The organism is Polaromonas sp. YR568, from assembly GCF_900116715.1.
In the GTDB taxonomy this organism is placed as follows: Bacteria; Pseudomonadota; Gammaproteobacteria; order Burkholderiales; family Burkholderiaceae_C; genus Polaromonas.
Window position 1 is genome coordinate 1 of the sequence record NZ_FPBM01000014.1, and the last position, 55362, is coordinate 55362.

Annotated in this window: 56 protein-coding genes (1 of these 56 only partly in view); 26 read left to right on the forward strand and 30 right to left on the reverse strand. The window is 62.2% G+C overall.

What is annotated here, in order from left to right:
• Window positions 1-21: 21 nt before the first annotated feature.
• Window positions 22-2487, forward strand: coding sequence for an FG-GAP-like repeat-containing protein (locus BM408_RS21080; protein WP_092132525.1), 2466 nt, complete (start codon window positions 22-24; stop codon window positions 2485-2487).
• A gap of 72 nt (window positions 2488-2559) precedes the next feature.
• On the forward strand, window positions 2560-6342 hold the full coding sequence (locus tag BM408_RS21085; protein WP_254774906.1) for an RHS repeat domain-containing protein: 3783 nt from the start codon (window positions 2560-2562) through the stop codon (window positions 6340-6342).
• A gap of 544 nt (window positions 6343-6886) precedes the next feature.
• On the opposite strand, the gene BM408_RS21090 is transcribed toward BM408_RS21085, so the two are convergent.
• From BM408_RS21090 to BM408_RS21135, 10 genes are read right to left on the reverse strand one after another with little or no spacing between them, the layout of a single operon-like run.
• The gene (locus BM408_RS21090) at window positions 6887-7420 is read right to left on the reverse strand and encodes a hypothetical protein (protein WP_092132527.1); all 534 of its coding nucleotides are present in this window, start codon (window positions 7418-7420) and stop codon (window positions 6887-6889) included.
• Complete coding sequence (locus BM408_RS21095; protein ID WP_092132529.1) at window positions 7417-8094, reverse strand: hypothetical protein; 678 nt, start codon at window positions 8092-8094, stop codon at window positions 7417-7419. The genes BM408_RS21090 and BM408_RS21095 overlap by 4 nt, the downstream gene beginning before the upstream one ends.
• A gap of 34 nt (window positions 8095-8128) precedes the next feature.
• Window positions 8129-9769, reverse strand: coding sequence for a GspE/PulE family protein (locus tag BM408_RS21100; protein WP_092132530.1), 1641 nt, complete (start codon window positions 9767-9769; stop codon window positions 8129-8131).
• A 14-nt stretch (window positions 9770-9783) separates the two neighbouring features.
• On the reverse strand, window positions 9784-10977 hold the full coding sequence (locus tag BM408_RS21105; RefSeq protein ID WP_092132532.1) for a type II secretion system F family protein: 1194 nt from the start codon (window positions 10975-10977) through the stop codon (window positions 9784-9786).
• Between the two features lie 9 nt (window positions 10978-10986).
• Window positions 10987-11442: a type II secretion system protein gene (locus BM408_RS21110; protein WP_139237390.1), complete on the reverse strand. Its 456-nt coding sequence runs from the start codon at window positions 11440-11442 to the stop codon at window positions 10987-10989.
• 52 nt (window positions 11443-11494) lie between these two features.
• Window positions 11495-11917, reverse strand: coding sequence for a type II secretion system protein (locus tag BM408_RS21115; RefSeq protein WP_175541871.1), 423 nt, complete (start codon window positions 11915-11917; stop codon window positions 11495-11497).
• Window positions 11904-12404, reverse strand: coding sequence for a type II secretion system protein (locus BM408_RS21120; protein WP_092132535.1), 501 nt, complete (start codon window positions 12402-12404; stop codon window positions 11904-11906). The genes BM408_RS21115 and BM408_RS21120 overlap by 14 nt, the downstream gene beginning before the upstream one ends.
• A complete protein-coding gene (locus BM408_RS21125; RefSeq protein ID WP_092132536.1) occupies window positions 12401-14707 on the reverse strand; it encodes a cohesin domain-containing protein in 2307 nt (768 codons plus the stop codon). The genes BM408_RS21120 and BM408_RS21125 overlap by 4 nt, the downstream gene beginning before the upstream one ends.
• On the reverse strand, window positions 14704-15213 hold the full coding sequence (locus BM408_RS21130) for a hypothetical protein (RefSeq protein WP_092132538.1): 510 nt from the start codon (window positions 15211-15213) through the stop codon (window positions 14704-14706). Before BM408_RS21130 ends, BM408_RS21125 begins: the two co-directional genes overlap by 4 nt.
• Before the next feature lies 1 nt (window position 15214).
• On the reverse strand, window positions 15215-15598 hold the full coding sequence (locus tag BM408_RS21135; protein WP_139237391.1) for a hypothetical protein: 384 nt from the start codon (window positions 15596-15598) through the stop codon (window positions 15215-15217).
• A 359-nt stretch (window positions 15599-15957) separates the two neighbouring features.
• Here BM408_RS21135 and BM408_RS21140 point away from each other — a divergent pair, with 359 nt between their 5' ends.
• The 4 genes from BM408_RS21140 to BM408_RS21155 are packed head-to-tail and all read left to right on the forward strand — an operon-like array spanning window position 15958 to window position 18836.
• Window positions 15958-16764, forward strand: a complete 807-nt coding sequence (locus BM408_RS21140; RefSeq protein WP_092132541.1) for an MlaE family ABC transporter permease — start codon at window positions 15958-15960, stop codon at window positions 16762-16764.
• A gap of 34 nt (window positions 16765-16798) precedes the next feature.
• Window positions 16799-17833, forward strand: coding sequence for an MlaD family protein (locus tag BM408_RS21145; RefSeq protein ID WP_092132542.1), 1035 nt, complete (start codon window positions 16799-16801; stop codon window positions 17831-17833).
• Entirely contained in the window at window positions 17830-18519 is a 690-nt protein-coding gene (locus BM408_RS21150; RefSeq protein ID WP_092132544.1) for a hypothetical protein, read from the forward strand. Before BM408_RS21145 ends, BM408_RS21150 begins: the two co-directional genes overlap by 4 nt.
• A gap of 11 nt (window positions 18520-18530) precedes the next feature.
• The gene (locus BM408_RS21155; RefSeq protein WP_092132546.1) at window positions 18531-18836 is read left to right on the forward strand and encodes a hypothetical protein; all 306 of its coding nucleotides are present in this window, start codon (window positions 18531-18533) and stop codon (window positions 18834-18836) included.
• Window positions 18837-18848: 12 nt separating this feature from the next.
• Here BM408_RS21155 and BM408_RS21160 read toward each other — a convergent pair whose 3' ends face one another.
• The 3 genes from BM408_RS21160 to BM408_RS21170 all read right to left on the reverse strand — a co-directional run bounded on the left by BM408_RS21160 (window position 18849) and on the right by BM408_RS21170 (window position 20088).
• Complete coding sequence (locus BM408_RS21160) at window positions 18849-19358, reverse strand: SRPBCC family protein (RefSeq protein WP_092132547.1); 510 nt, start codon at window positions 19356-19358, stop codon at window positions 18849-18851.
• Window positions 19342-19743, reverse strand: a complete 402-nt coding sequence (locus BM408_RS21165) for an ArsR/SmtB family transcription factor (protein ID WP_092132549.1) — start codon at window positions 19741-19743, stop codon at window positions 19342-19344. Before BM408_RS21165 ends, BM408_RS21160 begins: the two co-directional genes overlap by 17 nt.
• A 105-nt stretch (window positions 19744-19848) precedes the next feature.
• Window positions 19849-20088 carry a hypothetical protein gene (locus BM408_RS21170; protein WP_092132550.1) on the reverse strand — a complete coding sequence of 80 codons (240 nt, stop codon included), beginning with the start codon at window positions 20086-20088 and terminating at the stop codon, window positions 19849-19851.
• Window positions 20089-20292: 204 nt separating this feature from the next.
• Here BM408_RS21170 and BM408_RS21175 point away from each other — a divergent pair, with 204 nt between their 5' ends.
• Both BM408_RS21175 and BM408_RS21180 read left to right on the forward strand, forming a co-directional pair.
• Entirely contained in the window at window positions 20293-20739 is a 447-nt protein-coding gene (locus tag BM408_RS21175; protein ID WP_092132552.1) for a nuclear transport factor 2 family protein, read from the forward strand.
• 23 nt (window positions 20740-20762) lie between these two features.
• A complete protein-coding gene (locus BM408_RS21180; RefSeq protein ID WP_092132553.1) occupies window positions 20763-21212 on the forward strand; it encodes a MerR family transcriptional regulator in 450 nt (149 codons plus the stop codon).
• Here BM408_RS21180 and BM408_RS21185 read toward each other — a convergent pair.
• Window positions 21209-21769: a TetR/AcrR family transcriptional regulator gene (locus BM408_RS21185; protein WP_092132555.1), complete on the reverse strand. Its 561-nt coding sequence runs from the start codon at window positions 21767-21769 to the stop codon at window positions 21209-21211. The two genes, BM408_RS21180 and BM408_RS21185, sit on opposite strands and share 4 nt — an antisense overlap.
• 140 nt (window positions 21770-21909) lie before the next feature.
• On the opposite strand from BM408_RS21185, the gene BM408_RS21190 reads away from it, so the two are divergent.
• From BM408_RS21190 to BM408_RS21245, 12 genes are all read left to right on the forward strand, one after another.
• Complete coding sequence (locus BM408_RS21190; RefSeq protein WP_092132556.1) at window positions 21910-22377, forward strand: nuclear transport factor 2 family protein; 468 nt, start codon at window positions 21910-21912, stop codon at window positions 22375-22377.
• 146 nt (window positions 22378-22523) lie between these two features.
• Window positions 22524-23045 (forward strand): hypothetical protein, encoded by a 522-nt coding sequence (locus BM408_RS21195; RefSeq protein WP_092132558.1) that lies wholly within the window; start codon window positions 22524-22526, stop codon window positions 23043-23045.
• Window positions 23042-24298, forward strand: coding sequence for an Hsp70 family protein (locus BM408_RS21200; protein ID WP_092132559.1), 1257 nt, complete (start codon window positions 23042-23044; stop codon window positions 24296-24298). Before BM408_RS21195 ends, BM408_RS21200 begins: the two co-directional genes overlap by 4 nt.
• 226 nt (window positions 24299-24524) lie before the next feature.
• Window positions 24525-24860, forward strand: coding sequence for a helix-turn-helix domain-containing protein (locus BM408_RS21205; protein WP_092132561.1), 336 nt, complete (start codon window positions 24525-24527; stop codon window positions 24858-24860).
• A 3-nt stretch (window positions 24861-24863) separates the two neighbouring features.
• On the forward strand, window positions 24864-26231 hold the full coding sequence (locus BM408_RS21210) for a type II toxin-antitoxin system HipA family toxin (protein WP_092132562.1): 1368 nt from the start codon (window positions 24864-24866) through the stop codon (window positions 26229-26231).
• A gap of 46 nt (window positions 26232-26277) precedes the next feature.
• Entirely contained in the window at window positions 26278-26736 is a 459-nt protein-coding gene (locus BM408_RS21215) for a DUF2721 domain-containing protein (RefSeq protein WP_092132564.1), read from the forward strand.
• A 142-nt stretch (window positions 26737-26878) separates the two neighbouring features.
• Window positions 26879-27529, forward strand: a complete 651-nt coding sequence (locus tag BM408_RS21220) for a peroxiredoxin (RefSeq protein ID WP_092132565.1) — start codon at window positions 26879-26881, stop codon at window positions 27527-27529.
• A gap of 21 nt (window positions 27530-27550) precedes the next feature.
• Window positions 27551-28150, forward strand: coding sequence for an RBBP9/YdeN family alpha/beta hydrolase (locus BM408_RS21225; protein ID WP_092132567.1), 600 nt, complete (start codon window positions 27551-27553; stop codon window positions 28148-28150).
• Window positions 28147-29160: a sulfate ABC transporter substrate-binding protein gene (locus BM408_RS21230; protein ID WP_092132569.1), complete on the forward strand. Its 1014-nt coding sequence runs from the start codon at window positions 28147-28149 to the stop codon at window positions 29158-29160. The genes BM408_RS21225 and BM408_RS21230 overlap by 4 nt, the downstream gene beginning before the upstream one ends.
• Window positions 29161-29171: 11 nt before the next feature.
• Window positions 29172-30065, forward strand: coding sequence for a sulfate ABC transporter permease subunit CysT (gene cysT, locus BM408_RS21235; protein ID WP_092132570.1), 894 nt, complete (start codon window positions 29172-29174; stop codon window positions 30063-30065).
• Window positions 30062-30979: a sulfate ABC transporter permease subunit CysW gene (gene cysW, locus BM408_RS21240; RefSeq protein ID WP_092132572.1), complete on the forward strand. Its 918-nt coding sequence runs from the start codon at window positions 30062-30064 to the stop codon at window positions 30977-30979. Before cysT ends, cysW begins: the two co-directional genes overlap by 4 nt.
• A gap of 11 nt (window positions 30980-30990) precedes the next feature.
• Complete coding sequence (locus tag BM408_RS21245) at window positions 30991-32079, forward strand: sulfate/molybdate ABC transporter ATP-binding protein (protein WP_092132573.1); 1089 nt, start codon at window positions 30991-30993, stop codon at window positions 32077-32079.
• Between the two features lie 18 nt (window positions 32080-32097).
• Here the strand turns inward: BM408_RS21245 and BM408_RS21250 are convergent, their stop codons facing one another.
• Window positions 32098-32373 carry a DUF2277 domain-containing protein gene (locus BM408_RS21250; protein ID WP_092132575.1) on the reverse strand — a complete coding sequence of 92 codons (276 nt, stop codon included), beginning with the start codon at window positions 32371-32373 and terminating at the stop codon, window positions 32098-32100.
• A 103-nt stretch (window positions 32374-32476) separates the two neighbouring features.
• The gene (locus tag BM408_RS21255) at window positions 32477-32884 is read right to left on the reverse strand and encodes a VOC family protein (RefSeq protein ID WP_092132576.1); all 408 of its coding nucleotides are present in this window, start codon (window positions 32882-32884) and stop codon (window positions 32477-32479) included.
• Window positions 32885-33098: 214 nt separating this feature from the next.
• Between BM408_RS21255 and BM408_RS21260 the strand changes: the two genes are divergently transcribed.
• Window positions 33099-33605: a disulfide bond formation protein B gene (locus tag BM408_RS21260; protein WP_092132578.1), complete on the forward strand. Its 507-nt coding sequence runs from the start codon at window positions 33099-33101 to the stop codon at window positions 33603-33605.
• 22 nt (window positions 33606-33627) lie between these two features.
• On the opposite strand, the gene BM408_RS21265 is transcribed toward BM408_RS21260, so the two are convergent.
• Window positions 33628-34389, reverse strand: a complete 762-nt coding sequence (locus tag BM408_RS21265) for an SDR family oxidoreductase (protein ID WP_092132579.1) — start codon at window positions 34387-34389, stop codon at window positions 33628-33630.
• A gap of 137 nt (window positions 34390-34526) precedes the next feature.
• A complete protein-coding gene (locus tag BM408_RS21270; RefSeq protein WP_092132581.1) occupies window positions 34527-34787 on the reverse strand; it encodes a YdeI/OmpD-associated family protein in 261 nt (86 codons plus the stop codon).
• Between the two features lie 103 nt (window positions 34788-34890).
• Between BM408_RS21270 and imuA the strand changes: the two genes are divergently transcribed.
• Genes imuA through BM408_RS21285 form a run of 3 tightly spaced genes read left to right on the forward strand, consistent with a single transcriptional unit; the run spans window position 34891 to window position 40456 of the window.
• The gene (imuA, locus tag BM408_RS21275) at window positions 34891-35703 is read left to right on the forward strand and encodes a translesion DNA synthesis-associated protein ImuA (RefSeq protein ID WP_092132583.1); all 813 of its coding nucleotides are present in this window, start codon (window positions 34891-34893) and stop codon (window positions 35701-35703) included.
• The gene (locus BM408_RS21280) at window positions 35663-37144 is read left to right on the forward strand and encodes a Y-family DNA polymerase (RefSeq protein ID WP_092132584.1); all 1482 of its coding nucleotides are present in this window, start codon (window positions 35663-35665) and stop codon (window positions 37142-37144) included. Before imuA ends, BM408_RS21280 begins: the two co-directional genes overlap by 41 nt.
• A gap of 9 nt (window positions 37145-37153) precedes the next feature.
• Window positions 37154-40456 carry an error-prone DNA polymerase gene (locus tag BM408_RS21285; protein WP_092132586.1) on the forward strand — a complete coding sequence of 1101 codons (3303 nt, stop codon included), beginning with the start codon at window positions 37154-37156 and terminating at the stop codon, window positions 40454-40456.
• 7 nt (window positions 40457-40463) lie between these two features.
• Here the strand turns inward: BM408_RS21285 and BM408_RS21290 are convergent, their stop codons facing one another.
• The 6 genes from BM408_RS21290 to argA all read right to left on the reverse strand — a co-directional run bounded on the left by BM408_RS21290 (window position 40464) and on the right by argA (window position 45654).
• Entirely contained in the window at window positions 40464-40958 is a 495-nt protein-coding gene (locus tag BM408_RS21290; RefSeq protein WP_092132587.1) for a response regulator, read from the reverse strand.
• Window positions 40955-42661 carry a hybrid sensor histidine kinase/response regulator gene (locus BM408_RS21295; RefSeq protein ID WP_092132589.1) on the reverse strand — a complete coding sequence of 569 codons (1707 nt, stop codon included), beginning with the start codon at window positions 42659-42661 and terminating at the stop codon, window positions 40955-40957. Before BM408_RS21295 ends, BM408_RS21290 begins: the two co-directional genes overlap by 4 nt.
• 223 nt (window positions 42662-42884) lie before the next feature.
• Window positions 42885-43517 (reverse strand): LysE family translocator, encoded by a 633-nt coding sequence (locus tag BM408_RS21300; protein ID WP_092132590.1) that lies wholly within the window; start codon window positions 43515-43517, stop codon window positions 42885-42887.
• Window positions 43514-43762, reverse strand: a complete 249-nt coding sequence (locus tag BM408_RS21305; RefSeq protein WP_092132592.1) for a DUF1272 domain-containing protein — start codon at window positions 43760-43762, stop codon at window positions 43514-43516. Before BM408_RS21305 ends, BM408_RS21300 begins: the two co-directional genes overlap by 4 nt.
• Before the next feature lie 17 nt (window positions 43763-43779).
• Entirely contained in the window at window positions 43780-44289 is a 510-nt protein-coding gene (locus BM408_RS21310; protein ID WP_092132593.1) for a GNAT family N-acetyltransferase, read from the reverse strand.
• 15 nt (window positions 44290-44304) lie between these two features.
• On the reverse strand, window positions 44305-45654 hold the full coding sequence (gene argA, locus BM408_RS21315) for an amino-acid N-acetyltransferase (protein ID WP_092132595.1): 1350 nt from the start codon (window positions 45652-45654) through the stop codon (window positions 44305-44307).
• Window positions 45655-45855: 201 nt separating this feature from the next.
• On the opposite strand from argA, the gene BM408_RS21320 reads away from it, so the two are divergent.
• Both BM408_RS21320 and hrpA read left to right on the forward strand, forming a co-directional pair.
• Window positions 45856-47076, forward strand: a complete 1221-nt coding sequence (locus BM408_RS21320) for a GGDEF domain-containing protein (RefSeq protein WP_092132597.1) — start codon at window positions 45856-45858, stop codon at window positions 47074-47076.
• A 120-nt stretch (window positions 47077-47196) separates the two neighbouring features.
• On the forward strand, window positions 47197-51150 hold the full coding sequence (gene hrpA, locus BM408_RS21325; protein WP_175541872.1) for an ATP-dependent RNA helicase HrpA: 3954 nt from the start codon (window positions 47197-47199) through the stop codon (window positions 51148-51150).
• A 78-nt stretch (window positions 51151-51228) separates the two neighbouring features.
• Here the strand turns inward: hrpA and BM408_RS21330 are convergent, their stop codons facing one another.
• From BM408_RS21330 to lptF, 6 genes are all read right to left on the reverse strand, one after another.
• Window positions 51229-51387 (reverse strand): DUF3309 family protein, encoded by a 159-nt coding sequence (locus BM408_RS21330; RefSeq protein ID WP_092132600.1) that lies wholly within the window; start codon window positions 51385-51387, stop codon window positions 51229-51231.
• Window positions 51388-51500: 113 nt separating this feature from the next.
• The gene (locus tag BM408_RS21335) at window positions 51501-52676 is read right to left on the reverse strand and encodes a pyridoxal phosphate-dependent aminotransferase (protein ID WP_092132601.1); all 1176 of its coding nucleotides are present in this window, start codon (window positions 52674-52676) and stop codon (window positions 51501-51503) included.
• Window positions 52677-52736: 60 nt separating this feature from the next.
• A complete protein-coding gene (locus BM408_RS21340; protein WP_092132603.1) occupies window positions 52737-53681 on the reverse strand; it encodes a CysB family HTH-type transcriptional regulator in 945 nt (314 codons plus the stop codon).
• A 91-nt stretch (window positions 53682-53772) separates the two neighbouring features.
• Window positions 53773-54147, reverse strand: a complete 375-nt coding sequence (locus BM408_RS21345; RefSeq protein ID WP_175541873.1) for a sirohydrochlorin chelatase — start codon at window positions 54145-54147, stop codon at window positions 53773-53775.
• A gap of 12 nt (window positions 54148-54159) precedes the next feature.
• Window positions 54160-55302, reverse strand: coding sequence for an LPS export ABC transporter permease LptG (gene lptG, locus BM408_RS21350; protein WP_092132605.1), 1143 nt, complete (start codon window positions 55300-55302; stop codon window positions 54160-54162).
• Window positions 55299-55362: the end of an LPS export ABC transporter permease LptF gene (lptF, locus tag BM408_RS21355; protein ID WP_092132606.1), read on the reverse strand. Its footprint extends 1061 nt past the window's final position; the window shows 64 of its 1125 coding nt (coding positions 1062-1125); its start codon lies beyond the right edge, outside the window; the stop codon is at window positions 55299-55301. Before lptF ends, lptG begins: the two co-directional genes overlap by 4 nt.

Below are 55362 nucleotides of genomic sequence, written 5' to 3' on the forward strand. Positions count from 1 at the left end.
AGGGGAAGCGTTAACTACAACATGAATGACCGCTACTGCCTGGACGGCCAGCGCTTGATCCTGGTCAGCGGCACGTACGGTGCCACGGGTAGTGAATACAAAACCGAGCTGGACAGCTTCAGCCGCATCATCGCAACGGGAACAGCGGGCAATGGCGTGGCTTACTTCACGGTGCAGACCAAAGCCGGCCTGACGATGGAATACGGCAACACCGCCGACTCCCGCATTGAGGCGCAAGGCAAGACCTCGGTGCGGGTCTGGGCTGTCAACAAGATCAGCGACGTCAAGACCAACTTCATGACGTTCAGCTACACCGAGGACGACGTAAACGGCGAGTATTACCTCGCCCGTGTTGACTATGCGGGCAACGTCACTGCCGGCGCCAGTCCGGCCAGTCAGATACGTTTTAACTATGAAGCAAGGCCGGACATCCTGGTCCGGTACCGCAATGGCGCCAAAAGCAGAACGCCACTGCGGATGACTTCAGTGCAGGCTTACGCCGGCCTGTCTCTGGTTAAAAGTTATGCGCTTTCTTATGACAACCTGGCTGCCGGAGGCTCGACACGGCTAACAGGCATACAGGAATGCGAGAACACCAATGCATGCGTACAGCCCACAAATTTTGGGTGGCTGACTGGCACCAATGGAATGGACGCGGCAGTTGTTGCAACCGATATCAATGGCAGCGGCTGGACCTCCAGCGCCTATCCTCGCCGGTTCGCTGATGTCAATGGTGACGGAATGCCCGATATTGTTTTGATCGACAAGGACGAAGCAGTCGCCCATGTATTTTTGGCCAAGGGAGACGGTTCATTCCTTGCCCAGCCGGTTTCAACTGACGTCAACGGCAGCGGCTGGACTGAGTCCGCCTACCCCCGGTATCTGATAGATGTGAACGGTGACGGGCGGGCAGATCTGGTGATGGCTGCTAACAGTGAAGCAGAGGTGTACGTGTTTCTCGGCCAGGCGAACGGGTCTTTCTCACAGCAGGCTGTGGTCACTGACGTCAACGGCAGCGGCTGGATTTCCAGCGCCTATCCCCGGCGATTCGCCGATGTCAACGGTGATGGCCTGTTGGACTTCGTCCTGATCGACAAGGATGAAGCGGTGCCCTATGTGTTTCTTGGCAAGGAAGATGGTTCATTCATGGCGCAACCGGTTTCGACGGATGTCAACGGCAGCGGATGGACCGAGTCAGCCTATCCCCGGTATTTGATGGACGTCAACGGTGATGGGCGGGCAGATCTGGTGATGGTGGCCAATAGCGAGGCGCAGGTGCACGTTTTTCTGGGGCAGGAGAACGGTTCTTTCTCACAGCAGGCGCTATCGACTGACGTTGACGGAAGCGGCTGGACGTCCAGCGCTTTCTCCCGGCAATTCGCCGATGTCAATGGCGATGGCCTGCCGGACTTCATCCTGATTAGCAAGGATGAGGCGGTACCGCATGTCTTCCTGGGCAAAGGTGACGGAACGTTCCTGGGCCAGCCTGTATCCACCGACATCGATGGCAATGGATGGGCTGAGTCGACTTATCTCCGCAACTTCGCGGACATCAATGGAGATGGGCGGGCGGACCTGGTGATGACGCTGATTAGCGAAGCGAAGACCTATGTATGGCTGGGTCAGGCCGATGGTTCATTTGTGCAGCAGCCCGTATCGACGGACATTAACGGCGATGGCTGGACTTCGAGTGCCTATGTCCGGGAGTTTGCCGACATCAATGGTGACGGCAAGAGCGACCTGATCCTGGTGACGGAAAGTGAAGCCATCATGCATGTGTCTCTTTCCAGGTTTCCAGCTTCTTTGCTTCAGTCTGTTTCAAGAGGCTCCGACATCACCGCGACGATCGCCTATAAGCCTCTCACCGACAGCGTGTTCTACGCCAAAGACACGGAGCCCAATGCTTCGGCGTATCCGAAACTGGATCTGCAGTATGCGCAATACGTGGTCAGTTCAGTCGCCAGCAGCAACGGCGTCGGCGGCACGGTCACCACGCAATACAACTACGGTGGGCTGAAGGCAGAGCAGGGCACAGGCCGGGGCATGCTGGGCTTTCGGTGGATGAGGTCAAAGAACCTGGCGAACAACATTGAAAGCTACACAGAGTTCAACCAGAGCTGGCCGTTAACGGGAAGTGTTGCCAAGAGCGAAACCAGGCTGGCCGGCTCGGGCAACGCAGGTGTGCTCAAACGCGCCACCAACAGCTATGCCCAGGGCACGGGCTCGGCCACAGGCACCACCTTTGTGTACCCCAGCCAGAGCGTGGAAGAAAGCTGGGACCTGGGTGGCGCCGCTTATCCGACGGTGACCAATACCTATCAATACGGCCAAAGCCCGCAGTACGGCGACCCGACGCAAATCAGCGTGACCAACAGTGCAGGGGCCGGCAAGACCACCGTCAACGAATACTGGCCGGCCAATACCGGCAGCGGCAGCTGGGTGCTCGGGCGGCTCAAGAAAGCCACCGTGACCAGCGTGGCGCCTTAGGCGAATCGCCAAGCCAAACACAAACGATCAGAAGCAAGAGCAAGAAGCAAGATTCATAAGAGGGCGGGAAACATGAAACACCATATCCACAAAAACTTTGCAGCCATCACTCTGCTGGCCGTACTTGGCTGGGGGCAAGCGGCATGGGCCGATACCAAGGTGCGCGCCAGCAGCTTTGAGTACGACGCAAGCGGGCTGCTGACCAAAGAGGTGGTGGAGCCCGACAGCCCCAATGATTGTCTGCAGACCAGCTACGCCTACGACACCTTTGGGAACAAGACCGGTGTCACGACGTCTGCCTGCGCAGGTGCCAGTGGCTACGCCATCTCCAGCGCTGGCGCACCGCGCACTGCGACCAGCAACTTTGGTACCGACGGCCGCTTCCCTTTAAGCACCAGCAACGTTCTCGGGCAAAGCGAGACCAAGGTTTATGACGCCCGCTTTGGCGCCCCATCGAGCCTGACCGGCCCCAACAGCCTGGCCACCCAGTGGGAGTACGACGGCTTTGGCAGAAAGAGCAAGGAGACCCGCTCCGACGGCACCTACACCACTTGGGCCTACAAGCTGTGCACAGACGCCGGCATCAGCTGCCCCGGCCCTATCGGTGGGGCGGTGATTAACTGGGTCGCCATCGAGCAAAGCTACGCGAGCAATGCCACAGCTAGCGTCCCCGAGAAGCGCGCTTATTACGACACTCTGAACCGCGTGGTACGCACCCAGTCGGCCGGTTTTGACGGTGCAGGCGCTGCGCCGACTCTTGTACAGGACACCGAGTACGACGCCCTGGGCCGTGTGGCCCGCAAGTCCAACCTCTACAAACTGGTCGGCGGTACTGCCTACTGGGCCAGCTACGCCTATGACATGTTGGGACACGTCATTCGCGAAGAGTCGCCTGATCCTGATGCAGTAGGCGGCGTGGCCGTCACCACCATCAGCTACAGCGGCTTGACTACGGTCACCACCAACAGCAAAGGCCAGACCAAGACCACCATCAAGAACGCACAAGGCCAGGTCGCCCAGACTCTCGATGCTCAGGGCAACAGCATTACCTATAGCTACGACGCGCTCGGCCAGCTCACCCAAACGAATGCGGCCGGCTCTATTACGACGATGGCCTATAACCAGCGCGGCCAGAAGATCAGCATGGCCGACCCCGCCATGGGCGCCTGGGAGTACCGCTACAACGTTTTTGGCGAGCTCGTCTGGCAGCGTGACAGCCTGGGCCAAGCCGTCACCATGGCGTACGACACCCTGGGCCGCATGACCCAGCGCACCGAGCCAGACCTGGTAAGCCAGTGGAGCTACGACAAGAAGTTTGACGGCAATGCCTGCGGCAAGGGCGTGGGCAAGCTCTGTGAAGCCAAGTCTGACAATGGCTACAACCGCGTGCACACCTACGACACACTGGGCCGGCCGATTAGCACGGCCACCGTGCTGGACAACCCCAGTACCCCGGCAGTCGTCAGCGTCGCTTACGACGCCGTCACCGGCCGCTTGGCTAGCAAGACCTGGCCCACCGGCTACCAGGCCAGCTACGTTTACAGCGCCACCGGCTACTTGAAACAGGTCAACGGCGGTGGCACCGGCGGCTTTACCCAGACCGTGAGCTACGAGGTGCTGGCCATGGACGCCCAGGGCCATATCACCCAGTACAAACAGGGCAACCAGGTCACCACCGTCAAGGCTTATCAGGAAGCCACCGGCAAGCTGACCGGCCAGACGGCTACCAAAGATGGGCAGGCCACCGGCAATGTGCTCAGCCAGAGCTATACCTATGACTCGTTGGGCAACCTGACCACGCGGGCAGACAACTCACCCGGTGTCGGCACCCAGGAGAGCTTCAGCTACGACAGCCTGAACCGCCTGACCTTGAACACCTTGTTGGGTGGCGCGGTCAGCCCGCCAACGACGACCGAAGTGATGTACGACGCCCGGGGCAATATCACTTACAAGAGCGATGTAGGCCGCTACTGGTATGACGCAGCACGGCCGAACCGCATGACCAACATCACGCTGGAGACTGCTCCAGGTGCGCAAATTGCACTCAGCGGCACGCGTCAGCTGGCCTACGCCTTTGATGACTACAAGCCGGGCGCACAGACGGTCAACGGAACAGCGTTGGGTAACGGCAACCTCGAATACACGGTCAGCCTGGATGCGGTCAACAGCCGCCACACCTACCGCGGCGAGACGTACACCAGCTTCAACATGCCGGCCACGATCACCTTCGGCAACATGTCGGGTAGCACGGCCGGGCCTGTGGACCGCAACTTGGCCTTTGTCTACGGCCCCGAACACCAGCGGATCAAGCAGACGGTGGTGGGTGGACCTAATCCAGGCACCACCTGGTACCTCAACGGTGAAGACTCCTTGGGTCTGAGCTACGAGAAGGAGATCAAGGGCACGGGCATCACCGAGAACAAACATTACGTGAGTGCTGGCGGGGTGGTGTTTGCACTGTTTGTGAGCCGCACAGGCACGCTCGGTTCAACCCCAGCCACCACCACCAGCTACTTCCATAATGACCACCTGAGCAGCGTGGTGGCGATCAGTGATGAGACCGGCACCGTCGTCGAGCGCATGGCATTTGATGCCTGGGGCAAGCGGCGCTTCGTCAACGGCACGCCGGATGTGCTGGACTCCATCGTCGGCTTCAACACCGACCGCGGCTACACCATGCATGAGCACCTCGATGAGATGGGGGTGATCCATATGAATGGGCGAATCTATGACCCGCTCATTGGGCGGTTCATGAGTGCGGATCCGTTTATCCAGAGCCCGGACACGCTGCAGAGCTACAACCGCTATGCCTACGTACTGAACAACCCTTTGACCCTTACGGATCCCAGCGGCTACTTCAGTTTGGGAGGCTGGTTCAAGGCATTTGTTTCATTCTCATTCAACCCGTCTCTGAAGAACACGTTCAATCTGATCGCGGCCCAACCGGGACAGAAGCAGATTGACCAATTCATCATGAGTAACCAACTGCTCTACAGTGCTGGGCAAATAGTGGCTGCTTATTTTGGGGGACCAGCAGGGGCGGCGGCGTACTCTTCTTATTACGCCTATCGGAGCACAGGGTCCATGACTGCGGCTTATAAAGCCGGTGCTATTAGCTATGCAACAGCAGTTGGCTTCCACGTTGTAGGTGACATTGCCCCGTCTGGAATTGGCAACGTGATCGGCCACATGGCAGTGGGCTGTGCGAGCGCGGCGGCCAGTGGCGGTGATTGTGGTTCAGGCGCACTTGCAGCTGGGGCTGGGTCAGCCTGGAGTAAATATGGTCCGAAGTTTGAAGGCTTTGCAGCTAAATTGGTTTCGCATGCGATAGTAGGTGGCACTGCCAGCGTACTTGGAGGGGGTAAGTTCGAGAATGGGGCCGTCACTGCTGCGTTTGGATACCTTTTTAATGAGCTTAGACATGAGAGTTCAAGTCTTCAGCGCGGTGAGGCAACGAAGGGCACCAGGGCAGCTTACGCACATGGTTGGATCGATGCTAGCGAAAATGCTATTCCGGATGATCCTGTCGCCCATAGACAGGCGATGGCTGAACTTACCGATGGTGCTAGCACTGTTGTAGCGCTGGGAACTGCTGCCTGCGTAGCCTTTACCCCGTGTGCAGGGGGGGCGGTCGTAGGGGGAACTATCATTGGCGCTGGGCTTAGTGTGACGAATAGTGCTCTTATAAGTTCTCCTTCTAGTTCTTTTGTCGATGCGGGAATTGACCGCTTGGCTTCGCTCGTCCCTAAGGGGTGGAAATTTGCTAGTCAAATCGCTGCCGAAGTATTCAAGAAAACAGGCGTCGTAGATAGCTCGAAAGCGGCAATTGATCAAAGCGTCAAAAGGCCGAACTAGGCATCTACGAGGGCAATAACCGACTAGGGCAGCAACAAATGAAATTACCGCCAATATTCGCGGTCGATTATGTCGGCGTGCTGTTGTCCTTCATTGGCCTAATAGGGCTAACTGGCTGGGTTCAGGGCCTTGTTTTGATCTCGGCGGGGGTCTGTTTTGCGATTGGACGATGGCTCGCCTATATGAAAAATGCGAGCTCCGACTAGGTGAATGTCTGGTAGGGTAGGGCCTACATGCTTTCCGGTGTTAGATGCCGCGAAATCAGATACTTCACCCAGTTCGCTCATCCATGTGACGCCATTCCTTCAAATTTGATGATGTCAAGTTAACTTGACATGCGCGTTATACCCTCGAACGTTTGAAGGCAATTTTCAGATCGAATTGGGTCGTAGCCCTTTAAATTAAGGCATGGATTGCTACTAAAATAATAGCAATCGTTTTTTTACTTGGATGGGTTCATCTTGCGACGGGGATTTCGAATCCCCTGCGTCGACCAATTTGACGGCAAGTGAGAAATGAGCGAGCGCTCTTTAAACCTGCGCCATCAAAGCTTGCTCAGCTGCACAAACCACAAACCCCGAACCACCTGCGCCGAAGCAAACCCGATCTGGCTGCCGCCACCTCCGGCGCCCGTCACGCTTTCCAGCTGCCAGGGCCTGCTTTCATAACCGCCATTGAGCGCTTCCGTCACCGCCGAGGCTTTGGCGATCGCATCCAGCTCAAACTCCAGGCGCAGCACGCCGGCCGTGCCATCGAGGTTCATGTTGCGCAACCGGACACCGATTTCTTTGAGGTTTTCGGCAGAGGCAAACACCTTATTCAGGTCTTGTTGCAGCAACTGAACGGCTTGCTCTGCGCTGGCTTGTTTGGGGTCGGCAACGACAACCCGGCGTGCATTGAGCTGTGCTATTTGCTGTTTGGCAAGGCTGACGCGGCTTTCAATGTCGCGGGTTGCCTGGCTGGACTTCTGCCAATACAAGGCCACGCCGCCTGCCAGGCACACGGCGCCCAAGGCGGCCGCAGCCCATATCCAGTGCCAGCGTTTCTCCACCACAAAATCAATATCAATCGCCTTCATACGCTGTACCAGTGGCCGGCCCAGCGGCGAGGAGCGTTTGCCATGAAAGGGTGGGGATTCAGGCTGAAGCCGAGTTTGGCAAACCCGCTTTCCTCATGGCCTTGGTCTTGCAGCCATTGTTGGGTATGGGCTTGCAAAGACGTGGCGTCCGGTTCACCGGGCAAGGTCATGGTCTTGAAGCCGCCCTTGCCGTCGCTTGCGATCAGGGTGGCGGCGTCGGGTTCAATCACCAGCAGGCTTTTGATCGTGCGCTGGCGGCTGAGTTTTGATTGGGTGGCGGTCGCCCATAAGGGCGACACCGACACCAGCCTGCAGCCCAGTTGCATCGCCCAGCGTTCCAGTTCTTGCTGCATGGGCAATGAGATGGCCGCCGCTGCGCCGGGCGCGAGGGCGTCGATTTCGCAAGCGATCTGTTCAAGATCGGTGCCCATGTCTCTGGCGGCGGATGCCAATGCGATTTGCCGCCGTTCTTCCCAGCGGGTCACGCCTTCAGGAACTGTCACGCCGAGGGCCGGGCACCAGGCGCCGCTCAGGCTGACGCGCAAGCGGCTGCCTTTTTTAAGGACGACCTGTGCGGCGGCTGCGCTGTCGGCCAGTCGGGCCAGCACGCGCTCCAGCGGCAGGGTAGCCGGGCTGCGCGAGACGATGGCTTCTTTGGCTCCGGCCTTGAGCATTGCCACGCCTTGCCCCAGATAAACATCTACTGTTTCAGACCAGACCGACCACACGGGCGACCTCCTCAAGCGTAGTGGCGCCTTCTTCAACCCGGGCAATGGCTTGTGCCAGCAGGCGTGTGCTGGCGTCGTGGTACACGGTTTCCTTGAGTTCGGTCATGGAGGTTTTTCGGACAATCAGGTCGCGCACGGCATCCGTCAGTTCATGAACTTCGGCGACGACAAAGCGCCCGCGGTAGCCGGTCTGGCGGCAGTGTTCACAGCCTTGGGCTTTGGGTAATTTGTGCGGCACGGGCAAGCCCAGCGCCGTGAGCTTTTCGCGCTCAGCGGCGGTGGGTTCTATCCACTGCACACAATGCGGGCACAGCTTGCGCAGCAGTCGTTGCACCACCACACCGTTCAGGGCAGAGGCCAGCGCAAAGGGGTCGATGCCAAAGTGCTGGAAGCGGCCCAGCACGTCAAACAGGCTGTTGGCGTGCACGGTGGTGAAGACGAGGTGGCCGGTCAATGAGGACTGGATGGCGATCTCGGCCGTCTCGGCATCGCGGATTTCGCCGACCAGAATCTTGTCGGGATCATGGCGCAGGATGGAGCGCAGGCCGGTGGCGAAGGTCAAACCTTTTTGCTCGTTGACCGGGATCTGCAGTACACCGGGCAGCTCATATTCCACCGGGTCTTCAATGGTGACGATTTTTTCCAGGCCGTCGTTGGCTTCTGACAGCGCTGCATACACCGTGGTGGTTTTGCCGCTACCGGTCGGCCCGGTGATGAGCAGCATGCCGTGGGGCCGGGTGGCCAGGTCGCGAATGGTGGCGGCCACCGGGCCGTCAAAACCCAGTACGTCGAGCGACATGCTTTCTTCTGTGTGGCGCAACTGGGCCTTGTCTAGCAGACGCAGCACGGCGTCTTCTCCAAAAATGCTGGGCATGATGGAAACGCGCAGGTCGATGCTGTCGCCGTTTTTCTGCTGCCAGTGGATGCGCCCGTCTTGCGGGCGGCGGCGTTCGGTGATGTCGAGTTGGGCCAGCACCTTGATGCGCGAGATTACTTCTTCGGCGCGCTGCGGGTCGTCCAGTCTTTCGCCGGGCGCCATCACGCCGTCGAGCCGGTATTTGATGCCCACGCCTTTGCGGTCTTTTTCAAAATGGATGTCGCTGGCGCCTTCTTCATAGGCCTTGGCAATCGCCTGGTCGACAAACTGCACGACAGGGGAGGCGTCGTTGAGGCTGCCCGGCCGAGCTGAGTCGGCGGTTGCAGCGGGGGCCGTTGATTTCTGCGTTTTCTTGAGAAAGGCGATCTGTCCCGGGCGCGCCAGTGCAAGCTGTCTGTTTGCCTGGGTGCTTCTGGCAAGTGCCAGCGTGGCCTCCGCGGACCATGGGTCTTCGCAGAGCAGCAAGGTCTTCCCGTCGAGCGTGACCTTGAAAACCAGGGCCGCCATATTCGTCGCACCGGCCGCCGCGCTCTCGGACTTGACGCCTGGCCACTGGTCGTCGGCAATGACAGCAATACCGTGCCCCTCGAGCAGCGTCGCGCCTAAGGCGGCTTCGGTTGTGTTTAACGCTTCGATCAGGCCTAACCAAAGGCTGCCGTCCAGCGCGGGAGATTTGCGCAGTGCGGCCAGCACCTGGTCGAATTCGCTCTGAGCAAGAAGATTGGTGGGAATGGGAGTATTCATGTGTACAGCGCCGCCTAGCGCAGGCTGGTGGCCATATCAAACACGGGCAGGTACATCATGACCACGATGGTACCAACCATCAAGGCGACCGCCAGCAGCAACAGGGGTTCGACGATGCGCGTCGTGCGTTCGACAAACAGCTCAAAGCGCTCGCCATGGATGCGAGAGACGACGTCGGCCGCCAGATGGAAGTCGCCATTGCGTTCAGCGGCCGCCATCAGGCGCCGTCCGACCTCGTCGCACAGGCGGGCTTGCGCCAAGGCCTGCGACACCAGGCCACCGCGCTCTATCTGGCCCAGCGCCTGGGCGAGGGCGGTTCTCAATTCAGGTGACAAGGCCGATTGGCTGGCCACGGCCATGGCGTCCGTCATCGGGTAACCGCCCTTGAGCAGCAAAGCCAGCGCCTGGTACATCATGGCCAGCTGGAAGTCTTCGATGCGGCGCTGGATCCAGGGAATCGCCCGCGCCGCCTTGACTGTTAGCCGCTTGGCGTGGCCGCTGACGATGCCGTACGCCAGCACCATCGCCGTAGCAAGCAGGCCGCCAAGAACAAGCGCGCGGTTCTTGCCGATGAACTGGCTGATCTCGATGGTCAGCGCCGTGGTGCCCGTCGAGGCGCCGCGAAGGTTTTCATACATGCCGGCGAAGTTGGGCATGACCACCAGCAGCAGAAACAAGGAGATGGTCAGGCCCAGCGTGGTCACCAGGGCAGGGTAAATGGATGCGCTGATAACCTTGGTGCGCAGCTCTTCTACCAGCTTGTTAAAGCGCAGGTAATCGTCAACCGCCTCGACCAGGTTGCTGGTGCGTTCACCGGCGCGTACGGCGGCAATCAGCACAGCCGGTGTATTGGGGAGCTCGCTGAGAGACGTTGACAGCGACTGGCCTTGCTCCAGCCGCACCAGCAAGGCTGCCGCGATGCCGTCATTGCGGCCTTCAAGGCGCTGGCGGGCCGACAGCGTGTCGACCGCCTCCACCACGGTCATACCGGCGTGGATGAGGGTTCTGACTTCCCGGCAAAACATGGGGAAAGGGTTACCTGCCAGCGAGAAGCGGAAGGCCCAGGGTTTGGAGGCCACGCGCACGCTCAGCACAGTCTGCCCTTGGGTTTGCAGCGAGGCTCTTAATGAGGTTTCATCAGGCGCCTCAAGCACCTGCTCATTGACGGCAGAGTCTCCCAGGCGAAGGCTTCGAACGTGGTACTGCATGTTTCGGCTCTAGCGGCGCGGCGCTGTCGACGCAGGGGGAGGGCTGTAAACAAACTGCCAGTCGGCATAGCGGCTTGCGGCCGGCAGCGCCAGGTTGTCCAGTTCAATGGGGGCGCTGCGAATCGGTTGTGCGGTCGATACGCTGTGCACGCCGGCAATGCCGCCGTCTGCCGCCCGCACGATGCCCCAGTTGGCGGACCGGGTCATGGGGTCTGGGTAGATCTCGCGAATGTGCCGGCGGGTGCCGACAAAACGTTTGTCTTCGGTGAGGTCTTCCAGTGTCTGGGGCCAGCGCTTGAGATTGCCGGGCGACGACTCGTAGTAAGCGCCGATCGCCTGTGCATAGGCCTGTCCGGTGCGCAGCAGGTCTGCCTCTCGCTCGCGCAAATCTTGCTGCGAGACATAGGTCATCACGCTTTGTGTGGCCAGCGCGAGGATCAGCATCGCCGCCAGAACGGCTGCCATGGTGAAGCCCTGCTGGCGCTGCGCCATGTGCGGCGGGGTTGCTGTGAGGCGGCTACCAGCTCGCATAGTCCGTGCCGTCTCTGGCGCGTTGGGTTGCGCCGCTTTTCACGTCAAAAACGCCTTTGCTGGATTCCTTGGGCGGAATCAGCACCCAGGAGTCCAGCCGCTTGGTGATCGGGTCAAGCGGCACGGCGCGTATGTAGCGCTGCACGACCAGTTCATCCAGGGTCTCGGGGTAGCGGGCCTTATCACGGTAGAACTGGTCTATGGCGGTGCGCAGGCCCACCAGGTTTTGCCGCAGCACGGTTTCGCGGGCGTCGTCTACCCGGGAAAGGTAGCGGGGCGCCACCATGCTGGCCAGAATTGCCAGCACGGCCATCACCACCAGCAGTTCGATCAAGGTGAAACCGGCGAGCCGGCGCAGCGCCTTCATGGCGCCGCGCTTGCAGGGCAGGGACGTGTCACCAGCTCGCATAGGGTGATCCGTCGAGGCCGGTGGCGGCCGACGATGAGTGGACGTCGTAGACATCGGCTCCGGGTGTGGGTTTGGAGGCCGGGGATGCGTAGCTGCGCAGGCTCCAGGTCTGGTCGGCCGGCAGGCGGGCGTCGGCAAAAGGGTCGCGGGGTATCTGGCGCAGAAAGTACTGCATCTGGCCTCTGCCCTGCGGCCGGATATCTGGTGTGCCCTCTACCAGCATCTTGAGGCTGGAGGGGTAGCCGCTTTCCCCTGCGGCGATGGCTACACCGCCGCGGTCCGCAGCCCGTTTGTAGTCGTCGATGGCGCCTCGAATTTCCCGCAGGGCGGCCCGCAATTCACGTTCTTTTTGCGCCGTGACCAGGGTTTCGCCAAGCGGCATCACCGCGGCGGCGAGCACGCCCAGCACCGCCATGACCACCAGCAGCTCGATGATGGTAAAGCCGCGCGCCAGGCCCGTGGCATTGACGACCGGGCGCAGTTTCATTTCACATCAAGGCGCAGTGCGGGCAGTTCACCCACAGCCGCCCCACCGCTCAAGGCAATCGGTTTGAGGCTGGTGATGCCCAGGTCGACGGGGCCGGCGGATTTGGCTTTCAGGCGCAGTTGCAGCAGGCTGCCCTGGCCGGTCGCGCCCTGGCTGTCGTTGCTCAGGATGCCCGCGCCAATGCGGCCGGTGGTGGTATTGACCGCCTGGGTAAAGCTGGTGGTGGCGCCCGACTGCTTGAAGAAGCTGCCTTCGGTGACGTCCAGCACTTCCAGGGATTGCGCCGGGAATGAAATTTCCAGGGGCGCGCCCCTCAACGCCGCACCTGACGACAGGTTCAGGGTGACGACAAACTCCGTGCCTGCCTTCACTTCGGCAGGCGCCTTCCACGAGGCCACGATGGGGCCGGCGGCCGCAACCGCTTTTGCCGCCGCGCTGGCTGCGTCCGAGCTGGTTCCCGCTGGCGCCGCCAGGGCGACTGTGGCTGGCTGGCTGCTTGCTGATGCAGTGACAACCTCTGCGCCCACGGCTTTGGCGATGGGCACGCGCGCTGGCGATGCGCGCAGACGCGTGGCCATTTCGCTGCCCACCCACATTTCCGCCTGGGAAATATCCGGATGGGGCGCGCTGCGCAGGATGCGCGGCGTGATGGCCAGGATCAGCTCGGTGCGCTGGTAATCGTCTTTCTGGCTGGAAAAGAGGCGCCCCAGGACCGGCATGTCACCCAGGCCGGGGACGCGGTTGGCGCTGGAGCGGTCTTCATTGCTGATCAGCCCGCCCAGCAATTGGGTTTCGCCGTCACGCAGCCTCAGCACGGTGTTCGCATTGCGAGTGCCGATCTGGTAGGCCAGCGAGCCGGCCGCCGTGCGGACTTCCTTGGCGATGCTGCTGACTTCCAGGCCCAGCTTGATGGAGACCTCGTCGTCGGGCGAGACCACGGGTTCGACCTCCAGTTTGATACCGACGTCCAGGAAGCTGATGCTTTCGGACAGGAAGGTGGCCGTGGAGCTGGTAGTCACGACCGGCACCTTGTCGCCGATGAGGATCTTTGCCTTTTCGCGGTTTTTGGCCCGGATGCGCGGGTTGGCCAGGACGTTGAAGTCGCCGACTTCGCGCCGCAGGTTGATCAGCGTGTTGCCGATGCCCACGCCGATGCGTTCCGAATTGAGGCTTCTCACGCTGCTGACCGTCAGGCCCGTGGCGCCCGGCAAGGGCAGGGGGGTGAGTGTGAGAGAGTTCGGGAAGTTGATGCCGAGTTCGGTGAGCCGCGCAGTTTTGACTTCCAGGATTTCCACCTCCATCATGACCTCGGCATCGCCGATGTCGTGCAGCGCGACAAGCCGTTCCGCAAGGGCAATGATTTCCGGGCTTTCACGAAGGGCGATCAGGTTGGCGCGCTCGTCCACAAAAGGGTCCTTGATGCGCAGCATGTTGCGTAACAAGGCTGCGGTGGATTTCGCCTCGGCGTTGCCCAGGTGGAAAACACGGATCACCTGCTCCTGGTGCTCACGCTGTTTCTCGGGCGTGTTGGGGTAGATCAGCACGGTTTGAGGGTCGACGGTCCGGCGCGACAGCTGGTGGGCGCCCACGACCAGGTCGATGGCGTCGTCGACCTTGGCAGATCGAAGGTACAGCGTCACACGGTTGTCCTGTTTGACGTCGCGGTCCAGGATGAAATTGATGCCGCTTCCGCGCGTAATGGCCTCCAGCACCGTAGACAGCGGGGCGTTGCGGAAGTCCAGCGTGATAGGGCGGTTTTCCGCCAGGCCGCGGCGTCCGGCGGGCTCGGTTTCAAACCGCAGTTCAGCCTCCAGTCGGCGCTGCAGGGCCAGCAGCTCTGGCTGCCGGGGTGAGTCGCGCAAACCTTTTTCGACCACGCGCAAGGCCTGCTCCCTGTTTTTGGCGTTCATCAGGGTCAGGGCTTCGTCCAGACTTTTTTCGGCCCGGCGCTGCGCGGTGATGTCGTTTTGCAGCGCCAGGATACGGTCATTTTTCGGGTCCAGGGCCTGTGCGCGCAGCAATGTGTTGTCGGCGTCGTCAAAGCGGCCTGTGGCGCGGTACTGGATGGCCTGCGCCACCAGCCGTGAGACCGCCTCGTTTTGCACGGAGACCAGCGTTGCGCGCAGGGCTGTGTTGTCAGGGTATTTAACAAGGCCTTCCTGGATGCCCTGCAGGGCGCCTTCGTAGTCCCCCTGGCGCATCTTGGCGTTCACGTCGTCGCGAACAAACTGCGCGCAGCCTGTCAGGACAAAAAAAGAAGCCAGGCTGCTCCAGGTTGCCAGTTGCAATGTGCGGAGTTTCATCGGATCTCGTAAGTAGGGGGAGCAGGAAGGTCGAGGCGGGTGTTGAAATTCATGGGCAGGTAGCTGAGTTCCACGGATCGCTCATGGATGGCGTTCACCCTGTACCCATTGGGCAAGGTCTGGCCTACCGACAACGAGAGCGTGGTGTCGCCCATCGCCGCAAAAATGACCTGGCTGCCGTCGGGCGCAATCATCCTGCCGGTGAACTGCAGGTTCAAGGGAGGCGGTGAGGGCGGCGGCGGCGCGATCTGCACTGGCTTGGGCGCGATGACCACAGGCGCCGGGGCGGCCACGATGGCAAACGGGTCGCGGCTGGCGGCGTCCAGCGCGGGGCGCTCAAGAATGGCCGGCAGGGGTGCAAGGGGTTTGGATGCCCGCATTGCGGCACTTGGGGCGCCTGCGCTGCGCGAGGGCTCAACAGGCGAAGAGGCCAGCGGCGGCGCGGCAACCCAGGCGATGATCGCGACCGCGCCCACCGACGAATAAATCCAGAGCCGGCTTGCCATCTCAGTCCTTGACAAAAAGAACCAGCGCCAACTGGAGTTCCTGGCGCAGGGTGTCATTGGGGAGCCCGCGCAGGGAGAGGGTCTGGATGCCCATGGAGGGATAACGGCCCAGCATCTCGGCCAGCCAGTTTTTCAGCGATGCGTAGTCGCCGCTGGCGGTGACATTGAACTGGACTTTGCGGATAAGGCTGGGCGAAGGGTCGGTGACCACAATGGACAGGGATACCATCTGGATTTTCAGGGTCTGGGCATGCCGGCCCATATCGCGCACCACCTCATCGGCACTTGAGGCAAGAGGCAGGGTCTGTGTGAAGTTGCCCGCGGACCGCTTTTTTTCGTCCTGCTGGAGTATTTGCAGGCGGGTGTCCAGGGCCTGCAGTTCCATTCGTTGCCTGGCCGCTTTTCCGGTGGCCGAGTGCAGCAGCAAGCCCGCCGCGCCAGCCATTGCCGCCACTGTCAGGCACGCAGCCAGGACTTGCAGGCGCAGGGGCCACCTTGGCAAAGGAACGCTGATGAGAGACATGGGGGCGGATGGACCGGGTTTTACGGGGAACAGGAAGGCAGAAGGAGGACAGAAAGAGCTCAGGAGAAGGCTCATGGATTCTATGTGACGCATGTTGCTTTCAGTCACCCATTTGCACCGGGGTTGGGCGAGGTGGTTTGCGGCCTCATCCGAATGGAGGAGGTCCCGGCTCCGAAAGGGCGAAAACCTGCGCCGGCAACACGCTTAGGTATCATGGCCCAATGGCTTCAACAGCATCATTCTGGCAAGGCCGTCTCGCGCGGACAGGGCGCGACGCCCAGCACTGGCTGATCGAATGGTGGCGCCTGGTGAACCTGGGCGCGATCATCCTGGTGCTGACGCTTTCGCCTTCCAGCTACAGCCCGCAAAGCCGGGCTGTGCTGTCCCGCCATATCTACATCAACACCGCGCCCATCCTGCTGGGCTTTACCTTGCTGTGCGCGCTGGTCACTGTGGTGCTGACGCGCATCGTGCTGGTCACGGCGCTTAGTTATGGCCTCTCGCAGTACGCGCTGCAGGTGGTGATCCGTGTGCTGGTGCTGGAGCTGATTCCGCTGACGGCGGCGCTTTTTGTGGCGCTGCGCTGCACCATCCCCGACGGCGCCGAGCTCACGGCCATGCAGGCCAGCGGCGAGCTTGACGAGATGCGTGAGCGCGGCATTGAGCCGGTGCGGCGCGAGGTGCTGCCGCGCGTGGTGGCCGGCATGTTTTCGGGCATCACGCTGGCAGCGCTCAGCTGCGTGGTGGCGCTGGTGGTGGCCTACCTTGCGACCTACGGTTTTGCTTTGTCGGGCGTGGCGGCCTACACCCGGCTTTTCGGCCAGGTCTTCAGTCCTTCCGTCACGCTGATCTTTGTGCTGAAAACCCTGTTTTTCTGCCTGGCCGTGTCGCTGATTCCCATGGCCTCGGCCCTTTACGGCATGGGCGAGGCCAGCGTGCGCACCAGCGCCGAGATGCGCGGGCTGGTGCGCATGTTCGCCGTGATTTTGCTGATTGAAGTGGCTTCACTGGTCGGCAATTACTATTGACCCCCTCAAAAAAACAATACCAAAAACAATACCCATGAGCTCACCCCACGATCCCTCACGGCCGGAATCGCCGGAGCACCACCGGCCGGACCCGCTACAGCCGGCGCGCGAGACCGAGTCCTCGCCGGCGGAAATCGCCAGCCTGGAGTTCAAGGCCCGGCTGCTGCTGCTCTTCATGCTGGTGCTGGTGTGCGGCTCGGCGCTGTATGTGATGTATGCGCGCGGCGCGTTTGAGTCCACCCAGCGCCTGGTGCTGATTGCCGACGATTCCGAAGGCGTGGTGGTCGGCATGGACCTGACCTTTTCGGGCTTCCCCATCGGCCGCGTCAAGCGCATCGAGCTGGCCGACGACGGCAAGGCGCGCATTCTGGTTGACGTGGCCGCCAAAGACTCGCACTGGCTGCGCACCACCAGCGTGTTCACCCTGGTGCGGGGCCTCGTGGGCGGTACCAACATCCGCGCCTATACCGGGCTGCTGAACGATCCGCCGTTGCCCGATGGCGCTGAGCGCACCGTGCTGCTGGGCGACGCCGGCGCCGAAGTGCCCAAGGTGATTGCCGCCGCCAAGGACCTGATTGAAAACCTCAACACCCTGACCGGCAGCGGCGGCGCGGTGGGCGCCAGCCTGGCCAATCTGCAAACCCTGACCGAGCGCCTGAACGGCCCGGGCGGCGCGCTCACGGTGCTGCTGGGCAGCGAAGCCGAGGCCAAAAAATTTGCCGCCACGCTGGAGCGCACCAACTCGCTGTTGGCCAAGCTCGATACGCTGGCCGCCAAGACCGATACGCAGGTATTTGGCGACAAAGGCCTGATGCCCGAGACGCGTGCCACTGTCGTGCAACTCAATGCCATGCTGGGCGAGGCCCGCACCAGCCTGAAGAAAGTCGATGCACTGCTGCAAGACGCCCAGGCCGTGACCCGCAACGCCAAGGACGCCACCGACGACCTGGGCGCGCTGCGCGCCGACGTGGAAGCCAGCCTGCGGAAGGTAGAGGGCCTGATCAACGAGATCAGCCGCAAATGGCCTTTTGCCAAAGATGCCCGTGATGCGGAGATGAAGCTGCCATGAAGACATCCCTCATCAAGCTCACTTTGCCGTTCGCGTTAGCCGCTGTGCTGACCGCCTGCGCCAGCGGCCCCCGGCCGCCCGATTGGCAGCTCGAGGCCAAGGGTTCGATGGACCGCTCCGTCGCCGCCTACATGGAGGGCAACAGCCGCGTCGAGATGGCCGAGCTGGAGCGCGCACGCACGCAGCTCACCCGCTCGGGCCGCGCCGACCTGCTGGCCACGGCCGAGCTGCTGCACTGCGCCACCCGCGTGGCCAGCCTGGTGATGGACGAGCCTTGTGCCGGTTTTGACAAACTGCGCCCGGATGCGACTGATGCCCAGCGGGCCTATGCCGATTACCTCAAGGGCCAGGTGTCTCCTTCAGGCATCGCGCTGCTGCCCGAATCCCAACGCGCTGCCGCCGCAGGCAATGCCGGCGCCCTACAAGGCATCACCGACCCGCTGTCGAAACTGGTGGCTGCCGGCGTGATGCTGCAAACCGGCAAGGCCAGTCCGGATGTGATCACGCAGGCGATTGATACTGCATCAGAACAAGGCTGGCGGCGCCCGCTGCTGGCCTGGTTGGGCGTGCAACTGCGCCGTGCAGAGCAGGGCGGCGACACGCAGGCCGCCGACAAGCTGCGTCGCCGCATCGAATTGACGCAGGGCACATCGGCAGCGGCCCGGCCCCCGGTTACCAAGCCCTGAAGGACCGCACTGTGAGCTACCGCTTGAGGCTGTATGCCTATGAAGACGCTTCCGAGGGCGAACTGCAGGCGGCTGAGCAGCGCTTCAGGACCGCGCTGGAAGAAGCGCTGGGCCATGAAAGCCTGGTGCTGCCGGTCTACAAGGCTTATATGAGGCTGGTGGGCATCTACGGCGAATCACCGGCCGAAGACGTGTTGTCGCCCGAGGAACTGGAAATTTTCAGCCAGTGGCAGGCAGCTGAGCTGGCCGCCACCACGGCCGCCTTGGGCCCGCACCGCTACATGGGCGATGCGCAGTACGAGATCCGCCCGGCCTAGGCGCAAGCTCGCTCAGGCCTTCAGATGGCCGGCCAGCTGGTCCAGCGTGCCGCCGTAGCCTTGCTCCAGCGAGGGCTTGAGCTCTTCAAAATACTGGCGTTCTGCCGCGGACTCGCCGAACGGCAGCGCGCGCAATGCCACTGTCGTCACGCCGTCTTTCTCGGTAAACGTCGCCGTGTTTTCAATCTCCAGCGGGCAGACTTCGCTAAAAGGCGCACGCGCGATGCCGCACTGGGCGTTGGCAAATGAATTGAGCCAGACGAGGCGCTCCCCGGCAACGATTTCGCGGTAGTTGAAGCGCCCCCACCACGTGGGCGCGCCCGCGAACTTCATCGCGTAGTGAAAGAAGCCGCCGGGCCTGAACTCGAAGCGAAGGGCCTCGACCGTGCAGCCTTTAGGCCCCCACCATTGTTGAAGCGATGCGGCGTCGCTCCAGGCTTGCCAGACGCGCTCGCGGGGCGCCTTGAAGACGCGGGTGATGAAGAAGGCGGCGTTTGCGCTTGGGTCATTGTTTGCGGACATGTTTCTTTCCTTTCACGGAGGTTGGGATGGAAGGCGCGAGTGCGGTAGGCAAAGGGGGCGGGGTGGTGGACTGCAAAAACGTATCGAGCTTGCCGAAACTTTCTTCCCAGATGTCGCGATACAGCTCCACCCAGTTGGCAACCTGTTTAAGCGGCGCCGCTTCCAGCCGGCACGGCCGGGTCTGCGCTGCGCGGCCTCGGGAGATCAAGCCCGCCCGCTCCAGCACTTTGAGGTGCTTGGAGATGGACGGCTGCGTCATGTTGAAGGGCGCGGCCAGCTCGTTGACTGTGGCCTCGCCGGACGCCAGGCGTGCCACGATGGCGCGGCGTGTCGGGTCGGCCAGGGCGGCGAAGGCCTGATTGAGGGTGTCTGTAGAGGTATTCATTTGCCTATTTGGTTATATAGCCATGTGGCTATATTAAGGCCCCGTCCAACCGCTGTCAACTGCCGTCAAACGGAGGGAAGGGGGCTTAAGGCGAATTAAGGCGAATTAAGGCGAACGGCTCAGCCGGGGCGAGGCCAGCGCCTGGAGCTGGTCGGCAATGGCAATGTCGACCGGCTTGAGCTGCTTGAGCAGTTGCGCTTTTTCCAGCATGGCGCGCAGTTGCTGCAAATCCTTGCTGCTGGTGGTGGCCTTGATCTGGGCCAGCGCTGCGGGGGTGTTGCCGGTTTTCAGCACCGCCAGCATTTTGGTCACCCATTCACTGGTGGCAGGTCGTTTCTGGTTCATACGGCATTGTAGGGTCGTTGGTGGGATGCTATTAAAAAAGGAGCTGCTTACGCCCGTATCCATTGGTCTAAAGGCTAATTTGATGCTCAAACAAGAACGGGTAACCGGGTTTGACAGGGGCTTGACCTTGAGTGCACTCGAGGATTTTTAATCGCGTCAAGCCCTTGCAATGACGCCGGGCCTCACCCATCAAGGAGATTCATCATGAGCACAACTTCCATCCATGCCGACACCACCCACGCCAATCGCCAGCGTCTGCAGAACATCATGGCCGAACTGGACAAAGGCAACGGCAAGCCTTTTGTCGAGGCCATGGCCGACGACTTTTGCTGGACCATCCCGGGCGGCACGCCCTGGTCGCGCACCTACCGCGGCAAGCAGGCCGTCATCAGCGAGTTGCTGCAGCCGCTTTACGCCCAGTTCGCCACACCCTATATCAGCACCACGCGCAGCATCATGGCTGACGGCGACAAGGTGGCTGTCGAGTTCGACGGAAAAGTCACCACCAAAACCGGCAAGGCTTACAACAACCGCTACTGCTATATCTTTCGCATGGAGGGCGGGCAGATGAAGGAGCTGATGGAGTATCTGGACACCGCGTTGGTGATGGCGGCGCTGGAGGCTCCTTCTTCTCCTGCGCTTGCGGCCTGAGCAGCAACTTCATACAGTGACGCATGGCTGAAAGCTTTTTAATCGGGCAACTCGCCGCACGCACCGGGCGCAGCGTGCATACCATCCGCTGGTATGAGGCTCAGGGCCTGATCCCCGGTGTAGCGCGCGACAGCGGCCGTCGCCGTGTCTATGGCGAGCTGCATATCAGCTGGCTGGATTTGATGGACCGCCTGCGGCGCACCGGCATGTCGATTGCGGAGATGCGCGAATACACCGAGCTCGTCAAGCAAGGCAGCGGCACGCTGGGCAAGCGCCAGGCGCTGCTGTCGGCGCACCGTGAGCAGGTCAAGGCCATGATTGGCGAGTGGCAGCAGGCGCTGACGCTGCTCAACACCAAGATTGATTTTTACGACGAGTGGGTGGCTTCGGGAAAGCGCCCGGCGGTCAAGGGAGTGAAGGCCGTATCGCGCACTGGCAGCGCACCTAAGCCGCGCCGGCCCGCAAAGGTTTAGGTTGGCACGTCCAGTGTATCCAGCAGCAGCCGCAGCCCGGCCAATGCGGCTTCGCTGCCTTCCATCTGCGCCTTGACGATGGCGCCATCAACCGCCAGCGCAGCCGCGGCTGCAAGCGCCTGCTGGCGTGCGCCGGCGGGCAGCAAACCGGCGATCACCTGCTGCATGTCTTGCTTGTGGTTTTGCACGATGGCGGCCACGCCGGGCAGGGCGTTGCCCACTTCGGCGATGGCGTTGATGAATGCACAGCCGCGAAACAGCGGGTCGGCAAACCATTCGCCAAGCGCCGGCACCAAAGGCGCCAGGCCACCGCCCGACACCGCACCATGCCGCCCCAGCGCATCGACAAACCAGGCCATCCAGCGTTCATGGCGGTAGTCGAGAAAGGTGCGGATCAGCTCGTCCTTGCTGGCAAAGCAGCGGTAGAAGGTGAGCTTGGCCACGCCCGACTCGGCAATGATGCGGTCTATACCGGTGGCGCGCAGGCCATCGCGGTAGAAAAGATCGTGCGCGGTGAGCAGGATGCGCTCGCGCGGGGAGGGGGCAGGGATGTCCATGGGGCGATTGTAAGGTGATCGGGTAGATTGTAGACAGGTCTGTCTACTTATGCCAGAATTTGAACAGGTAGACAGAACTGTCTACTCTTCGTCACCAACTTCAACCTTCTTCAACATTCACATCGCTCAAAGGACATTCCATGGAAACCCGGCCACCCCTTCCACCTTTCACCCTTGAAACCGCCGCACAAAAAGTCCGTGCCGCCGAAGACGGCTGGAACACGCGTGAGCCGCAGCGCGTGTCCATGGCCTACACCGCGCAAAGCCGCTGGCGTAACCGCGCCGAGTTCGTCACCGGCCGCGAAGAGATCGCCGGCTTGCTGACGCGCAAATGGACGCGAGAGCTTGATTACCGCCTCATCAAGGAGTTGTGGGCCTTTGGCGGCAACCGCATCGCTGTGCGTTTTGCTTATGAATGGCATGACGACGCGGGTAACTGGTTTCGCTCTTACGGCAATGAAAACTGGGAATTTGACGAGAACGGCCTGATGGCCGTGCGCCACGCCAGCATCAATGACCTGCCGATCAAGGCGGCCGACCGTAAATTCCACTGGCCGCTGGGGCGCCGGCCTGACGACCACCCAAGCTTGAGCGACCTGGGGTTGTAAGGGCAGCCTGCAACGGGTTTGGGGGAAGGACTGTAAAATCCACGTCCCCCATGCGCGCCGTGTGGTTTGGTATTGTTTGAAGGCGGCGCGTGACCTGAATATGCCCCCGGCCCCTTGCCGGGGCGCCCCACCCGAGTGATAGCGTTTTGACTGACTCCTGCACCCCGCCGGCCGGCCTGGCCGATGAACCCCTCCACGACACCCAGCCTATCCAAGAGCCGCGCCTTTGGTGTGGCGACGGCTGGACAGCCAAGGTCATCAAAAATGAAGACGACGATGGCTGGGCCGTCGCGATGATCAAGGACGGCGAGCCTGAGCCCGCGCTGGTCGGCCCCTGGACCATGGGCCGCGACAAAAAGAACCCCAAGCCGCTAGACGGCCCCGCCTTCAGCACGCTGGTCAAGACTGCATCGGAATTTGTACGCCGCCACGAGCAGCAACTGCACGCCACGCTGCACCAGAGCATCACCGTGACGGCCAGTTCGGCGCGCGTCACCGTCTCGCTCGACATCGTTCCAGACGAAGACAACCCGCACGGCCTGCTCAGCGCCGCCGATGAAGCCGGCGAGCAGCTCGCGCAGGTGCGCGTGGCGCCGTCCTTCAAGCTCAACCGCGCCAGCGCCGTGGCGTGGGCCGAAAGCGGCTTCGCCAAGCCGGCCGGGCGGTGAGCGCGCCTCGCGCCTGCGGGATCGACTTCGGCACCTCCAACTCCACGGCGGGCTGGAGCCGGCCGGAGCTTCCCGCGCTGCTGCCCCTTGAAGGCGGCAAACCCACGCTGCCTTCGGTAGTCTTCTTTCATGCTGAAGATGAGCATGTGAGCTACGGCCGCGCGGCGCTGGCCGACTATCTGGCCGGCTACGAAGGCCGGCTGATGCGCTCGCTCAAAAGCCTGCTCGGCACGTCCATGATTGACGACCACACTGAAGTTGCCGGCCGCGCGCTACCGTTTCGTGTGCTGCTCGCGCAGTTCATCGGCGAGCTGAAGCACCGCGCAGAAAAAGCCGCCGACCAGCCTTTCACGCAGGCCGTGCTGGGCCGCCCGGTGTTCTTTGTGGATGACGACACTGCGGCCGACAAGAAAGCCGAAAACACCCTGGCCGAGATCGCCCATGCGGTCGGCCTCAAAGACATCGCCTTTCAGTACGAGCCGATCGCGGCGGCGTTTGACTACGAATCGCAGATCCGGCGTGAAGAGCTGGTGCTGGTGGTCGATATTGGCGGCGGTACGTCGGACTTCGCGCTGGTGCGCCTGTCGCCCGAGCGTGCGCGCAAGGCCGAGCGGCGCGACGATATTCTGGCCAGCGGCGGTGTGCACATAGGCGGCACCGACTTCGACAAATACCTGAGCCTGGCCAGCGTGATGCCCACGCTGGGCCTGGGCAGCCGGCTGGTGAGCGGGCTGGAGGTGCCGTCGGCCCAATACTTCAACCTCGCCACCTGGCACACCATCAACCAGGTCTACAGCAAAAAATCGTGGACGCAGATCGCCGACATCCGGCGCAGTGCGGTCGACAAAGACAAGCTGGACCGCCTGCAAAACCTGGTGCGTGAGCGCGCGGGCCATTGGCTGGCGATGCAGGTCGAGGCGGCCAAGATTGCGCTATCTGACGCGCCGGAAACCACCATGGACCTGGGCCGGATCGCGCCGGGCGAAACCTTGACCCTGCACCGGCCCGACTTTGACGCGGCCATCAGCGAGCTGGTCGGCACCGTGGCGCGTACCGTGACAAGGCTGATCAAGGACGCGCTGGTGAATGCGGATGACATCGACACGGTGTTCTTCACCGGCGGCTCCAGCGGCGTGCCTTTGCTGCGCGAGCAGATCTCCGCGATGCTGCCGCAGGCGCGCAGTGTGGAGGGTGACCGCTTTGGCAGTATTGGCGCCGGGCTGGCGCTGGATGCGGTGCGCAAGTTCGGCTAGGGCCTTTTGGGCTCGCAACGTCTCTTGCAAATATGTTGCTAACCGGCCGGCGCCTGCCGGGCCAACGTGAGCCTGGCGTGCTGAAGGTGGCAGGGCAGCTTATATTTCTCAATCAATATTAAACTATCGTAATCTTCACAAAAGATAGTTAAGTATTGATTTTCAGGAATTTAATGAATAGAATACTATCGTCTCTGTAAAAAACGATAGTTATCTATTCTTTGGCATGAAAACACTTTCTGAAATCGCTAGCCGCCTGGAAGAAGAACGCCAGCGCCTGATGCTGGACTACCAGACCCTGGCTGAAAGGACGGGCCTCACGCCCTTGTCGGTGCGTAGCGTTCTGCAGGGCCGCACCGCGCCACGCATCACCACACTGATGGCGATTGCCGACCAGCTTGGGCTGGAGGTGCTGCTGCTGCCCAAGGTGGTGGCGTCCGGGCTGCAAGCGCACACCGTTGAAGAGCCGCCGCCTGCGCTGTCCCGGGTAGACCGCATCGTGGCCGAGACTTCGCAGCTTGCCGGGGCCCACATCAAGAGCACCAAGCCCAAAGGCGCTTAAGCCATGAACGTCCTGGCGCTCGACATCTACATCGGCCCCTTGCGCGCCGGCTTGCTGTTTCAGTACGGCACGGGTAGCACGGCCATCACACGTTTGATTCCTGACGAGGCCTTCTGGTCCAACCCGGCCTCGCCGGTGTTTTCGTGGTCTGCCACGGACGACGACGCCCAGCGCCGCGAGATTTTCTGGCGCAGCTATGTGAACACGCCGTTCTTTAATGCCGAAGGCGGGCGCCTGCCGGCCTTCTTTCAAAACCTGTTGCCCGAAGGGCCGCTGCGCCGCCACCTGGAGCAATTGCGCGGCTGCGGGCCCAACGACCACTTCGACATGCTGGCCGCCTGTGGCACCGATTTGCCGGGTAACGTCTACGCCTATCCGGCGCACCTGGACGCCCAGGCGCTGGCCGGTGTGGTGACCCAACACCACGATGCGCTGGAAATGTCCGTCACCGCAGACCCTTTGCCCGACGCAACATCGCTCTCAGGCGTGCAGCCCAAGCTGGCGCTGGTGCAGCAGCAGGGGCGCTATGTGGCGCGCACGCGTGATGCCAAAGGCACGCACATCATCGCCAAGCTGCCCACGGCTGAATTTGCGCTGCTGCCCGAGGTTGAAGAGTTGTCCCTGCGCCTGGCCCAGGCGGCGGGTGTGACGGTGTGCGAGGCCTGGCTGGCGCCCATGGACGAGATCGTGGCCGAGCAACCCTTTGTGCTGGGCGAGAGCCGGCAGTTCCTGGCCGTCAAGCGCTTTGACCGCGGGCCTGAGGGGCATATTCATTGCGAAGACTTTGCGCAAATCCTGCGCATCCAGCCCGAAGAAAAATACACCCACCCGGCGGCCAGCTACGCCGCCATGGCGCGCACCCTGCGCGAGGGCATGAGCTTGCCGGCCGAGGCAGGCGAGGGCGCGGCCGAAGAGTTGATACGCCGGGTCATGGTCAATGAAATGCTGGGTAATTACGACGCCCACGTGAAGAATTTCGGCGTGCTGTACCGCGATGGACGCACACCTGAGCTGTCTCCCGCCTATGACGTGGTGGCCTACGCGGCCTATCTGGGAGGGCGCGGCCATGCATTGCGCTTTGTGCCCGGCGGAGAAAAGCAGGCCCGGCTCAACGCCCAGACCTTGCGCCGCTTTTGCAATGCCACGGGCATGTTTGAAACGCGTGTGCGCGGCGTGCTCAATGAGGCCGTGGGCAAAGCCTGCGAGTCATGGCCGCAGATGATTGCCGAAAGCGGCCTGCTTGAGCGGCAAAAGCAAAACCTGCTCAAGCACTTTGAGGCCTGTGATGCGGTGGTCAGCTGGCGTGCGCGGCGCGCGGCAGGCGCCAAGCGCAGGGCTTTGAAGTCCGCTCCCGGCAAGGTGTTTGAATGACTGTTTGGATGACAATAGCCAGCTCGTCAACCTTCTGGAGCCCCGCATGAACTTTGCGCCCGACCTTGCCACGGTCACCCACGGCATTCAGCTGGCGGTGGCGCCCGTGTTTTTGCTCACGGCGGTCTCGGGGATGATCGCCGCCGTCGCCGGCCGACTGGCCCGCATCATCGACCGCGCACGCTTTCTGGAAAACCGGCTGGAGGCCGGCGGCGTGGAAGAATCCCGCGCGCACCGCATGTACGCCGAACTGCGCGAGCTGCGCCACCGCGGCTGGCTGGTCAACATCTGCATCGCCTTTCTAACCTTTTGCGCCATGCTCATCGGCACCACCATCATCTTGCTGTTCCTGGGAGAGACCAGCGAGCTTCCCACGCTGCGGATTGCGACCGTCTGCTTCCTGTCGGGGGTTGTGTGCTTCCTGCTGGCCCTGGTGTGTTTTCTGGCGGAGACCTTGCTGGCGACACGCCTGCTCAAGTTCGCCGAGCCTGCCAGGCAGGAGTGAGGAATGGGGGAATGAGGCCGCTTCGATGGCTAAATCGGCTTTTGTTATGTCGAAATACAAATAAATTAAGAGCTATATATTCTTTTGAGTTTTAACGCTTGCTCCCCACAATGCTTTGATCAAGCAATTCAAGGAGCGACAGATGGCTACTCTCAGACTCGGCGACACCGCCCCCGACTTCACCCAGGACTCCACCGCCGGCAAGATTGATTTCCACCAGTGGGCGGGCGATTCATGGGTTGTGCTGTTCTCGCACCCTGCAGATTTCACCCCTGTTTGCACCACCGAACTTGGCAAAACCGCGGCTTTGGGCGGCGAGTTCGCCAAGCGCAACGTCAAACCCATTGCCATCAGCGTCGACCCGCTCGAATCCCACGGCAAATGGGTGAACGACATCAACGAAACGCAGAACACCACGGTGAACTTCCCCATCCTGGCGGATGCGGACCGCAAGGTGGCCAATCTGTACGACATGATTCACCCCAATGCCCTGAGCACCGGCCCCACGGCTACCGTGCGCAGCGTGTTCATCATTGACCCGAAAAAGGTCATCCGCACCACCTTCACCTATCCCGCCAGCACGGGCCGCAACTTTGACGAGATCCTGCGCGTCATCGACTCGCTGCAACTGACCGACGGCTACAAGGTCGCCACGCCGGTGAACTGGAAAGACGGCGACGACGTGATCATCGTGCCGAGCCTGCAGGATCCGGCTGAGCTTGCCCAGCGCTTTCCCAAGGGCTTTAAGGCCATCAAGCCTTATCTGCGCGTGACGCCGCAGCCGAACAAGTAAGCCGAAGCGGGTTCACGCACAGTGCGCTTCATCATCGTCCCCGGCTGGCGCGACTCCGGCCCCGGCCACTGGCAAAGCCTGTGGGCCGAACGCCTGAGCAATGCGGTGCGCGTGCGGCAGGACGACTGGATCACGCCTTCACGCAAGTCCTGGGTGGCAACGCTGTCCAACACCATCCTGCTGCAAAACGAGCCGGTGGTGATCGTGGCGCACAGCCTGGGCTGCATTGCGACGACGCACTTGCCGCCGGAAGCCGCGGAACGTATCCAGGGCGCGTTGCTGGTGGCGCCGGCCGACCCTGAGCGCCGCGCTGTGCTGAGCGATTTCGCCCCCGTGCCTTATCAAAAACTGCCTTACCGCAGCGTGCTGGTGGCCAGCAGCAACGACCCTTACTGTCCGGTGCGCCTGGCCGGCGCTTATGCCCGCGCCTGGGGCAGCGAGTTTGTGCGCCTGCAGGATGCGGGGCACATCAATGTCGAATCGGGCCATGGCGAATGGCCACTGGGCATTGCGCTGTTGCAATCCCTGGCAGGCGACTCATCCCTTTCGGCCAGCCGCCTTGATTTTTCTTCTCCGAGCACCTCTTCATCTTCTTCTTTTGGATCCCTGGAAACGGCATGACTTCTTCAAAACTCAAAATCGCGCTTGCAACTCTGGCTTTGGCAACAAGCGCAGGTTTCCCCGGTGTGACCTCGGCGCAAACCCAAACGCTGCTCAACGGCTCGTATGACGTGGCGCGCGAGTTCTACAAAGACTACAACGCAGCCTTTATCGCCAACTACAAGAAGACCACCGGCAAAGACGTCAAGGTAGACCAGTCGCACGCCGGCTCCAGCGCGGTAGCGCGTTCCGTGGCCGACGGCCTGGACGCCGACGTCGTCACCATGAACACCTCGACCGACGTGGACTTCCTGGCCAACGCCGGTGTGGTCGCCAAGGACTGGACCAAGAAGTTTCCGGACAACGCTTCGCCCACCACCTCCACCATGCTGTTCCTGGTGCGTAACGGCAACCCCAAGGGCATCAAGGACTGGGATGATTTGATCAAGCCAGGCATCCAGGTCATCGTGGTCAACCCCAAGACAGGTGGCAACGGCCGCTACGCCTATCTGGCCGCCTGGGGTTACGCCAAGAAGAAGGGCGGAACCGACGCGCAAGCCGCCGAGTTTGTCGGCAAGCTCTACAAAAACGTGCCGGTGCTGGGCAAAGGCGGGCGCGACGCGACCACCGTGTTCCTGCAACGCAATATCGGCGATGTGCTGATCACCTTTGAATCCGAAGTGCTGTCGGTCAACAAGGAGTTCGGCGAAGGCAAGGTCGACGCGGTTTACCCGTCCATCAGCATCGTGGCCGAAAACCCGGTCGCCGTGGTTGAACGCACCGTGGCCAAGAAGGGCACGGCAGACCTGGCCAAGGCTTACCTGAACTACCTCTACTCTGAAGAAGGCCAGGAAATCGCCGCTCGCCACGCGCTGCGCCCACGTTCGCAAACCGTGCTGAAGAAATACGCCAGCACCTTCAAGCCGCTGCAACTCTTCACGGTGCAAGACGTCTTCGGCAGCCTGGGTGAAGCACAAAAAGTGCACTTCAACGACGGCGGGCAGTTCGACAAGCTGTACACCGTCAAGTAAGCCTTTTCACCATGACTGCCTTGTCTTCTGTGGCGCCGCCATCCGCGGTGGCGCCGGGTATCCCTGCGGGTAGTAAAAGGGCGGCCAAACGGGTGTTGCCCGGTTTCCGCCTCACGCTGGGTTACACCGTGCTGTACCTCAGCCTGATTGTGCTGATCCCGGTCTCAGCGCTGTTTTTCAAAACCTTCACGCTCAGCTGGGACCAGTTCGTTACCGCCGTGACCTCACCGCGTGTGCTGGCGTCTTACCGGCTGACTTTCGGTGCGTCGCTGATTGCAGCGCTGGTGAACCTGGTGTTTGGCCTGCTGCTGGCCTGGGTGCTGGTGCGCTACAAGTTTCCAGGCAAAAAAATTGTCGATGCGCTGGTGGATTTGCCTTTTGCGCTGCCCACCGCCGTGGCCGGCATTTCACTCACAGCCTTGCTGGCCGGCAACGGCTGGATCGGCCAGTACCTGGAGCCCATGGGCATCAAGCTGGCCTTCACGCCTGCGGGCGTCGTGATTGCGCTCATCTTTATCGGCCTGCCGTTTGTGGTGCGCACGGTGCAGCCGGTGCTTGAAGATGCCGAGAAAGAACTCGAAGAAGCCGCCACCTCGCTGGGCGCCACGCGCTTGCAAATCTTCACCAAGGTCATCCTGCCGCATATCACGCCCGCGTTGCTCACCGGTTTTGCCATGGCATTCGCACGTGCAATCGGTGAATACGGCTCGGTCATTTTTATCGCCGGCAACATGCCCATGATTTCTGAAATCACGCCGCTCATCATCATCGGAAAGCTCGAGCAGTACGACTACGCCGGCGCCACCGCCGTGGCGGTGGTCATGCTGCTGGTGTCGTTTGTGCTGCTGCTCGTCATCAACGGCCTGCAAGCCTGGCAGCGCCGCAACGCAGGGGCACCGGCATGAGCGGCCCCTTAAACCAGCCTGTTCGCCGTGTCACAGCCGGCACGACCGAATCACCGTGGGTGCGCTATACGCTCATCACAGTGGCGCTGACCTTTGTCGTGCTGTTCCTGATCCTTCCGCTGGCCGCCGTCTTTACCGAGGCCCTGCGCAAAGGTTTTGGCGCTTACCTCGCCGCGCTGCAGGAGCCCGACGCCTGGTCTGCCATCAAGCTCACCCTGATTGCCGCAGCGATTTCCGTGCCGCTCAATCTGGTCTTTGGCGTGGCCGCCGCCTGGGCGATTGCCAAGTACGAGTTCCGCGGCAAATCGGTGCTGACGACGCTGGTGGATTTGCCATTCTCGGTGTCGCCCGTGGTGGCCGGCCTGATCTACGTGCTGATCTTCGGCGCGCAGGGCTGGTTTGGGCCCTGGCTGCTGGCGCATGACATCAAGATCATTTTTGCCGTGCCCGGCATCGTGCTGGCTACCGTGTTTGTGACTTTCCCGTTTATTGCGCGTGAGCTGATTCCGCTGATGCAGGCGCAAGGCAACGACGAAGAGCAGGCCGCCATCGTGCTGGGCGCGACCGGCTGGCAGACCTTCTGGCATGTCACGCTGCCCAATATCAAGTGGGGCCTGATCTACGGCGTGATCTTGTGCAATGCGCGGGCCATGGGTGAATTTGGCGCGGTCTCGGTGGTCTCCGGCCACATTCGTGGGCAGACCAACACGCTGCCGCTGCACGTCGAGATTTTGTACAACGAATACCAGTCGGTGGCCGCCTTTGCCGTGGCCTCGTTGCTGGCCATCCTGGCGCTGGTCACGCTGGTCATCAAGTCGGTGGCCGAATGGCGCCACGAAGCAGATATGAAAGCCGCGGCTGATTTGCCGCCCGAACGCCCGCAGCCCCAGGCTGCCGTGGCCGCCGCCCGCTAAAGGAACACATCATGAGTATCGAAATCCGCAACGTCAGCAAACATTTTGGCGACTTCCAGGCGCTGGGCGACGTGAGCCTGGACATTGAATCGGGCGAACTGGTCGCCTTGCTCGGCCCCTCGGGCTGCGGCAAGACCACGCTGCTGCGCATCATCGCCGGCCTTGAAACCGCCGACCGCGGCAGCATCCTCTTCAGCGGCGAAGACACCACCGATGTGCATGTGCGCGAACGCCAGGTCGGTTTCGTCTTCCAGCACTACGCGCTGTTCCGCCACATGACGGTCTTTGAAAACGTGGCCTTCGGCCTGCGCGTGAAGCCCCGCGGCCTGAGGCCCAGCGAAGCGCAGATCAAGGAAAAAGTGCACTCGCTGCTCAACCTCGTGCAGCTTGACTGGCTGGCCGACCGCTTTCCGTCGCAGCTCTCGGGCGGGCAGCGCCAGCGTATTGCCCTGGCGCGCGCGCTGGCGGTCGAACCCAAGGTGCTGCTGCTTGACGAACCCTTTGGCGCACTCGACGCCAAGGTGCGCAAGGAATTGCGCCGCTGGCTGCGCCGCCTGCACGACGACCTGCACGTCACCAGCATTTTTGTGACGCACGACCAGGAAGAAGCGCTGGAAGTGGCCGACCGCGTGGTGTTGATGAATTCCGGCAAGGTCGAGCAGATCGGCTCGCCGCAAGATGTCTGGGACCATCCGGCCAGCCCCTTTGTCTATGGCTTTCTGGGCGACGTCAACCTGTTCCACGGCCGCGCGCATGAAGGCGAGGTGCAACTCGAGGGCCTGCGCCTGAACGCCCCCGAACACGCGAGCGCGCAAGACGCCAAGGCCTTTGCCTATGTGCGCCCGCACGACCTGGAGGTGCAGCGTTATGCGCCCGGCGCCGAAGGCATCGTGGCCCACCTGGAGCGCGCCATCGTGATCGGCCCCATCGCGCGGCTGGAGCTGATTCCCGCCGAAGGCTACGAACAAAAAGGCAATGTGTCCGGCGACGCCATCATCGAAGCCCAGATGCCTTCGCAGCAGTTCAAGGAAATGGGTTTGCGCGAAGGCGACATGCTGGTCGTGACGCCGCGCAAGGCGAGGGTGTTTGTGGAGAGCTGAGGCCTGAGAGCGCTTCGCTCACTGGCTTGAACCAAACCTCAGCGCCGACCTAGCGCGCGCCCGTTCGGCCTCAACCTCCCGGTTGCGAGGCTCGGCATTCGTCACCAGTGAGCGAATCAAAACGCGAGCTGAGGCCGCAACTTCTTCCACTGCGCGGTCAAACGCAGCCTCGTTGGCTTTGGACGGTACGTTAAATCCGCTGAGCTTTCTGATGAACTGCAGTGAAGCGTCACGGATTTCCAGTTCTGTGGCGGGCGGCTCAAAGTTGAACAAGGTCTTGATGTTGCGGCACATGGCGGCTCCTTGAGGCAAAAGGCTTTGCGATGGCAATGCCGCTGACGGCGGCGGACTCTGCATTTTGCCGTCAGCCGCAGCCCCTCGCTTACCCGGCGCCTGATCAAGCCGGCTTGATTACCACCGACTCTGCCGATGCCGTGAAGGGCCCGTGGTACACGGCCTCGATGTTGTTTCCGTCCGGGTCCAGCACAAAGGCGGCGTAGTAGCCGGGGTGGTATTTGCGCTCGCCCGGCGCGCCGTTGTCGGTGCCGCCGGCGGCCAGGGCGGCTTCGTAAAAGGCTTTGACCTCTGCGTGATCTTTGGCCCGGAAGGCCAGGTGGACGTGCGAAGTGGGGCCGTCGGCCTGGTCTATCCACAACTCGTCGGCTGAAAAATAGCCCTCGTCTTCAATGATGGCCTGCGTCTTGTTCAGCGATTGCAGCACGGCGCGGTAAAAGCGCTTGCTGGCCGCCAGGTCGTGGGCCCGTAGATGAATGTGGTCGACCAGACGGCCGCGGTGTATTTCCATGACATCTCCTTGGTGTGGTGCCTGAAATTTACGCGCGCTGATTCACCGCGCCTGTAGGACAAATGCGGGCAAGACGCCCTGAAACCCGGCAGCAAAAAGACAAAGATTGGCCCTGATTTTGTTGACCGAAGGAACTTATGCCGGTCCAGACTCACGAACCATCGGACAATTCACAATCACGTTCACGCCAATTCAGAAAAAAAGAGGGTTCCTGATGCTTTTGACGTATTTCGATGCCATGCCGCGCCGTGTGCTGGCTTTGGTGGCTGTTGCCTGTGTGGCCATGCTGGCGTTTGGCCTGTATTTGCAGCATGTGGTCGGCCTGGAGCCTTGCCCCATGTGCATCGTGCAGCGTTACGCCCTCGTGCTGGTGGCGGTGGTGGCCGGCATCACGGCCATCGCAAAGAGCCGGGGGACGCTGATGGTGGGCTCTGGCCTGATGGTGCTGCTGGCCGGTTTTGGCGCTTTTGTGGCAGCCCGCCAAAGCTTTCTGCAGTGGTATCCGCCTGAAATCGCTTCTTGCGGGCGCGACTTCTACGGAATGATCGAAACCTTTCCGCTCAAACGCGCCATTCCCATGATCTTCAAGGGCAGCGGCGACTGCACCAAGATTGACTGGACCTTCCTGGGCGGCTCCATCGCCAACTGGTCTTTCCTGTGCTTTGTGGCGATTGCGGCCGTGGGCCTGTTGCTGGTGGCCCGCCTGGCGCGCAAGCGGTAAAACCTGCGCGCCTTTTTGCGGGTCAGGCGATCGTCAGGCCGCCGTCCAGGATGAATTCACTGCCGACGGCGTAGGTGGATTCATCGGATGCCAGAAACACCACGGCCTTGGCAATTTCCACCGGCAAACCAAAGCGGTGCGCCGGCGTCAACGCGATGAGCCCGTCTTTCATTTGCTGCAATGCTTCGTCAGGCAGACCCAGCTTGCCGTAGATGGGCGTGGTGACGGTGCCAGGGCTCACGGTGTTGACCCGTATGCCCCTGCCGATCAGCTCACCCGACAGCGTTTTGGCCAGCGAAATCATGCCGGCTTTGGTCATGGAGTAGACGCTGGAGGCAGGCACGCCCAGATGCGCGTTCACTGAGGCATTCAGGATGATGGAGGCCGGGTTGGCAAAAGTGCCCAGCAAAGCCTGCAGCAAAAAGAAGGGCCCTTTGAGGTTGACGGCCAGGGAGCGGTCAAACGCCGCTTCGTCCCAGGCATCCAGCGGCATGAAGACGCCAATGCCCGCGTTGAGAAAAGCCACATCGAGCTGGCCAAAAGAGTCCTCCACCAGTTGAGCGAGTTTTTTCTGCTCGGCCAGATTGCCTGCGTCGGTTTTTGAAAAGATTAAGAAGAGGGCGTCGCTGCCGAGTTGCCGGCGCGCTTCGTCCAGTGATTCTTCGCTGGATCCGGTCACCATGACCCTGGCGCCTTCGGCCAAAAACTGTTTGGCCGTTTCAAGGCCAATGCCTGAGGTGCCGCCTGTAATCAGCGCGCGTTTGTTATGCAATCTGTTAGTCATCAAATGTCCTGGAATGAGGTGGCAAGCACCGGTCTTCCAAGAGTAGGCCTGGCCGCTGCCCAGCGCACGCCGGTTCCGGACATGCGTTTCTGGCGCGCAGGTACCTGATTTCTGCGGGGCCTTCCGGTTTTATGGGTTTACGGCTTTGCGCGCCAGACCATGTTCATATAAACGTCGCCTTTGTGAAGCTCGGCCAGCATCTGCGCCAGCCGCTTGTCGCGTGTGGCGGGCAGCTTGGCCCGGGTGATCCAGCCGATGTAGTCGTTCTGCTGATAAGGCGGGCGGGCGTCATAAGCCGCTTTCAGTTTTTGGGATGCCAGCGCGTCCTGGATGAAGCCGGGCATGGCGTAGCGTTCACGCTTCGTGCCGGAAGGTTTTTGGGCAGGTGTCTCGCTCACATGGGCTCCTGTTTTGGTCGGTTATTTACCCTGCTTGCCAAGGTTTGAATCAGCAATATACTGTACATAAATACAGTATTTATCCAGATTTGAACTTGTTCCCATGCTTTCGTCAACTGCCATCGACCGCGCCTTGCCGGACCTCGCCAACGTATGGCGCGCCGGTGAACTGGGCAGCGCCAGCCTGCAAACGGTGGCCACGGGTTATCCGGCGCTTGACGGCGTTTTGCCGGGTGGCGGCTGGCCACGCGGCGCATTGATTGAAGTGCTTCAGCCGCAAGCTGGCGTGCATGAATGGGGCCTGATTGCATCGGCCCTGGCAGCCTTGCAGGCAGAGGCGCCGGCGCAGCTGACCGTGCTGACAGGCACGCCGTACCTGCCTTTTGGCTCAGCGCTGGGCGCCCGCCGGCTCAACATGGGGCGCATGCTCAGCATTCACGGCAAACCGGGTGACGCGCCCTCGCTGCTCTGGGCCACGCGTGAGGCCTTGCAATGCCAGGATGTGCACTGCGTGCTGGCCTGGTTGCCGGATGCGCGCAGCGCGCATCTGCGCCGCCTGCAGATCGCCGCCCATGCGCACAACAAGCTGCTGTTTGTCTTCAGGCCATTGCGGGCGCAGCATGAGTCGTCACCCGCGCCACTGCGCCTGCTGGTTGAAGGGGCGGTGAATGAGGCCGGCAACTTGCGGGTCGATGTGCTCAAGCGCCGCGGCCCGCCCCTGGCGGCGCCCTTGCTGCTCGACACCCGGCCGGCCCGGCTGTCAGCCTTGCTGGCCGCCAGCCGTGAGAGGGCGCGGCAAAAACGCGAGGAGTTCGCCCCCGCGCTGCTGCCTTCGCTGGTTTCGCTTCCTGTCACTTCACCCCAGAGCCCCATCCATGCGTTGCTGGATCGCATTGCGCATCTCGATCACCACTGAGGCGGCGCAGCCTTGGGCGCAAGACGCCGCGGCGGTGCAGCAGGTGGTGGCCAGCATGGCGCTGGGCTTCACGCCGCGCGTGGCGGTGGTCGATGAAGCGGTGCTGATGGACGTGACGGGCAGCCTGCGCCTGTTTGGCGGGCTGGCGCGGCTGATGCAGTTGCTGGAGCAGCGGGTGAACCAGTTTTTTGAGTCAAATCAGGCTGTAGCCCAGATAGGGCGAGCGCAAGGCGCTACATCTTTGATAGCGCTGGGCCGGCTTCGGCTGCAAGAAGGGCCGGCCGGCACGGCGAAAAAACGCGTGGCTGACCTCCCCATGCACACCTTGAGCGCCGCCCGCCCGCACCTGGGCGTGCTGGAGCGCATAGGCTGCCGCAACTGGGACGACCTGCTGCGCCTGCCGCGCGACGGCATGGCCCGGCGCTTTGGCGCCGAGCTGCTGGAGGCGCTGGACCGCGCACGCGGCAGCGCACCTGACGACTACGAATGGCTGCTGCTGCCTGAACACTTTGAGGAAAAGCTGGAGCTCAACGCGCTGGTGACGCACGCGCCCGCGCTCATGGCGGGCGTTGAGCGCCTGCTGGTCAAGCTGCACGCCTGGCTGCTGGGGCGCCAGAGCGGGCTGTGCGCCCTGAAAATCATCTGGCACCTGGACCCGCGCCGCGATGTTCCGCCCACGGGCGAGCTGGAGATCCGCACCGCCCAGCCCGCGCAAGACCTGCGCCATGTGGCGCGCCTGATCGCCGAGCACCTGGCGCAGCAAAAGCTCCCGGCGCCCGTGCACAGCCTGAGCCTGCAGTCGCTGGCGACTGAGCTGCTGGCCGATTCAGCGGCGGCCACCGGCAGCCTGCTGATGGAGGCGCGGCAGCAGGGCGACAGCGCGGTGGAGCTGGTCGAGCGCCTGAGCGCCAGGCTGGGTGATGCGCAGGTACAGGCCTGGCAGCCTTGCGCGGACCACCGGCCTGAGCACATGCAACGCTGGGTCAACGCCAGAAGCGCTATTAAATCGATAGTGGCTTACGCTCATCTACAAAGGGCTGCAGGCCGAAAGAACAGTAAAAAAGGGTTGAAAAAGGGCATCGAAAGCCAGCTGAACAGCCCTGCATTCGCCAAAGCCGACGACCTGTACCCCAGCTGGCTGCTGCCCGAGCCGCTGCGCCTGGCGACTGAAGGCCACAGGCCGGTCTACCAGGGCAAGCTGACGCGGATGGCCGGGCCGCAGCGGCTGGAGGCCACCGGCTGGCTGGCGCCCAGCGAAGGCGCGCACCAGATGCACGCTGAACGCCAGACGCCGCCCACAATGCGCGACTACTACATCTACCGCAGCGAGCAGGGCAGCCTGCTCTGGATTTACAGCGTGCGGCTGGCTTTGCTCGCGCCGGAGGGCCAGGCCATGCCGCAGCAGCGGCATTACTGGTATTTGCACGGTTTTTTTGCCTGAGCCGCCGCCATGCTGCCCGATGACCTGTCAGAAACCCTCCGGCTGCCCGACTATGCGGAGCTGCACGCGTTGAGCAACTTCAGCTTCCAGCGCGGCGCCTCGCATGCGCAGGAACTGGTGGAGCGAGCGGCCGAGCTGGGTTACCGCGCCGCTGCCATTACCGACGAGTGTTCGGTGGCCGGTGTGGTGCGCGCGCATGAGGCAGCCAAAAAGACGGGTTTCAAGCTGCTGCCCGGAGCAGAGTTTCTGGTGCAGGCGCAGAACGGGCATGAAGCCTTTCGCCTGGTGGTCTTGCCGCACAACGCCACAGGCTGGGGCAACCTGTGCGAGTTCATCACCACCGCCCGCCAGGTGGGCGACACAATTGAAAAGGGCAGCTACCGCGTAGCCCTGGGCGAGACGGATTTTTCGGTGCTGGCGCATTGCGAGGTGCTGCTCTCGCCTTTGCCCGGCGCTATCGACAGCGAAGCCCTGTGCGCCCATGCCCAATGGGCTGTCACGCATTTTGGCGGCGCTGCCTGGCTGGCCGTGGAGTTGCTGCAGGGCATGGACGACGCCTTGCGGCTGGCGCAACTGCGCGAAGTCGGCCGGCGCACTGGCATCGCGCTGGTGGCGGCCGGCAATGTGCTGATGCACATCCGCTCGCGCAAGCCGCTGCACGATGTGCTGACGGCCATCAAGCTGGGTTGCACCGTGCACGAATGCGGCTTTGAGCTGCAGGCCAATGCCGAGGCGCACATGCGCCACCGCATGAAACTGGCCGAGGTCTACCCGCGCGACCTGCTGGGCGCCACGCTGGAGGTGGCCGGCCGCTGCCGCTTCAACCTCGATGAAATCCGCAACCTCTACCGCTACCCGCAAGAAGACATCGTGCCTGCCGCCGAAACGCCGGCCTTTTGCCTGCGGCGGCTGGCCTGGCAGGGCGCTCAAAAGCGCTACCGGCGCCGCATTCCGCACAAGATCCGGCGGCAGGTGAGCAAGGAACTGGCCCTGATCGAGGAACTGGGCTACGAGATGTACTTCATCACGGTGCGTGACATCGTGCGTTTTGCCCGCAGCGAGAACATTCTTTGCCAGGGCCGCGGCTCGGCGGCCAACTCGGCGGTTTGTTATTGCCTGGAAGTCACGGCCATAGACCCCTCTGAAAGTGACTTGCTGTTTGAGCGTTTCATCAGCCGTGAACGTCGGGAGCCGCCCGATATCGATGTCGACTTTGAGCACGAGCGGCGTGAAGAGGTCATCCAGTACATCTACGAAAAATACGGCCATGACCGCGCCGCCATTGCCGCCACCGTGATCAGCTACCGCTCGCGCAGCGCCGTGCGCGATGTGGGCAAGGCCCTGGGCATAGATACCGCCACGGTGGAGCTTTACGCCAAAGAGCATTTCTGGTTTGACGGCAGCGAGGTGATGGAAGAAAAAATCCGCGAGGCCGAGGTGCAGGCGGATGTCGGGCCGGTGCTGCAATGGCTGCAGCTGTCGCGCCTGCTGATGGCGGTGTATCCGGAGCCCAAAGACGAGATCGCGGAAACCGGCGACCGCAAGAAACGCGAAAAAGAGCGCCCGGCTTTTCCGCGCCACCTGAGCCAGCACGTGGGCGGCTTTGTGCTGACGCAAGGCAAGCTGACACGGCTGGTGCCGGTGCAGCCGGCCTCGATGGAAGACCGCCGCATCATCCAGTGGGACAAGGACGACCTGGAGGCCATAGGCCTGATGAAGGTGGATGTGCTGGCACTGGGCATGCTGTCGGCCATCAGGCGCTGCCTGGAGATGGTGAACCGTATCCGGCGGCCCAACATCCCCCTTGAAATGCACACCCTGCCGCTGGAGGAAGAACAAACCTACGACATGATCTGCGAGGCCGACACTACCGGCGTGTTCCAGATCGAGAGCCGCGCACAGATGTCGATGCTGCCGCGCCTGCGGCCGCGCAACTATTACGACCTGGTGGTGGAAGTGGCCATCGTGCGGCCCGGGCCCATCCAGGGCGGCATGGTGCACCCCTACCTGAAGGCGCGCGACGTCAAACGCAAGGAGGGCAAGGTCCCTTCCGAATACCCGGCGCTGGACCCTGCACTGGAACGCACCCTGGGCATCCCGATCTTCCAGGAGCAGGTGATGCAGATCGCCATCATCGCGGCCGACTTCACGCCGGGTGAGGCCGATGGCCTGCGCCGCTCCATGGCCGCCTGGAAGCGCAAGGGCGGTGTCGGCCATTACCACGGCCGGCTGGTCAATGCCATGGTGAAGAACGGCTATGCGCCGGAGTTCGCCGAGCGCATCTTCAGCCAGATCAGGGGATTTGGTGACTACGGCTTTCCTGAAAGCCACGCCGCCAGTTTTGCCAAGCTGGTGTACGTCAGCTGCTGGCTCAAGTGCCACGAGCCCGCGTGCTTTCTGGCAGCGCTGGTCAACTCGCAGCCCATGGGCTTTTACGCCCCCGCACAACTGGTGCAAGACGCACGCAGGCACGGCGTGGAGGTGAGGGCGGTGGACGTGATGCACAGCGACTGGGATTGCACGCTGGAGCCCGCCGAGAACACGCCATTGCCGCAATACCCGGGTATCGAGGAGAACCAGCCTGCCGTTCGCCTGGGTTTGCGCCTGGTGGCAGGCCTGTCTGAAGCGGCGGTGACGCGGCTGGTGCAGGCGAGGGCAGACGCGCCCTTCACCTCGACTGAAGACCTGGTCTCCCGCGCGCAACTGGGCTCGCAGGAAGTCAACGCCCTGGCCGCGGCCGATGCCTTGCTGCCCCTGGCCGGCCACCGGCGCCAGCAGGTCTGGGAGGCCTCGGCCATCAAGCCGGCGCCGCTGCTGCTCAAGTCCGTTCCCACGCATGAAACGCCGCTGGCGCTGCCGGATACGCCTGAAGGCGAGAACATCCTGTTTGACTACAACGCCACGGGCCTGACCCTGCGCCGCCACCCGCTGGCCTTGCTGCGCGAGCGCCTGGCCAGGCGCGGCCTGCTGACTGCGAGCGAGCTCAATGCCTTGCCTGATGGGCAGGAGGTCGCCGGCTGCGGCATCGTCACCGTGCGCCAGCAACCGCAAACTGCCAACGGCACCATCTTTGTGACGCTGGAAGACGAGACCGGCCCGGTCAATGTCATTGTGTGGAAATCATTGCGTGAAGAGCAGCGCGCCGAACTGCTGCATTCGCGCCTGCTGGCGGTTCACGGCGTGTGGCAGCGCAGCGAGGAAAGCGGCACGGCCAAAGGCTACGGCGCGGTGCGCAACCTGGTGGCGAGCCGGCTGGAAGACCTCACGCCGCTGCTGGGGCGGCTGGGTACTTCAAGCCGCGACTTTCATTGAGCGCGGGTCAAGCCCGGGCGGTTTGCGGCAGGCGCGCTTCGTCTGCCTCCGCCGTGCTTTGCTGCATGGCCAGTTCCAGCAGCTTGCTGTAGTTCTCGAGTTTTTTATACAGCAGGCGCACTTCCAGTGCGTTGTGGATGCGCGTCTTGACTTCGACCAGGTCAAACGGTTTGCTGATGAAGTCCTTGGCGCCGGCCTGCAGGGCGCGCAGCTTGTGGGCAGGCTCCGCAGTCAGCACGATGACGGAGAGGTATTTGTCGTGCTTGTCTTCCTTGAGCGCTTCCATCACCTGAAAGCCGTCCATGCCGGGCATTTTGAGGTCAAGCAGGATCAGGTCATAGCGGTGCTCCGCGTGCAGGGCGGCCACCTCGAGCGGGTTGGTGGTGGATCTGACCTGGGTGTAGCCGGCGCCTGCCAGCAACTGCTCAAGCAACTGCACATTGACGGGCTGGTCGTCCACCACCAGGATGCTGCCGTTCAGGATGTCGAATTCGGTGTTCATGGCGTGACTCCTTTGGCTGTTAGCCGGTCGGTTTTTGCTTTTGCCAGTTTGAACATCAGGTCCAGGGTTTCCATGAACTCGGTGATCTTGATGGGCTTGGTGAGGTAACGGAAGAAGCCGGCCTGCAGGCCTTTTTCAATGTCGCGGGGCATGGCATTGGCGCTGAGCGCTACCACGGGAATATCCCGGGTCAAAGGGTCTTCCGACAGGATTTTCATGGCCGTGATGCCGCTGATGCCGGGAAGGTTGATGTCCATCAGGACGAAGTCCGGAAGCGAGGCCCTGGCAATGGCAATGCCGCTGATGCCGTCTCGTGCGGACAGCAGGCGAAAGTCCGCGCGCCTTGCGATCAGGTCTTCCACCAGCATCAGGTTGGCGGGGTTGTCCTCAACGTAAAGCACGGTACAGGTTTGCGGGTCAGCGGGCTCGTGCACCGCAGGCCCGAGCGCAAGATTAAGCAGCTCCGGCGAAAACTCCTGTCCGGTGGTGACGTTCAGCTCGATCCAGAACACGCTGCCTTTGCCTACCGCGCTTTCCACGCCGATGGCGCCGCCCATCAGCTCCACCAGCCGTTTGGTCATGACCAGGCCTATGCCTGTTCCCTGTTCGGTGCTGGCTCCTTGCCCAAGGCGGTTAAAAGGCTGAAAGAGCTGCTCGATCTTCTCCCGGGCCAGGCCTTCGCCGGTGTCTTCCACGCAAATGCGGACGCGTCCGGGCGCGAGGTCGGCGCACTTGATCGTCACCTTGCCGCGCTCGGTGTTGTATTTGATGGCATTGGACAGCAGGTTGATCAGCACCTGTTTGAGGCGGGTGCGGTCCACGTTGACAAAGACGGGCGAGCCCAGCACCGGAAAGCTCACGGCAATACCGCGCTTTTCGGCCTGCGACTCGATCATGGTCTCGCATTCGTGCATGACTTCAGCAAGTGAGACAGGCTCCAGCGACAGCGACAGCTTGCCCGACTCGATCAGCGCGAGGTCCAGGATTTCATTGATCAGGTCCAGCAGGTACCAGCCGGCTTGCAGGATCTGGTCCACGCTGCGCTTTTGCGACGGCGTGGGTTCGGGCATGCCGGACTCGATCAGCTGCGCAAACCCGAGGATGGCGCTGAGCGGCGTGCGCAGCTCGTGGCTCATGCTGGAGAGGAAATCCGATTTGGCGAGGTTGGCCTTTTCAGCCACTGCCATCGATTCCTTCAACGCTACTTCCACCTGCTTGCGCACCGAGTTGTCGGTGCCGATCAACAGGTAGCCAATGATGGTACCGAAGTCGTCACGCAGCGCGGTGATCGACACGATAGCCGGAAAGCGGCTGCCGTCTTTGCAGATGTAGGTCAGCTCGTAAATGTCTTCAATGCCGCGCGAGGCTTTAAAGGCCAGCGCCTCAAAGCCCGGCGTGATGGTGGTGGCGAGCTCCAGGCTTAGCGCCTGTGCCCGGGCCATCACCTCTTGCGGGTCGTGAATATCGCTGGGATTGATCTTGTTGACGACTTCCGCCGCCATATAGCCCAGCATGCGTTCGGCGCCGACGTTAAAGAGCTGGATGATGCCTTTTTCGTCAGTTGCAATGATGGAGAAGTTTTCGCTCGTGAGGATGGCGTTTTGCAAGGCGCCGGTTTTGAGCAATGCTTCCTGGCGTTTGACCTCTATGCCGTCGGCTTTGGCGAGCGCATCAAGGGCGCTCAGGCTGGTAAGGGGTGACATGGGCCATGTTCCTGTGAAAGTAACGACGGATCGTGCTGGGTGGCGCCGCTGGGGAGCGGCGTATCTACGATCCTGGCCGGGGAGATGCGTGAAGTCCTGTGAAAGGACTGGGCCAGTTTACAGGACTAAGCAGGAATGTCCATGCGCATTGGACTGCGGGGAAGAATCCGCCCGATTCGCCCGACTGCATCAGGCACCGATGGCGCCTGATGCAGGAAGCTGCTCAGGTGTTGGCGCGGCGGTAAAACGCCAGCGAACCGGCCAGCGCCAGCAGGGCGCCGCCGCAGGCGCGGTCTATCCAGCGCGTGGCCGAGGCCTTGAGCAGGCGGATCGCTTTCGCGCCGATAAAGGCATACGCAAACATGACGGAAAAATCGATGCCCGCAAACACCAGCGAAATGGCCAGGTACTGCGGCGCCTGGGCGGCCGCCGGGTCGATGAACTGCGGCAGCAGGGCGGAGCAAAAGAGGTAACCCTTGGGGTTGGTCACCGCCACCAGAAAAGACTTCATGAAGATCGCCCGGCCGCCATGCTGTGTGCCGGCGGCGCCTTCCGCTGGAATCTCAAATCCGCCGCGTGAGCGCAGCAGCCGAATGCCCAGCCAGGCCAGGTAGACCGCGCCGGCCCACTTGAGCACGGAGAACCAGAACTCCGAAGCTGCCAGCAGCGCACCCAAGCCCAGGGCAACCGCCCCTACCAGCACAAAATCAGAAACAACCGCGCCCAGCATGCCGGGCACCGAGCGGCGCACGCCGTAGCGGGAACCATTGGCCAGCGCCAGCAGGACGGTCGGGCCGGGCGTGGCAATGGCGACCAGCGCGACGATGGAAAAGAGCAGCAAGGTGGTGGTGTTCATGAGGCCGCTCCGCAACCCTGGGGTTTGAAGACGCGCTCTTTGGACGGCGGGTATTTGGCCAGCATATCGGCCGGGCGGCGCGGCCGCACGGTGAATTCACCGCCGCAATTGGGGCAGACGCCGTGGAGTTTGGTTTTTACGCAGTCGGCGCAAAACGTGCATTCAAAGGTGCAGATACGTGCATCGGGCGATTCGGCAGGCAGGTCGCGGTTGCAGCATTCGCAGTTGGGACGGAGCTGGAGCATGGTGGTCCTTTCGTTGGTTATGAACGATGGTCTACAAACAAGGCCATGCACAGGTCATCACAGAAAGACCCGTCTGCGAGCCTCACGCGCTTGCGAAGACGCCCTTCCTCCGCGAAACCGGCGGACCGGTATAACGCGATCGCGTGTTCGTTCACGGAGCGTACCAGCAACTCAATTTTCAGGGGGCCAGGGCGGCCGCGTGCCCATTCCACAAGCGCTGACAAAATGGCTCGTCCATGGCCTTGGCTGGTGTGGCCGGGATGGACGCAAATATCCAGCTTCACCACGTGGGCCGTATTACGCAGCAACATGGGGCACAGGCTTGCGTGGCCAACCAGGATGCCGCTTTTCTCGGCGACGAGGTATTTGCCCCGTCCGTCCGACAATTCATTGATTCTGTCCACAAAACTTGCCAGCGATAGTTCGTCGGGTTCGGACACCAGGTGGCCCGTTATCCCGGCAGTGGCCCGCTCGGCTTCGTACAGTGCAGGTGCGTCAGCAACGGTCGCATCCCTGAAAGTCAGCATTGCGGGCACCTGCGACTAGCTGAGTTTCTTGACCAGCACCTGGCTTTTGCGGTCCCAGTTGTATTTGCGCTTGCGGGCTTCCGGCAGCCAGTCCGGGTCGACCTGGGCAAAACCGCGTTTGATGAACCAGTGCATGGTGCGGGTGGTCAGCACAAAAATGCTTTGCAGGCCGGCGGCGCGGGCGCGCTGCTCGATGCGTTTGAGGATTTTCTCGCCGTCGCCCTGGCCCTGGCTTTGCGGCGACACGGTGAGCGCCGCCATCTCGGCCGTCTTGGCCTCGGGGTAAGGGTAGAGCGCCGCGCAGGCAAAGATCACGCCGTCGTGCTCGATGATACTGTAGTTGGCCGCGTCGCGTTCGATCTCGGTGCGGCTGCGTTTGACGAGCGTGCCGTCGTTTTCAAACGGCTCGATCAGCTGCAGGATACCGCCCACGTCGTCGCCGGTGGCTTCTCGCAGCTCTTCGAGCTTTTCATCGATCACCATGGTGCCTATGCCGTCGTGCACATAGATTTCGAGCAGCAGCGCGCCGTCTACCGCGAAGGGCAGGATGTGGCTGCGCTCCACACCGGCCTTGCAGGCCTTGACGCAGTGCTGCAGGTAAAAGGCCGTGTCGGTGGGGCGCTCGCCGTTGGGCAGGCCGGCCAGCAGCTTCTCGGCGGCAGCCAGCGGCAGCTCGGTGTCTATGGGGTTGTCTTCGCTTTCGGGCTGGTCGTGGTGGATGCGTATGCCCGGGATCTCGGTCAGGAAAATCAGCTTGTCGGCCTGCATGGCAATGGCCACCGAGGTGGCGACTTCTTCCATCGTCAGGTTGAAGGCCTCGCCGGTCGGTGAAAAACCGAAAGGCGAAAGCAGCACCATGGCGCCGAAGTCAAGCACACGGCCGATGGCGGCGGTGTCGACCTTGCGCACCATGCCTGAGTGCTTGAAATCCACGCCGTCCAGAATGCCCACCGGCCGTGCCGTGAGGAAGTTGCCGGAAATCACCCGCACGGTAGAGCCCGCCATCGGGGTGTTGGGCAGGCCCTGGCTGAAGGCGGCCTCAATCTCGTAACGCAGCTGGCCGGCGGCCTCCTGGGCGCTGTCCAGCGCCACTTCGTCGGTGATGCGCATGCCGTGGGAGTATTTGGGCGTATGGCCTTTGGCCTTGAGCTGGTCGTTGACCTGCGGGCGAAAGCCGTGCACCAGGACGATTTTCACGCCCATGCTCTGGATCAGCGCCAGATCCTGGGCAATGTGCTGCAGCTTGCCGGCGGCAATCGCCTCGCCGGCAATGCCCACCACAAAGGTTTTGCCTCGGTGCGTGTGGATATAGGGCGCCACCGAGCGGAACCAGGGAACGAAGGTGAAATTGAAGACGGTGGACATGGCGCGCTTTCGGGACCGATGGGGCAGATCAGGGGCTGCCGGGCGGGCGGTTCTCCCGGCAAACGAAAAGTCCAGTGAGTGTAAGGGAGACGCCGCCTTTTCGAGGCCGGCCCGCCGGGCGCCGCCCAAAGCCCACAGGCGGGCGGCGTACTCATATTTGGGGATAGCGAAACCGGGCGCGGCAGGTTATGGTGCGGGATTATGGATAAATACGCGATCGGGTTCTGGGGCTGCTATTTCGGGGCGGCCGGGTTGATGCTGGCCGGCTCGGTGTTTGCCTACATCCGGTCCCTGCGCCGCATTGCAGTCAACGCAGCCGCTTCGGCTGTGGCTTCGACATTTTTTGTGGTGGCCTTCCTGGGCGGCCTGCCGATCAGCGACGGGGCCACCCTGGACCGCTTTCTGGCACACGTGGCCAGCCTGGTGTCGGTGCTGCTGGCTTACCTGCTGTTTTCCATCCTGGGTATCTTGCGCAACCCGAAGGCGCAACGCAAGGCGCTGGTGCTGCTGGCGGCGCTGGCACTTTCTGTCATTGCCACGGGTTGGGCGTTCAGCCCGCAGCAAGCACTGCTGCTCAGCCTGGCAGGAGCCATGCTTCTGGGGTTTGTGGCGATGGCGTTCAGCCTGCGCAACGCGCTGCGCGGGGATCGCCTGGCCTGGGTGGCGGTCTCGGGCGTGCTTTTCATGCTGGTGGCCATCCTGGGCCTGAGCTGGATGGCGCTGGCCCGCGGCCATGTGCCATGGCAGGCGCATGCCGTCACCGCGCTGGCCGGTACAGCCTACCTGGCCACCATGGCCTCCGTGCTGTGGACACGCTACTCCTACCTGATTGAACTGAACCGGGTGATGGCTCACGGCCCGGCCTATGACCCGGTCACCCGCATGCGCTCCAACAGCGAGACCAACAACATGGTGAGCGCAGCGTTCAAGCACCACCGGGACCAGCCGGTGCCGCTGGGGGTGATCGTGGTGACGATTGCCAATCTCTATGTGCTTGAAAAGCTCTATGGCCTGGCGGCCGTCAACCATGCGCTGTTTGTCTGCGCCGGGCGGCTCAGGCGAAGCGTACCCACCCATATAGAGATGGGGCGCCTGGGCGAAGACGGCTTTTTGCTGCTGATGCGCAATTGCGACGACAGCGGCGACCTGATTCACCTGGCGCGGCGGGTTCAGGCGGCGCTGTCGCGGTCGGTGGTGCTCAACACCACCCTGGACGCCGGCGCAGCGCCCAATCAGCAGACACGCTGGGGCGCGGAAGTTGGGGTCGGCGTGCTGAGGGTGTCCAAAACGGACTCACTCGCCGCTTCGGCGGTCGGCACCGGGCGGGGCATGTCACGCGCGGCGCTGGGCTACCCCAGCCGCATTGCCTGGTTTGACGAATCCAGCGGGGAAATCGTCGATATGCCGGTGCTGGCGGACTAAGCCCTCTCGCCGGTAACCCTGCGGGCCCGGGCGCCCGGCGGAACCACCGATAATTGACGGCTTTGCGGCCACCTGCGCCGCGCTTCCTTCTTTCCTGCTCCCTCCCTTTTGCCTTCAGCTTTGTCCCCTCTGACCATTACCTTTCCCGAATCGCTGCCCGTCTCCGGCAAGCGCGATGAGATCACTGCCGCCATGGCGGCCCACCAGGTCATCATCGTGTGCGGCGAAACCGGCTCGGGCAAAACCACCCAGTTGCCCAAGATTGCGCTGGCCATGGGGCGCGGCAAGCTCAATTACCCTGCCGGGCAGGGCCGGCTCATCGGCCACACCCAGCCGCGCCGCATTGCCGCGTCCAGCGTGGCCAAGCGCATTGCCGAAGAGCTGAAAACGCCGCTGGGCGACGTGGTGGGCTACAAGGTGCGTTTCCAGGACCGGCTTTCGCGCGACGCCTCCGTCAAGCTGATGACCGACGGTATCTTGCTGGCCGAAACGCAGACCGACCCGCTGCTCAAAGCCTATGACACCATCATCATTGACGAGGCCCATGAACGCAGCCTGAATATCGACTTTTTGCTGGGCTACCTGCGCCAGCTGTTGCCGCGCCGGCCTGACCTCAAGGTGGTCATTACCTCCGCGACGATTGATGCGCAGCGGTTTGCGGATTACTTTGCCTCTGCCAAAGGGCCTGCGCCGGTCATCATGGTGTCGGGCCGCATGTTCCCTGTGGAGCAGCGCTACCGGCCGTTTGAAGAGTCGCGTGAGCATGACCTGAACGACGCGATTGCAGATGCGGTCGACGAGCTTTGGCTGAGCCCGCACAGCGCAGGCGATATTTTGGTGTTTTTGCCAGGCGAGCGCGAAATCCGCGAGGCGGCGGACCATTTGCGCAAGCACCTGGCGCACCAGCCGCTGACACGCAACGCCGAGGTGCTGCCGCTGTTCGCGCGCCTGAGCCAGGCCGAGCAGGACCGCATTTTTGACGGCCACGGCGGCCGGCGCATTGTGCTGGCCACCAATGTGGCCGAAACCTCCCTTACCGTGCCGGGCATTCGTTATGTGATCGATGCGGGCACCGCGCGGGTCAAGCGCTACAGCTTTCGCAACAAGGTCGAGCAGCTCATGGTCGAGCCGGTGTCGCAAGCCGCCGCCAACCAGCGCGCCGGCCGCTGCGGCCGGGTGGCCGACGGCATCTGTATACGCCTGTACGACGAAAAAGACTTCCAGGGCCGCCAGCCTTTCACCGACCCCGAAATCCTGCGCAGTTCGCTGGCCTCGGTGATCTTGCGCATGAAAGCGCTGCACCTGGGCAATGTCGAGGAGTTCGCCTTTATCGAGCCGCCGCAGCGCCGTGCGATTGCCGATGGCTACCAGTTGCTGGCCGAGCTGGGTGCGGTCGACGCCGATAACGAACTCACGCCCGTGGGCCGTACGCTGGCCAAGCTGCCGCTGGACCCGCGCGTGGGCCGCATGATTCTGGAGGCCAAGGACCGCAACGCCCTGGACGAGGTGCTGGTGATCGCCAGCGCCCTCAGCGTGCAGGATGTGCGCGACCGGCCCATGGACAAGCAGGCGCAGGCCGACCAGCAGCACGCCAAGTTCGACGACGAAAAAAGCGAGTTCAGCGGCTACCTCAAGTTGTGGAAATGGCTGGGCGACGCGCGCGGCGGCCATGGCGCGTCGCGCGGTCGCGTGACGCCTCCTGAAACAGCACCCGTGCTGCGGGCCGAAGGCCCCCAGCACAAGCTCTCCAATCGCCAATACGAGAATCTGCTGCGCGAGAACTACGTCAACATCCGCCGTGTGCGGGAGTGGCGCGACATCCATTCGCAGCTCCACACCGTTGTTGGCGAACAGAAATGGGTTTTGAACGACAAGCCCGCCAGCTATGAGCAACTGCATTTGTCCATGCTCTGCGGCCTGCTGGGCAATATCGGCTGCAAGAGCGACGAAGAAGACTGGTACTTGGGCGCACGCGGCATCAAGTTCTACCGCCACCCCGGCGCACGACTGAGCAAAAAGCCCGGCCGCTGGATCGTGGTGGCCGAGCTGGTGGAGACCACGCGCCTCTTCGGCCGCGGCATAGCCAATATCGACCCGGCCTGGATAGAGCAGGTGGCCGGGCATTTGCTCAGCAAGCAGCTGCTGGATCCGCATTGGGAGAAAAAAGCCGCGCAAGTCACCGCGCTGGAGCGCGCCACGCTCTATGGCCTGGTGGTCTACAACGGCCGGCGCGTCAACTTCGGCCGCGTCGACCCGGTCACGGCGCGCGAGATTTTTATCCGCGAGGCACTGGTGGCCGGCAACTGGGACACCAAGCTGCCATTCCTGGCGGCCAACCTGAAGCTGATCCAGCAGGTGCAAGACCTGGAGCACAAAGCCAGGCGCCAGGACGTGCTGGTCGACGAAGAGCTGATCTACGCCTTCTACGACCAGCAACTGCCCGCCGATGTGCACAGCGGCGCCAGTTGTGAGCACTGGTACAAGGAAGAGTCGAAAAAGCAACCCAAGCTTTTGCTGCTGACCCGCGAGGAGTTGATGCGCCACGAGGCGGCCGGCATCACGACGCAGGCCTTTCCCAAGACCCTGCGCATGGGTGGCGTGGACTGCACGGTGACTTATCTGCACGAGCCCGGCGACGCGCGGGACGGCGTGACTGTCGACGTGCCGCTGTTTGCGCTCAACCAGGTGAATGACGAGCGCTGCGAATGGCTGGTGCCCGGCATGCTCAAGGACAAGGTTCAGGCGCTGATCAAAACGCTGCACCAGCGCCCGCGCTCGCGCCTGGTGCCGCTGCCCGAAACAGCCGCCCGCATGACCGAGCAACTGGTACAGCCGGAAGTGTTTGGCAGCGGGTCGCTGACCGACGCGGTGCTCAAGCTGGTGCGGGATGCCACCTCGCTGGACATCAAACGCAACGATATGAAGCTGGACATGCTGCCGGCCCACCTGTTCATGAACTTCCGGGTGGTGGACGAGCATGGCCGGCAACTGGGCGCCGGCCGCAATCTGGGGGCGCTGAAGGGTGAACTCGGGTCGCAGGCGCGTGGGGCCTTTCAGGCGCTGGCAGGGCTCAAGAACCTGGCGAAGGCCCCGGCGCCACCGTCTGGCAGCGCAGAGGCCGAAAATTCACCCTCAAATCGGGCTGTAGGGCCCACTGGACGGGCGCAAGCTGCTCCTGAAAATATAGCGCCCAAAGTGGCCGAGCGATACAGCACCTGGGGCTTTGGCGAGCTGCCAGAGCTGATGGAAATTCGCAAAGGCGCCCAGACGCTGATCGGGTTTCCGGCGCTGATCGATTTGGGTGACGCAGTGACCATCGAGGTGTTTGACGAGCCGGAAGCCGCTGCGGCCAAGCACCGCGCCGGCCTGCGAAGGCTGTTTTCGCTGCAGATCAAGGACGCGCTCAAGTACCTTGAGAAGAATCTGCCTGATTTGCAGAAGATGGCCACGGCCTACATGCTGGTGGGCCGTGCCGCCGACAACTCCGGTGGCGGCACGCTGGAAGAGTTGCGCGAGCAGATCATCGAGGTGGCGCTGGACCGCGCCTTCCTGCAGGAGCCGCTGCCGACGAATGAAGCCGAGTTCAAAAAGCGCATTGAGGACGGGCGAGGGCGCCTGACCTTGATCGCCAGCGAAGTGGCCAGGCTGGCCGCCGGCATCCTGGTGGAGTTCGCCGTGGCCCAACGCAAGATCAAGGACACCAAAAACGCCGCCGAAGCGGCCGCAGACGCTGCCCAGCAATTGCAGCGCCTGGTGCCCAAAAGGTTTTTGACGGCCACGCCTTACGGCCAGTTGCAGCACTTCGCGCGCTACCTGAAAGCCATCACCCTGCGGCTTGAAAAATGGCGTGCCGATCCTGCCCGTGACGCAACGCGCCTGGCCGAGTTGCGGCCGCAGGAACAGCGTTATTGGCGGCTGGTATCCGAACGCAAAGGCGCGGTGGACGCACGCATGCAGGAATTCCGCTGGTTGCTGGAAGAGCTGCGGGTGAGTTTTTTCGCGCAGGAGTTGCGTACGCCGCAGCCGGTCAGCATCAAGCGATTGGACAAAGTCTGGGCTCAACTCAATAGTTGATGCCGGGCTGCTGTGCACGCAAAAAAAATGGCCTTGCAATGCAAGGCCATTTTCCTGGTGAGACCGGTCGATGGAATACTAGATGCGTCCCATCAGCAGCAGGATGACCAGGATCAGCACCACGAGGCCAAGGCCACCGCTGGGCCCGTAGCCCCAGCTGCGGCTGTGGCCCCAGGTAGGCAGGGCGCCGACCAGGATAAGAATAAGAACGATCAGCAGGATGAGCGAGATGGACATTGAAAGCACTCCTTGTTATGTGTACTTTCATTCTTGTCCGGCGCCCGCGGGAATCAAGCAGGCCAAGGGCCTGTTCAACCGTCGGCAAGCACTGACAGCCTGCGCCTACAGGCCTACAGCTTCGCCAGGCGCTGCAGGGCGGTGTTCAAGGTCTCGTCTTTTTTGGCAAAGCAAAAGCGCACCACGCGCTGGTCAAAGCCGTTGCCGTAGAAGGCCGAAAGCGGAATGGCCGCCACACCGATTTCGGTGGTCAGCCATTTGCAGAATTCGGCTTCGTCCAGGTCGCTGACTTCCGAAATATCGACGCACTGGAAGTAGCTGCCTTCGCTGGGCAGCAGCTTGAAGCGGGTTTTGGCCAGGCCTTCACGGAACAGGTCGCGCTTGCGCTGGTAAAACGCGGGCAGGCCCAGGTAGGGCTGTGCATCGGCCATGTAGCTGGCCAGTCCGTATTGCACGGGCGTGTTCACCGTGAAGACGTTGAACTGGTGCACCTTGCGGAACTCAGCCGTCAGCACGGCGGGCGCGGCCACATAGCCGACCTTCCAGCCGGTGACGTGATACGTTTTGCCGAAGCTGCTGACGATGAATGCACGGGCGGCAAGGCCCGGGAAGCGGGCTGCGCTCTGGTGGGTCTGGCCCTTGGCGGCGTCGAACACCATGTGCTCGTAAACCTCGTCGCTGATCAACAGCACGTCGGTAGGCGCCAGCAAGTCTTGCAGGGCCAGCATGTCGGCCTCGGTCCACACCGTGGCGCTGGGGTTGTGGGGGGAGTTGACGATGATGGCGCGCGTGCGCGGCGTGATGGCCGCTGAGATCTTGCCGAAGTCGGGGCGGAAGGTGCCTGGCGTCAGCGGAACACGCACCACCTTGCCGCCAGCCAGCTCGATATTGGGCACATAGCTGTCGTAGCAGGGCTCCAGCACGATGACCTCATCGCCGGGGTGAACCACAGCCAGGATGACTGTGATGATGGCCTGCGTGGCGCCGGCCGTGATGGTGATCTCGGTGTTGGCGTTGTAGCTGTGGCCGTACAGCTTGGCGACCTTGGCGGAAATCGCCTCACGCAGCACAGGAACACCCGTCATCGGCGGGTACTGGTTGAGGCCCTTTGTCATCGCGTCGGTGACAGCATTGACCAGTTGCGGGTCACATTCAAAGTCAGGGAAGCCCTGGCCCAGGTTGACGGCGCCTTTTTCAGCAGCCAGGGTGGACATCACCGTAAAGATCGTGGTGCCGACGGCGGGGAGCTTGGTTGTTAGCGTGGGAGTGCGTTCTAGAGTGGTGGTCATGATTGAACTGAATGAATTTCTTCTACAAGCGGTCGCCGGAGGTCGCTTCGGAGGTGAGAGTCAGACCTCGTAATCGTTCACACGGCCGGCCATGGCCTTGGTGATCAGCGCGCGGTCCAGCTTGTCGCTGAGCAGCTCGGCAAATTTATACACAAAATTGCGCAGGTAGGCGCTGCGCTTGAAGGCCACACGCGCCACATTGACGCCAAACAAGGGGCCGGCCGGGATGGCGATCAAGTCGCTGTTGGTGCCGTCTTCCTTGATGGCCATTTCGGCCACGATGCCCACGCCCAGGCCCAGGCGCACATAGGTTTTGATCACGTCGGAGTCGATCGCTTCGAGGGCGATGCGCGGCTGCAGGCGCTTGGCGGCAAAAGCCAGGTCGATCTTGGTGCGGCCGGTGAACGACGGGTGGTAGGTGATCAGCGGCTCATCGGCCAGGTCTTCGAGCGTGATGTTTTCTTTCTTGGCCAGCGCGTGATCGACCGGAATGACCAGCATGTGCTGCCATTCATAGCAGGGCAGGGTCACCAGGTCTTCGTACTGTGTCAGCGACTCGGTCGCGATGCCGATTTCAGCCACTTCGTCGAGCACCATGCGCGCGACCTGGTCGGGCGAGCCCTGGTGCAGGCTGACATTGACCTTGGGGAAGGCTTCACGCAGCTTGGCCACCGGCTGCGGCAGCACATAACGGGCCTGGGTGTGGGTGGTGGCAATCGACAGCGTGCCGCTGTCCTGTGCGGAGAACTGCTCGCCGATGCGGCGCAGGTTGCCCACCTCGCGCATGATGAGCTCAATGCTTTTGAGCACATGTTCACCGGGTTCCGTGACGCGCTTGAGGCGCTTGCCGTGGCGGGCAAAGATTTCAACGCCCAGTTCTTCTTCGAGTTCGATGATGGCTTTTGACACACCCGGCTGGGAGGTGTGCAGGGCCTTGGCCGTCTCAGTGAGGTTGAGGTTGCGCCGGATGGCCTCCTGGACGAATCGGAATTGGTGAAGGTTCATATCAAATTCAGGCTAATTATTCACTTCATTATGCCTGTTTTGCCCTATAGAGGCGCGTCACCAGCAGCCTTTGCGACTGCGCCAACCGGTTTTAGGCCAGTGCGATGCCGGCCATCAGGGCAGTCAGTTCGCGATACTCGCCGGCGGTCGGCAGGAGTTCCACTTCCACATCCGGGTGGCTGGCGCGGATCTGCTCGACAAGAAGTGGCAAATCTTCGCGCGCGTGTTTGCCGACACCGAAGAAAAGCGGAAAAACCCGGATGGAGCTTGCGTGAGCAGCTACCAAATCTGTAGCAGCTTCGGGCAAGGATGGAGCGCAGAGCTCAAGGTAGGCGCAGCGAACCGGCGTGCCGGGCGCCTGCGCGCGGATCTGCGCCGCCACGGCTTCAATGGGTGCGCGCCATTGCGGGTCCCGCGAGCCATGGGCCAGCAGGATGATGCCGCGAGTTGCTGGCGTCGAAGGCATCACGGGCACCCGCTAGCGCCTGAGCACCAGCCAGCCGAACGCCCCCAGCGAAACGGCCATATAGAGCAGCCCCGGCGTGGCAGCCGCCAGCCAGGGCATCCAGTTGCGCAGGTTGCCGATGTAGCCGAAGACGTTATTGAGCAGGAAGAAGCTGATACCGATCATGACGCCGGCGAACACATAACCGGCAATGCCGCCCGAGCGGAAGTGCAGGTAGGCAAAGGGCAGGGCCAATATGACCATCACCAGGCAGCTGAGCGGGTAAAACACCTTTTTCCAGAACTCAATCTCGTAACGCTGAGCCGTCTGGCCATTGGCGTCCAGGTGGCGGACGTAATTAAAGAGGTCGATGGTGCCCATGCGCTCCGGTTTGAGCAGTGCCACCGACACCATCTCGGCGCTGATTTCGGTGGGCCAGCGGAAGGTTTCCAGCGTCGTCCGGCTTACCTTGGCCGAATCGTGCGGTTTGCTGGCGCTGGCAAAGCCCGTGGGAACCTCAAATTCAGCCCGGACAGCTTTGTGAAGCAACCAGGCATCGCCCGCCGCAAAAGTGGCCAGCGGCGCCTGGGTGGTCGAGACCACAAGCCCCTTGTTGTTGAACTCGAAAACCTGGACACCCTGCATTTCGTTGTCGGGCGACAGCGTTTTGACGTTGACGACATAGGTGTTGTAGGCCTGCTTTTCCTTCAGCCAGGCGCCGGTCTGGCCTATGGTGATCTTGTTCTGGTACCTGGCTTTGAGCAGCTGCGCAGCCCGCTCGCTGGCCGGCGCCACGTAATCCCCGATCGCAAAACTGAACACCACAAACAGCGCGCCCAGCACCAGCAGGAGCTTGAGCGCGCGCCAGGGCCCCAGGCCGCTGGTACGCAAAATCGTGTATTCAGAGCTCTGGGCCAGCCGGGCCATCACAAAGATGGTGCCGATCAGCACGGAGATGGGCAGCAGCTCATACAGGTGGTTGGGAATCAGGAGACCGACGTAGAGAAGTGCATGGCGGATCTGATAAATGTCCGCGGCATTGATCCCGCTGCTTTTGCCGAGGTACTGGAGCTCATCGACCAGATCGAAGAAGAAAAACAGCGCCAGGAAGCCCAGGGCCACCAATGCAATGGCGGCCAGAACTTCACCGTAAATCAGGCGGCGTATGGTTTTCATGCTTGGCTTTCGAGGCTGCGAACGGCCAATGGCGGCCTGTTGACCCGGCGGGCGGGCCTG

Excerpts from the sequence above, each read along its gene's own strand:
- BM408_RS21080 (WP_092132525.1), top strand. The coding sequence starts at position 22 with ATGAATGACCGCTACTGCCTGGACGGCCAGCGCTTGATCCTGGTCAGC.
- BM408_RS21085 (WP_254774906.1), top strand. The coding sequence starts at position 2,560 with ATGAAACACCATATCCACAAAAACTTTGCAGCCATCACTCTGCTGGCC.
- BM408_RS21090 (WP_092132527.1), bottom strand. The coding sequence starts at position 7,420 with ATGAAGGCGATTGATATTGATTTTGTGGTGGAGAAACGCTGGCACTGG.
- BM408_RS21095 (WP_092132529.1), bottom strand. The coding sequence starts at position 8,094 with ATGCTCAAGGCCGGAGCCAAAGAAGCCATCGTCTCGCGCAGCCCGGCT.
- BM408_RS21100 (WP_092132530.1), bottom strand. The coding sequence starts at position 9,769 with ATGAATACTCCCATTCCCACCAATCTTCTTGCTCAGAGCGAATTCGAC.
- BM408_RS21105 (WP_092132532.1), bottom strand. The coding sequence starts at position 10,977 with ATGCAGTACCACGTTCGAAGCCTTCGCCTGGGAGACTCTGCCGTCAAT.
- BM408_RS21110 (WP_139237390.1), bottom strand. The coding sequence starts at position 11,442 with ATGGCAGCCGTTCTGGCGGCGATGCTGATCCTCGCGCTGGCCACACAA.
- BM408_RS21115 (WP_175541871.1), bottom strand. The coding sequence starts at position 11,917 with ATGCGAGCTGGTGACACGTCCCTGCCCTGCAAGCGCGGCGCCATGAAG.
- BM408_RS21120 (WP_092132535.1), bottom strand. The coding sequence starts at position 12,404 with ATGAAACTGCGCCCGGTCGTCAATGCCACGGGCCTGGCGCGCGGCTTT.
- BM408_RS21125 (WP_092132536.1), bottom strand. The coding sequence starts at position 14,707 with ATGAAACTCCGCACATTGCAACTGGCAACCTGGAGCAGCCTGGCTTCT.
- BM408_RS21130 (WP_092132538.1), bottom strand. The coding sequence starts at position 15,213 with ATGGCAAGCCGGCTCTGGATTTATTCGTCGGTGGGCGCGGTCGCGATC.
- BM408_RS21135 (WP_139237391.1), bottom strand. The coding sequence starts at position 15,598 with ATGGAACTGCAGGCCCTGGACACCCGCCTGCAAATACTCCAGCAGGAC.
- BM408_RS21140 (WP_092132541.1), top strand. The coding sequence starts at position 15,958 with ATGGCTTCAACAGCATCATTCTGGCAAGGCCGTCTCGCGCGGACAGGG.
- BM408_RS21145 (WP_092132542.1), top strand. The coding sequence starts at position 16,799 with ATGAGCTCACCCCACGATCCCTCACGGCCGGAATCGCCGGAGCACCAC.
- BM408_RS21150 (WP_092132544.1), top strand. The coding sequence starts at position 17,830 with ATGAAGACATCCCTCATCAAGCTCACTTTGCCGTTCGCGTTAGCCGCT.
- BM408_RS21160 (WP_092132547.1), bottom strand. The coding sequence starts at position 19,358 with ATGTCCGCAAACAATGACCCAAGCGCAAACGCCGCCTTCTTCATCACC.
- BM408_RS21165 (WP_092132549.1), bottom strand. The coding sequence starts at position 19,743 with ATGAATACCTCTACAGACACCCTCAATCAGGCCTTCGCCGCCCTGGCC.
- BM408_RS21170 (WP_092132550.1), bottom strand. The coding sequence starts at position 20,088 with ATGAACCAGAAACGACCTGCCACCAGTGAATGGGTGACCAAAATGCTG.
- BM408_RS21175 (WP_092132552.1), top strand. The coding sequence starts at position 20,293 with ATGAGCACAACTTCCATCCATGCCGACACCACCCACGCCAATCGCCAG.
- BM408_RS21180 (WP_092132553.1), top strand. The coding sequence starts at position 20,763 with ATGGCTGAAAGCTTTTTAATCGGGCAACTCGCCGCACGCACCGGGCGC.
- BM408_RS21185 (WP_092132555.1), bottom strand. The coding sequence starts at position 21,769 with ATGGACATCCCTGCCCCCTCCCCGCGCGAGCGCATCCTGCTCACCGCG.
- BM408_RS21190 (WP_092132556.1), top strand. The coding sequence starts at position 21,910 with ATGGAAACCCGGCCACCCCTTCCACCTTTCACCCTTGAAACCGCCGCA.
- BM408_RS21205 (WP_092132561.1), top strand. The coding sequence starts at position 24,525 with ATGAAAACACTTTCTGAAATCGCTAGCCGCCTGGAAGAAGAACGCCAG.
- BM408_RS21210 (WP_092132562.1), top strand. The coding sequence starts at position 24,864 with ATGAACGTCCTGGCGCTCGACATCTACATCGGCCCCTTGCGCGCCGGC.
- BM408_RS21215 (WP_092132564.1), top strand. The coding sequence starts at position 26,278 with ATGAACTTTGCGCCCGACCTTGCCACGGTCACCCACGGCATTCAGCTG.
- BM408_RS21220 (WP_092132565.1), top strand. The coding sequence starts at position 26,879 with ATGGCTACTCTCAGACTCGGCGACACCGCCCCCGACTTCACCCAGGAC.
- BM408_RS21230 (WP_092132569.1), top strand. The coding sequence starts at position 28,147 with ATGACTTCTTCAAAACTCAAAATCGCGCTTGCAACTCTGGCTTTGGCA.
- cysT (WP_092132570.1), top strand. The coding sequence starts at position 29,172 with ATGACTGCCTTGTCTTCTGTGGCGCCGCCATCCGCGGTGGCGCCGGGT.
- cysW (WP_092132572.1), top strand. The coding sequence starts at position 30,062 with ATGAGCGGCCCCTTAAACCAGCCTGTTCGCCGTGTCACAGCCGGCACG.
- BM408_RS21245 (WP_092132573.1), top strand. The coding sequence starts at position 30,991 with ATGAGTATCGAAATCCGCAACGTCAGCAAACATTTTGGCGACTTCCAG.
- BM408_RS21250 (WP_092132575.1), bottom strand. The coding sequence starts at position 32,373 with ATGTGCCGCAACATCAAGACCTTGTTCAACTTTGAGCCGCCCGCCACA.
- BM408_RS21255 (WP_092132576.1), bottom strand. The coding sequence starts at position 32,884 with ATGGAAATACACCGCGGCCGTCTGGTCGACCACATTCATCTACGGGCC.
- BM408_RS21260 (WP_092132578.1), top strand. The coding sequence starts at position 33,099 with ATGCTTTTGACGTATTTCGATGCCATGCCGCGCCGTGTGCTGGCTTTG.
- BM408_RS21265 (WP_092132579.1), bottom strand. The coding sequence starts at position 34,389 with ATGACTAACAGATTGCATAACAAACGCGCGCTGATTACAGGCGGCACC.
- imuA (WP_092132583.1), top strand. The coding sequence starts at position 34,891 with ATGCTTTCGTCAACTGCCATCGACCGCGCCTTGCCGGACCTCGCCAAC.
- BM408_RS21280 (WP_092132584.1), top strand. The coding sequence starts at position 35,663 with ATGCGTTGCTGGATCGCATTGCGCATCTCGATCACCACTGAGGCGGCG.
- BM408_RS21285 (WP_092132586.1), top strand. The coding sequence starts at position 37,154 with ATGCTGCCCGATGACCTGTCAGAAACCCTCCGGCTGCCCGACTATGCG.
- BM408_RS21290 (WP_092132587.1), bottom strand. The coding sequence starts at position 40,958 with ATGAACACCGAATTCGACATCCTGAACGGCAGCATCCTGGTGGTGGAC.
- BM408_RS21295 (WP_092132589.1), bottom strand. The coding sequence starts at position 42,661 with ATGTCACCCCTTACCAGCCTGAGCGCCCTTGATGCGCTCGCCAAAGCC.
- BM408_RS21300 (WP_092132590.1), bottom strand. The coding sequence starts at position 43,517 with ATGAACACCACCACCTTGCTGCTCTTTTCCATCGTCGCGCTGGTCGCC.
- BM408_RS21305 (WP_092132592.1), bottom strand. The coding sequence starts at position 43,762 with ATGCTCCAGCTCCGTCCCAACTGCGAATGCTGCAACCGCGACCTGCCT.
- BM408_RS21310 (WP_092132593.1), bottom strand. The coding sequence starts at position 44,289 with ATGCTGACTTTCAGGGATGCGACCGTTGCTGACGCACCTGCACTGTAC.
- argA (WP_092132595.1), bottom strand. The coding sequence starts at position 45,654 with ATGTCCACCGTCTTCAATTTCACCTTCGTTCCCTGGTTCCGCTCGGTG.
- BM408_RS21320 (WP_092132597.1), top strand. The coding sequence starts at position 45,856 with ATGGATAAATACGCGATCGGGTTCTGGGGCTGCTATTTCGGGGCGGCC.
- BM408_RS21330 (WP_092132600.1), bottom strand. The coding sequence starts at position 51,387 with ATGTCCATCTCGCTCATCCTGCTGATCGTTCTTATTCTTATCCTGGTC.
- BM408_RS21335 (WP_092132601.1), bottom strand. The coding sequence starts at position 52,676 with ATGACCACCACTCTAGAACGCACTCCCACGCTAACAACCAAGCTCCCC.
- BM408_RS21340 (WP_092132603.1), bottom strand. The coding sequence starts at position 53,681 with ATGAACCTTCACCAATTCCGATTCGTCCAGGAGGCCATCCGGCGCAAC.
- BM408_RS21345 (WP_175541873.1), bottom strand. The coding sequence starts at position 54,147 with ATGCCTTCGACGCCAGCAACTCGCGGCATCATCCTGCTGGCCCATGGC.
- lptG (WP_092132605.1), bottom strand. The coding sequence starts at position 55,302 with ATGAAAACCATACGCCGCCTGATTTACGGTGAAGTTCTGGCCGCCATT.